The organism is Acidovorax sp. GW821-FHT10E03 (assembly GCF_059415205.1).
The window spans coordinates 57,672-115,342 of sequence record NZ_JBWKMU010000002.1 but is presented as its reverse complement, the minus strand read 5'-3'; the positions used below and the strand labels follow the sequence as shown (position 1 = coordinate 115,342).

The window sequence follows — 57,671 nt, the reverse complement described above, 5'->3', positions numbered from 1 at the left end:
CCGCCACCGGCTACCGCAACGGCGTGGCAACGGGTGCCGGCCATCCCTTTGTTGCCGATGCGGGCGGCTCCAACGTCACCGTCAATCTGCTGGCGGACTTCGGAAATGTCGACGAGGTCCGGATCACCACCACTGGCAGCGCCGGAGCGCCCAACCAGCTGTGGCAGGAAGGTTTCAACAACTTCGTGTTCACCGAGCCCACCGGCAATGCCGACTTGAGTGCCCTGTCGGCGTCGTCCGGCGGCTTTTCATTCTTGGCCGCGACAACCAGCTACGGCTTTACGGTCGCCAACGCAATAACCAGCACGACTGTCACGCCAACGGTCGACACTCCGGGCGCAACCGTCACCGTCAACGGTGTGACCGTTGCCAGCGGCACCGCCTCAGGGGCTATTGCGCTGAACGTCGGCTCCAACACCATCACCACCGTCGTCACGGCTCTCGACGGGAGCACCACCAAGACCTACACCATCACCGTCACGCGCGCGGCACCGCCCTCGAGCAATGCCAACCTGAGCAACCTAGCGCTCTCGGCAGGTACTTTGAACCCCGTGTTCGCCTCGGGCACCACCTCCTACACGGCCAGCGTGCCCTTCACTACAACATCGCTCACTGCCACGCCCACCGTGGCCGATGCCACTGCCAGCGTCACCGTCAACGGTGTCGCTGTCACCAGCGGCAATGCGTCGGGGGCCATTGCGTTGGCAGTGGGCTCCAACACGATTACCACCGTCGTGACCGCCCAGGACGGCACCACGACCAGCACCTACACCACCACCGTCACCCGCGCGGCCGCGTCGGGCAACAACCAACTGGGCGCGCTGTCGCTTTCAAGCGGCGCACTGACCCCCGCGTTTGCCTCGGGCACCACCGGCTACACGGCCAGTGTGGGCAATGCCACCACGTCGTTGACCGCCACCCCCACCGTGGCCGACGCTACCGCCAGCGTCACCGTCAATGGCGTGGCCACCACCAGCGGCAACGCCTCGGGCGCGATTGCGCTGAACGTCGGTAGCAACACCATCACCGTCACCGTCACCGCGCAGAACGGCACGCCGCTGAGCTACACCGTGACCGTGACCCGGGCCGGGTCGTCCAATGCCGACTTGTCTGCGCTGTCGCTGTCCAGCGGCACCTTGGCGCCTGCGTTTGCAGCTGGCACCACCAGCTACACGGCCAGCGTCAGCAACGCCACCACCTCGCTCACGGTGACCCCGACCGTGGCCGCCGGTACCGCTAGCGTCACCGTGAACGGTGTGGCCACTACCAGCGGCAATGCCTCGGGCGCGATTGCGCTGAATGTGGGCAGCAACACCCTGACCACGGTCGTTACGGCCCAGGACGGCACCACGACCAAGACGTATACCGTCACCGTGACCCGTGCCCCGTCGTCCAACGCTGACTTGTCTGCGCTGAGTCTCTCTAGCGGCACTTTGAGCCCGGTGTTCGCATCGGGCACGACGGGCTATGTCGCCTCTATCGCGGCCGGCACCTCCAGCCTTACCGTCACCCCCACCGCGGCCGCTGGCACCTCCAGCATCACCGTCAACGGGGTGGCTGTCACCAGCGGGGCCGCCTCGGGTGCCATCGCGATGAACCCGGGCAGTAACACGGTCACCATCGTCGTCACCGCCCAGAACGGCGCGACCAAAAGCTACACCGTGACCATCGCGCGCGCGCTGCCTTCGGGTGACGCTGATCTGTCTGCGCTGTCCTTGTCCAGTGGCACCTTGGCGCCTGCCTTTGCCGCTGGCACCACCAGCTACACGGCCAGCGTCGGCAACGCCACCACCTCCCTCACCGTGACGCCAACCGTGGCCGATGCCACTGCCAGCGTCACAGTGAACGGGGTGGCCACCACCAGCGGCAGTGCCTCGGGCGCGATTGCGCTGGCGGTGGGTGCCAACACCATTCCCACCGTCGTGACAGCGCAGGACGGCACCACCACCAAGACCTACACGGTGACGGTGACGCGGGCGGGATCGGGCGACGCCAACCTGTCGGCCCTGGCGTTGCCGGGCGGCAGCATCAGCCCGGCGTTTGCGCCGAGCACCACGGGCTACACGATGTCGATCGCGGCCGCGACCACCAGCATCACCGTCACGCCGACGGTCAATGAACCGAACGCAGCGGTGACGGTCAACGGCGTTGCCGTGGCCAGCGGCAATGCCTCCGGCGCCATCGCCATGAACACCGGTGCGAACACCGTCACGGTCGTGGTCACCGCGCAGAATGGCACCACCAAGACCTACACGGTCACCGTGACGCGTGCGGTCTCGTCGAATAACGACCTGGGCGCATTGTTGTTGTCGAGCGGCACCCTGAGCCCGGTATTCAGCGCGGCCCAGCAGAACTACACCGCTACCGTGCCCGACAGCTCCATCACCGTCACCCCCACCGTGGCCGATGGCAGTGCGAGTGTCATGGTCAACGGCGTTGCCACGCCCAGCGGCAACGCGTCGGCCCCCATTGCGCTGAACGTCGGCAACAACATGGTCACTGTGCAAGTGACCGCCCAGAGCGGCTCCACCAAAAACTACACGGTCACCGTGATGCGTTCGCGCCCCACCACGGCGACGGGCATCAGCCCCACCGGAGGCGGTACGGTGAATGCCAGCCTGTCGGGGCCGGCTGGCTGCGGTTTTGACCAGGCGAATTTCATCCCCCGTACGGGAGGCGCGGGCTCGCCGCCTTCCGGGGGCACGGCCGGGTATGTGTTTCCCCAGGGCTTATTCGATGTGATCGTCGGAGGTTGCACCAACGGTGCCGCAGTGACCATCACGCTGACTTATCCGCAGCCGTTCCCATCCGGCGCCGTGTACATGAAATACGGCCCTACGCCGGGCCAGGGTGCACCCCACTGGTACCCGTTCCCCGGAGCGACGATCACCGGCAACACAGTCACGCTGGTACTTACGGATGGCGGCTTGGGGGATGATGATCTAGCGCTGAATGGCTCTATCCCGGATCCGGGCGGTGTGGCACTGGCCGCAGTCTCCACGGGGATTCCAACGCTTTCCCAGTGGGGTGTGCTGTTGTTGTCCTTGATGCTGGCTGCAATAGCCGTTCTGTGGACTGGTGCTCCGTCTCGTGAACAACTGGTACTTATCGTGCGTACCAGTGAGGTATCTTTGAAACGGAGATACCGCGATGAGGACAGGCAGACCGAAGACTGAACTGGTGCTGTCGGATGAGGAGCGTTCGCAGCGGCTGTCGTTTGCTCGACGCCGCTCGCTGCCTGCGGTGGTAAGCAATCAAGGAGATTTTTAGAAACTATCAATCACACCGAAATGTGATAGTTATTCCACGTTCATATGATATTTTCTACCAGTGCCTGAGCCAGGGCTGGCGCCGTTGAGTATTTTCCAGTGTCGATGGAAATATAGTTTCCCAATTTTGTGGTTCCATACTCAGAACGACGGTGCAGCGTTGATTTTCGATCCGAAAGTGCTCCTTGGCCGGCGGCAAAAACCCATCCGCCTTCAAGGGTGGAACGCTCTGCTTGCTCGCGAATTTGCGCTACCCACGGCAATAAGGCTTGAAGATGGTTGAGAATGGAATTCGATATATCCTCAGCATCTTTGGAAGCTAAATGAGGCTCCGGTGGTGAAATGTCAGAGCTGTCTACACGCAAACCATCGGGATACCAGGAGAGGTAAAAATCACGCCCGTTGTAGTTTTTTATGTCTCCGAATGGTCCGGTGGCGATGACAGCGCAAGGGGCATGAACCGGTTCTGCAGTGTGCAAGAAAAGCGATTGACGGTACCTGTTCGACCAAACTCCTGTCGGCTCTAGCCCCGCAGTTCGATCTATCGCTAAACGACCTTGCCAGAGCGAGTTTATTACGTAGTCGTATGGGCCAAATATGCCTGCGGAAGTCTCTATTTTCCACGTGCCGTTGATTCCAACCTCTGCGGGCCGTGCAGCCATGACACGGGTTCCCATAAATTGTTGAATCAATTTTTCAGCGCCCATCGCAGGTATAAACCGCTCGGCGACCCAATTGGTATCAACGGATCTTTCTGGAACCCGAAAGCCTGCAACAATATCTGGCGACGATGTGAAACCAGCCAGTTCGGAAGAGCTCAGCTGGTGAATCCGACTTTCAGACGCATCTGCTAGATATCGCGCTGCATCTGGGTGAGATCGCACGCGCTCAACGACTTTCTCCATGTACGTCTTCATTTCCGATGCAGAAGTCACGGATTTGCGATGGCAAAAAAACAGGTCGTCTTCGGAGGTAATGGCTGGAGCGAGGGACGTGCCGATCAATTCCTCTATCAATGGACGAAATCTGAGACCGCCGGGAATCACATGATCCGCCGTGCTTAGCGATGGATCTGCGCTGTAGAGGCACCCCAAGTGGATTTTTCCTTCGTTCCATCGGCTTGCCGCACTGAACGGTTGTTCAGCCATATCGAAGATGGATACTTCGATTCCTTTGCGGGCAAAAAACAGCGCTGCAGAGCAGCCCATGATTCCAGCACCAAGGATGGCAATTCGGGGGGGATTTCGCATATGTCTTAATTCCAGGTCGAGACATATGATCCGGGATCATAGGGTTCGCTGGCCAATACTAAAAGTGAGGAATCCGAAACCAAATAAGTCTGGCGGCACCACACGCCAGCTCCTAAAAGGAGGCCTGGTCCGGCTGGTGTCAGCACAGTATCCACTTCTTCGTGCCCCTTTCTGAGCAAGAGGCCGATCTTGCCATGCAAGCAAATGAGGAGTTGTTCCCCGCTGCGGTGGCCATGCTCCCCCCGAATGGATCCGGTTGGGGCATCTGTCACTGTGAATGCGCGGCGTGGCGTGAAGGGCAGGCTATCAAAATCGAGGGGCAGCAGATTGCCTCGCTCATCAGTGTGAGTGGGAAGGTCAATGAAGCGGACTCGCCCCCCAAACCAACTGGAACAGAGGTTTGGAGCGATGGTGTTCATCACTTTTCCTCTTTTTTGAGATCTGGATTGTTTTGATAGAGCCATCTCGCCAAAGGGCTGGCGAGCGTCATTTTTTGCTCAGTAGTGAGGTTGGAAATCCAAATTTCTCGCATTATCGCGGCATAGACCTCATAGCGTTGGCGTTTGGAGAATTCCCAACTTCTGGATAAGCTACCGGGTTTGTAGTATTTGTAGCATAGAGTTTGAGGGGTGCGTGCGAATTCTCCCAGGAGGCTCATGTGGAACAGCCACGGCCAATCTGCGGAAAATTCTCCTGCGCGATGGGTTTTGAGGCCGTTGATTTGCCGCGCTTGATTTAGGCGAAATAGTCCCCGATTGGGTACCCACCATTTATTACTCCCACTCATCATGAGTGCACCCCGTTGGACCGGGTCGCGAACACCCTCAAGCTCCGTGAATATCCAGTGCTCTTGAGTTCCGTTGGTGTTTGTCAAGTGTACGTCCGAATAACTCATGACAACCTCTGGCCGCATGTCCAGCACTTCTGTCAGCAGTTTGATGTATTCGGGTTTTAGGATGTCATCGTGAAACGCAAACAGTACATAATCTGCGTCAGTCTGATCAAGTAAAAAGTTGCAGTTGCCCACATAACCTAGTCGATGCGGTTGCAAGATCACCCTGAAGCGCGAGTCTTTCTGAGCATGCGCCATGCAGATCTCATAAGTTGAATCACTGCATTCATCTACAGAGACGATAACTTCCAGGTGAGGGTAAGTCTGCGCGGAGAGGCAGTCGAGGGTTGCTTGAATGAATGCCGAAGACTGCCACGCCGGGACAAGCGCGGCCACTTTCGAGGGCTTTGGACTAGGTTGCATGGGCTTGGTAAAGTGAACTCCAATTCTCAGTGTAGTAGAGCTGAATGGGATCGCGGAGGGTTTGCCAGCCTACGTCGTGTTGGCCGCTTGCGTGCATGCCGCAGCACAGTCGGGTGGGCTAGTTCGGGATGCACCGCGACCCGCAAAAGCCTGGATACCTCCCGGAAACCGCTTGCGTCTGTTGCTCGCGGTTTCCCCTTTCTGACCATCAGAACCGGTACGTCGAAGTCAATGTGTACGTCCGTGCCTGCCCGTAGAAGCAATCCCCCCGCGCCAGGCACTGCGTGATGTGCACTTTGTCCGCGAGGTTGACCACGTTGAAGGCCACGCGCCAGTCGCCGGCGTCGTACGCCACCATCGCATCGGCCAGGGTGGCGGCCGGGGTGCTGATGGCGCTGGTGCCGCTCCACTGCGAGCCGGTGTAGCGCACGCCGGCGCCCACGGTCCAGCCGCCGCGGCCCTCGCTGGCGAAGCGGTGGCTCAGCCACGCCGATGCGGTGTGTTTGGGCACACTGGCCACGGGAGTACCCTGGTCGCCGGCGTTGCTGCGGCTGATCTTGGCATCGGTAAACGCGTAGCCCAGGGTGAAGTCCCACTGGCGTGCGAGGCTGGCCTGCACTTCGGCTTCAAAGCCCCGGACCTTGACTTCGCCGATCTGCAGGCTGTTGAGCGGGTTGCCGGGGTCGTTGGTCTTGCGGTTCTTCTCGCGCAGCTGGTAGACCGCCGCGAAGGCGCTGATGCCCTGGCCGGCGGGTTGCCATTTCACGCCGGCCTCCCACTGCTCGCCGCGCTGGGGTTTGAAGGCCGTGCCGTAGGCGTCCACGCCGCCCAGCGGCTGGAACGACTCGGAATAGCCCGCGTAAGGGGCCCAGCCGCCGTCCATCTGGTAGGTGAAGCCCGCACGCTTGGTCCAGGCCTTGTCATCCACCGCGGCCGCGGGGCGGCCCACGGTGTCGGTCTGGGCGCTGTCGTGGCGAAGGCCCAGCGTGGCGGTCCAGCGGTCCCACTTGATCTGGTCCTGCAGGTAAAAGCCCAGCTGCTTTTGCACCACGTTCGGTTGCCGCACCAGCTGCGCTGTGGTGGGTGGCGTGAAGTTACCGTACACCGGGTTGTACACGTCGATGGCCGGTGCCACGGCGCGCCAGGCCTGCTGGCCGGTGTGGTTGCGCTGCACGTCCAGGCCCGCGAGCAGGGTGTGGTCCGCGCTGCCGGTCTTGAGCTTGCCTTCGAGCTGGGTGTCGATCAGCAGCATGCGGCCGGTGTTGATGTTCCACACCGCGTCGCGCACGACGGTGCGGGCGTCGCTGTTGAACACGGGGCGCGCGGGGCGCCCCGTGGCGGCGTTGGCGGTGAAGCTGGTGTAGATGGTGCGGTAGTCCACCTCGCTCACGGTGCGGCGCAGGTTCTGGCGCACGGTCCAGTCCGCGTTCAGGCGGTGGCTGAAGAGGTAGCCCCAGGAGTTGTTGGTGGTGTCAAACGCGTCCCAGCCCGGCTCGCCGATGAAGGTGTTGCGCGGGATCTGGCCGTAGCGGCTGGCCAGCTGCGTGCCCTGCCACGGGAAGAAGCCGATGATCGAGCCGCTCTGGTCCTTCTGGTGCAGCGCCTGCAGCGTGAGCGAGGTGTCGGCGTTGGGCTTCCAGGTGAGCGAGGGCGCGAACACCAGGCGGTCGTCGTCCACGTGGTCCACCTGGCTGCCGCTGTCGCGGCCCACGGCCACCAGGCGGTAGAGCCACTGGCCGTCCTGGTCGAGCGCACCGGTCAGGTCGGCGGCGATCTGCTTGCGGGCGTTGTTGCCCAGCTGCAGCTGCAGCTCGCGTTGCGTTTCTGCCTGCGGGCGTTTGCTGGTGAGGTTGAGCACGCCACCCACGCTGCCCTGGCCGTACAGCACCGAGGTCGGCCCGCGCAGAAACTCCACCCGCTCCAGCGTGTAGGGGTCGGGCCGGCTGGTGTTGTAGGTGCCGTAGGTGCGCAGCAGGCCGTCCTGGTACTGCGACACGGTGCCGCCGCGTGCGGCAAAGCTGTCCACGCGGCTGTCGAAGTAGTTCGACACCGCCCCGGCCGTGTATGCCGTGACCTGGCGCAGCGTCTGCACGCCCTGCGCCTCGATCTGGTCGCGGGTGATCACGCTGATGGCCTGCGGGGTTTCGATGAGGGGCGTGTCGGTCTTGGTGGCGCTCAGCGCGCGTTTGGCGACGAAGCCGGTGACCGGGGCTGTGGGGCTTTCCTGTTCGCTGCCCGCGCTCACGGTGACGGGGGCCAGGGCCCTTTCGGCGGTGGGGGCGGCCGTGCCTTCGGCGGTGGCCTGCTGGGCGTGGGCGGCGCCGCACAGCGCGAGCAATGCGGCCTGCGCGATGGCGGTGCGGCAGGCGGTGGTGCCAGGTCTCATGGTGCTGTTTCTCCGATGGTTGAAAACTCTTCAAGCCCGAGGCGCAAGGCTTGCGGGGGCAAGCGCTGGCCTGCGGTCAGGTGATGGGGTGGTGCGGACGGTGTGGCGCGCCCTCAGAACGTGTAGTCCAGCGACACCTGTACCGTGCGCGGCTGGCCGGGCACCACGGTGCCAAAGCCGGCGGCCGTGGCCGTGCCGTCCAGGTAGTAGCGGCGGTTGCCCGCGTTCTTCAGGTTGGCCTGCAGCCGCACGCCGCCCGGGAACTGGTAGCCCACGGCCAGGTCGACCACGGTGAAGCCCGGCAGGCGCCACTTGTTGTCGTTGGCGGTGAACTTGTCGCCCTGGTGCACCAGGCCGCCGCCGACCCACAGGCCGGGCAGTTGCGGCAGGCGGTACTGCGTCCACAGCGATGCGTTGCGGCGCGTGGCCAGCGCGACACGGTTGCCCACGTTGGCACCGGCGGTGGTGTCGGACAGCACCTTGGGGTCGTGGAAGCTCGCATTGGCCGTCACCGTCCAGCCGGGGGTGATGCGGCCTTGCAGCTCCAGCTCGATGCCCTTGATGCGCTGGCGGGCGGTCAGCACCGAGTAGCCCGCGTGCTGCGGGTCGGTGGCGGGCGCGTTGGTCAGCTCCAGCTCGAAGGCCGACACCGTGGTCATCAGGCGCTGGTCCAGCCATTCCTGCTTCCAGCCCACCTCCAGCTGCTTGCCCTCCGACGGCGGCGCGGAGCGGTCGCCCCACAGCAGCGTGCTGGTGTTGGCCTGGAACGAGCGCGCATGGCTCGCGTAGAGCATGCTGCCGGGGCGGGGCTCCCAGCTGATTGCCGCGCTCGGCTGTGTCTTGCTCAGGTCGGTGGCGGGCGTGGAGTACGCGTCCTTGAAGCGGTCGTGGCGCAGGCCCAGCAGCAGGCCGAAGTCGCCCAGCACCATGCGGTCCTGCACGAACACGCCGGTGTTGCGCGCGTCCGAGGACAGCCGGGACACGCCGGTGGACGCTGCGGGTGGCACCAGGCCCGTCACCGGGTTGTAGAGGTCGACGGCACCCAGGTTGCCGGTGGCGCGCGCGCCGTACACGCCCTGGATGGTGCGCCAGTCCATGCCGGCCAGCAGGGTGTGTGGTACCGGGCCGGTCTGCACCTTGGCGCGCAGTTCGGCCAGCGCGGTGTCCGACGTGTATTCCTGCCCGGGTGCCAGCCAGTAGCCGCGCGGGACGCGGCCGTTGGCCGCAGGGCCCATGGGCGAGGGCAGGTTCACGTTGCGGTTCGTCTCGTTGCGCGACAGGTGCACGCGGCCCTGCAGTACATCGGTGAAGCGGTGCTCCAGTTCGGTGGAGTAAAAGCGCATGCGGCCGTCGGTGGTCAGCCACGGCTCGCCGTAGAACGCGCCCACCGGCAGCACGTCGGCACTGCGCGGGTTCTTGGGGTCGGGCACCGCCAGCCCCACGGTGGAGACGCCGTCGATGCCCTGGTATTCGGCCTGCGCGCGCCAGACGGTGTCGGGCGTGATCTGCCACTCCAGGCTGCCGGCGATGCCCTGCTTGCGCGGGGTGTTGCCGTCCACGAAGCTGCCGCCCCGGCTGGCGCCGCCATCGAGCCGGTAGCGCAGCGTGCCGTCGGCGTTGAGCGGGCCGGTGAGGTCGAACTCCGCATGGCGCCAGCCGTCGCTGCCCACGCCGACCTTCACGTTGCGCAGCGCCTCGGCCTGGGGCCGCTTGCTCACGTAGTTGACGAGGCCGCCGGGCGCGACCTGGCCGAACTCCAGCGCGGCAGGGCCCTTGATGACCTCGACCCGCTCGATGTTGAACAGTGGCGGGTCCAGCAGGTGGACGAACTTGGCGCCGTCGCGCAAAAAGTTGAAGGTGTTGTTGGCCCACAGCCCGCGGATGGAGAACTGCGAGTACGAGCCGTAGTACTCGCTGCGCATGGACACGCCCGAAGCGTTGCGCAGCACGTCGCGCTCGGTGGTGGCCATCTGCTGCTCCATCAGCGCGTTGTCGATCACGCTCACCGAGCGGGGTGTCTCCAGCACCGACAGGCCCAGGCGCGAGCTGCTCTGGGCGCGCCGTGCGGGCGTGGCGGCCGCGCCCGCGGTCGAATCGACCACATCCACCTGGCGCATCGATGGCGCCGCCGTGGGCGGGTCGGCGGCGTCTGGCGCCGCGCTGGTTTGTGCCAGGGCTGTACTGCACAGGGCCAGCAGGGCGGCGTGGGCCACGGCGGTGCGCAAAAAGTTCGGTTGGATCATGATGCTATGTTTTTAATAGCTTCTAGCGCTTGTATATCTAGCGTTAGGTGGCAATTTGATGCTGAAAAGTGGGCGTGAAGCGGCCCGCATGAACCCGCTGGCGTCATCGGCTGGCTCTGGCAGGAAGTCGGACCGTCTGGGGTCGCGCGGCGACGGCTCCGCGCGGCGCGGCCCAGGTGCGGTGGTGCCGGATGGGCTGTACCGGGCTGCGCCGCCGCCCGGCGCAGCGGTTATGGGGCGTGGTGCGGTCGATGTGGCTCAGTGGGTTTTGGGGGGCGCGGGCAGGGCGGGCGACGCCATGCCGTCGGCCAGCACGAAGGTCAGCGTGGTCACGTAGCTGGCTTCGCCGTATTTCTCGCCCTGGGCTTCGCCGGGGGTCTTGTCGCTGTGCTTGACCTCGGCCACGTACTGGCCCTTCCAGGGGGTGACGAAGGTCACGGTGCCGTCTTCAGCCGCCTCGGCCTCGCGCGTCCAGCCCGAGGGGGCTGCCAGCTGCACCTTGGCCTTGGGCAGCGGCGCGCCCTTGTAGACCACCTTGAACTCGCCGGGCTTGCCGGTGGGCACCAGGTCCAGCGGCGCGGTGGGCGCCACGGCTTGCGTCAGGCCCGCCACCCAGCGGGCCGAGGGCTGCCAGTACATCGCGGGCAGGTTGCGCTTGCTGCGGTCGATCAGCGGGTAGGTGGCGGCGGCGAACAGCGTGTCGGGCGTGCCGGCCACGGTGTAGGTGAAGCCGTCCTTGCCCAGCTGGCCGTCCACGCGCTGCGCCGTGGTGCCAGTGCGCTGCTCGAGTGCGGGCACGCCCTTGAACTTGTCCAGCGAGCCCGGCGAGGTCTCGCGCAGGTTGTCGTTGAACTCGCCAAAGTGCAGGCGGGCCTGGCCGCCCGCGTTTTCCAGCCACACCTGGTGGGCGTGGGCGGCGGTGACGGCGGTGAGGGATGCACAGGCGAGCAGGGCGGCAAGCACGGGGGCCTTGTGGCGCAGGGACGAGGACATGGCAGTTTCCTTTCGGTGGTTTCAACAAAAATCGGCAAGCACGCAGCGCTCCGCGCCCCTGGACGAGGGGGCGAAACGCGGCGCGAAAGGGATTGGCTGCCTACGCCCGGTGGTCAGGCGCTCGGTGGCTGTGCGGCGGTGTGCAGGGTGCAGCGTCCGGATGGACGCGCCGCTGGGGCAAGGGACTGTGGTGCAGGGTGGGGAGAGCCGGTGGCGTCAGAAGTCCACGCCCACGCTGACCGACAGCGTGCGCGGCGCACCCACCACCAGGTAACCCGCGCCGGGGTAGCCGCCCGATGATGCCCAATAGTTGCGGTTGGTGAGGTTGTCCACGCGGGCGCGCAGCGTCACGAGGCGGCCTTGCACCTCGGTCAGGTAGCGCACGCCCACGTCCAGGCGGTTCCAGCCGGGCACGCTGATGGTGTTGGTGGCGTTGGCATACACCGAGCCGGTGTGCACCAGGCGGCCGTCCAGCGCCAGACCGTTCACGCCCGGCACGTCCCACTCGGCGCCGATGTTGGCCTGCAGCCTGGGCACGCCGATCACGCGGCGGCCGTCGGTGCTGGCGGTGCCCGTGTTCAGCTGCTTGGCGTCGAGCCAGGTCAGGCCGCCCAGCAGGCGCAGGCCCTTGGTGGCCTCGCCCTGCACGGCCAGCTCGATGCCCTGGTGCCGGTCCTTGCCGTTGCTGCGGAAGATGTTGTCGCTGCCCACGTAGGCGCGCGGCTTGGTGGTGGAGAACAGCGCCACGCTGCCGCCAAAGCGGCCGCCGTCGAATTTCACGCCCACTTCCTTTTGCTTGGCGACATAGGGCGACAGCATCTCGCCACGGTTGGCGGCGGTGGAGGGCGCGGTCGCGCCCTGGCTCAGGCCTTCCACGTAGTTGCCGTACAGCGACAGGCTCTTGTCCAGCTTGTAGACGGCCGCCAGCAGCGGGCTGGTGCGGCTCTGGTCGTAGCGGTCGGTCTCGGCCGCCGTGCCGTAGGCGTAGTTGGCGATCTCGATGGTCTGGTGGCGCAGGCCGCCGGTGAGCAGTAGGCGCTTGTCCAGCAGCGACACCGTGTCGCCGATGGCAAAGCTGGTCAGGCGCGTGCTGCCGGTGCGGCGCGGGTCGGCCAGGTCGCCGCCCCGGAAGGCACCCGCGCTGAAGCCCGGCAGCGGGCTGTACACGGGGTTGTAGAGGTTGGTGGCCTGCGTGTTGGCAAAGTCCATCGCGTAGGCGTTCTTCTTGTCCGCGCTGAAGTGCGATGCCACCACCACCCATTCGTGGCCCACGCTGCCGGTCTGCTGCTTGCCGCGCAGGCCCAGCTCGCCGGTGTTCACGCTGTCCTTGCGGGTGTTGTCGAAGCGGTAGGTGGAGCCCGCGCCGGTGCTGCTGTCGCTCACCGTCAGGTTGGCCAGCGAGTTGGCCTCGGAGCTGCGGCGTGCGCCAGCGGCGGCCCAGCCGGTGATGTCCTGCGTGATGTCCCACTCGCCGCGCAGCGTGCCGAAGGTGTCGCGCTCGTTCGAATACGTCCAGGGCTGGGCGAAGTTGGTGCCGCCGTCCGGGGCGGTGGGCATCTGCGTGGCGGTGGCGCCCAGCGTCACGTTGGTGCGGGTGCTCTTGAGCTTGTGGTCCTGCCAGCCGATGTCGCCCGACAGGCGCACGTCGCGGCTGCGCCAGTCCAGCCCCACGGCCGCCAGGCCGAGCTTGACGTCTTCATGGTCCACGGCCGTGCCGCCGTTGTGGGTGGCCGCATTCACGCGGATGCCCGTGTTGCCGTCGGGACCGAAGCGGCGCGCGATGTCGGCCGCCAGCTGCGTCTGCCCGCCACTCGACACGCCGAAGGTCACGCGGTTCAAAGGCTCGTTGGGCGCGCGCTTGGGCAGCAGGTTGATGGAGCCGCCGATGCCGCCGCCATTGGGGCTGGCACCGCTCAAGAAGGCCGATGCGCCGCGCAGCACTTCCACGCGCTCGAACAGCTCGGTGGCGATGTACTGGCGCGGCAGCAGGCTGTACAGGCCGTTGTAGGCCGTGTCGTCCGAATCGAGGATGAAGCCTCGGATGAAGTACGCCTCCTGGAAGTTGCCGAAGCCGCGCGCCACGCGCACCGTGGGGTCGCTTTGCAGCACGTCACCCACGCTGCGGGCGTGGCGGTCCTGAATGAACTCGTTGGTGTAGCTGGTGATGGAGAACGGCGTGTCCATCGCGTCCTTGGTGCCCAGCACGCCGGCACGGCCGCCGCGCGCCACCTGGCCGCCAGCGTAGGCGGGCGACAGGCCTTGCGCCGATGCGTCGGCACTGGCGTTCACCGTCACGGTGGACAGCGCCTTGCCTTCCGCCGGGGTGGTTGGCGCAGCCTGCTGGGCCAGCACGGCAGGCGCCGCCAGCGCGAGCATCACGGCGGCGGCAATGGCCACCGGCGTGGCGGCAAAAACGGGGCGCAGCGGGGCAGGCTGGAAGGATGTGGCTGGGCGCATGGTCGTGGTCTGAAAAAGTGAAGTTGAAGGGGGTGTCAGCGCGGGGCCGAAGCGGTGTCGCTGCTGCGCATGTCGGTATCTGCAGGGTCGCCGGTGCGACCTGGGGTGGCGTGCGGGGCAGGTGTGGAACGGTGGGCACTCTGTGCAAAAGGCCACGAGAACCATCCCATCACCGCCACCGGAACGCCCAGGCCCACCCATGACCACCAGTCGCCCCAGGTGTCGGACACCAGGGCGGTGATCAGGCCCGTGGTGGTGAGCACGCCCATCACGATGGGCCAGCCCCACAGCGACCAGAACGGGGTCGGCTTCATGCGCGGCCCTCCGTGCGCGGCAGCGGGCTGCCGGTGCGTACTGAAGCGGCAGCCGTCGCGGGCAGGCCGGTGGGCACTGGCGCGGTGGTGGCCGCCGTGGCGTTGCCCGCCTGCACGCCCTTGCGCAGCCACAGGTACAGCCCGCTGCCCAGCACGACGATGGTCGCGATGTCGAGCAGCGCCCAGATGATCTTCATCGGCATGCCGCCGTAGTCGCCAAAGTGCAGCGGCTGCGAGACCAGCAGCGCCGTGAGGTACCAGGGCAACTGCGGCGCGGCAGTGACCTGGGCTGTGCGCGCGTCCACCATCACGGGCTGCAGCAGGCGCGAGGTCAGCGGTTCCTTGCCGCGCAGGAAGAAGGTGTTGTGGTGGGGGCTGGAGAACGCGGTGCCCGGGAAGGCGATGAACGACAGCTTCATCTCCGGCGCGTGCGCCTGCGCGGCCTGCAGGGACTGCTGCAGCGGGCCGCGCTCGGCCACGGGCACGGTGGGCTGGCCTTCGTAGGGCTTGAGCAGGACGGACAGCTGGTCGTACTGCCAGTACTTGATCATCAGGTCCGCCCAGGTATTGATCATGCCCGTGGCGCCCACCACGAGGGCCCACACCAGGGTGACGATGCCCAGCAGGTTGTGCAGGTCGAGCCACTTGACGCGGGTGGAGCGCTCCCGGCGCACCTCTCCGAAAGCCAGCTTGCGCATGAACGGCGCGTACAGCACCACGCCGGTGACGATGGCCACCAGCAGCAGCAAGCCCATGAACCCCAGGAACAGCTTGCCCGCCAGGCCCGCGAACAGGTCCACATGCAGGCGGAACATGATGTACATGAAACCCTGGTCCACCGGCCGCTGCGACAGCACGGCGGCCGTGCGCGCGTCGACCGCGATCGACTTGAAATCCTCGGTCGGTGCGGGCGTGGGCGTGAGGGTGACGAACCACAGCGCGTCGTCGTCCTCGGGCTGCGAGGCGAACTGCACCACGCGCTCGGGGTGCAGGGCCTGCGCGGCGGCCAGCACCTTGTCCAGGCTGGCGCGCGGCGCGTGGGCGGGCATGGGGGGCGCCTCGACCTCGGTGCCCAGCAGGTGGCCGATCTCGTGGTGAAAGATGAGCGGCAGGCCCGTGAGGCACAGCAGCAGCATGAAGACGGTGCACACCAGGCTGGACCACTTGTGGGTCCAGCTCCAGCGGCGCAAGGCGGTGGGGCTCATGGCGGTGTCGGAAGATAGGGGCGCGGTGCCCGCGCGCGCGCCCGGTCCCCGCGCGGCGAGCACGGGCGACGCGGCGGTGGAGATGCCACCCAGGTGGCAAAAGCAGGGGCGAATGAAGTCAAGCCAGGCAACCCGGAAACGTCGAAGGGGCGGTGGGTGCTGGCTGCAGCCGGCTGCGGGGCGCGGGCTGTGGCTTGCGGATACCTAATTTTACATTGCAAATGGGAATTATTCCTATTGTGGGGATGCGCGGGGCGCCGCGTTGTCTGGGATGAGCAACACCCGGTGGCGGGTGGGCGCGGGCAGGGGGCGCCCGCCCGTGGCATCGCGTGCAGTGCCCCGGCGCACTGGCGTTGGCCGAGCCACCAAAGTGCTTGCGTGGCTATAGTGCGCGGGCGTGCCCGAACGGGTGCGTGACCGTCGCCACTACAACACTTGGCCTTCCGGCCATCAAAAGACACTTTCATCCATGAAACATTGCCTTGCCCTTTGCGCCATCGCGCTGGCTGGCTGCGCTTCGCAGTACCACCCCCAACCCACCGCCGACAGCGCCACGCTGAAGATCGTCGGCAACAACGCCCACTTCTTCACCGAGGCGTACGAGAACGAAGACTGCGTGCCCCACAAGGACGGCATCCGTCTGGCGACCTTCACCGGGATGACGAAGGACGTGGAGAACCCTTCCGTGGGCAAGACGGTGCAGATTCCGGCCGGCAAGCCGTTCGTGCTCTCGCACTACTACATCGATGCGCGCGTGGCCCAGAACCGGATCTGCCGGGTGACCGTGGCCTTCGTACCCGAGCGTGGCCAGAGCTACCAGACATACTTCCATGTGGAGCCGGACGTGAGCAGCTGCGATACCGTGGTGTCCGCCAGTACCGGCAGCCCGTCCATGAACGTGCCATCGTTCAAGTACGGCCGCAACCTGTGCGTGAGCGGCGAGAACCACGGGCCCGTCGCGCGCAAGGCCACACGGCTCGACTGGAAGGTGAACCTGCAGCGCGCTCCCGCACGCTGAGGCGCGGCAGCCGGCGGGCCCGGGCAGGCCCGCTGGCGGTAGCCCGCTTCCCCGTCAGTACCGCGCCTTGAGCGCCACCGTCACGCGGCGTGGCTCGCCATAGAAGTTCTGGCGCGACACGCCGGATACCTTCTCGTAGTAGGTCTTGTCCAGCAGGTTGTCCACCGACAGGTTCAACGACAGGTGGTCGTTGATCTGGTAGCCCACCTGCGCGTTGAACACCGCGTAGCCGGGCGCGTTGATGCGCAGCGCGCCGCTTTGCGCGAAGAACGCGCTGCGGTACGACATGCCTCCGCCCACGCTGAAGCCGCGCAGTGCCGGGCTGGTGAAGGCATAGCGGGTGAATAGGTTCACGCTGTGGCGCGGCGTGATGGGGCTGAACACCTGGCCCTGCTGGGCGACGGGCGCCTTCAGGTAGCGGGTGTCGTTGTAGGCGTAGCCCGCCACGATGTCCCAGCCGGGCTGTGGCTGGCCGCTGACCTCGGTCTCGAAGCCCTGCGCGCGCACCTTGCCGCCGGCGATCGATGCGTTGGTCACCACCGGGTCGGCGACAGCGCGGTTCTCGTCGATGATGCGGAACAGCGCTGCATGGGCCTGCAGGCGCTTTTGCAGGAACTCGCCCTTGACACCCAGCTCGACCTGCTTGCCCGTGCGCGGGTCGAGCAGTTGCTTGGCCGCGGTGAGCTGGGTTTGCACCACGAAGGTTTCGGCGTAGCTGGCGTAGCCGGTGTACTGCGGGTGGAAGTCCCACATCAGCGCGATGGAAGGCACGAACTGGCGGCCGGGATCGGCCGATGCGGTGACCGCGCCGGTACTGGTGCTGCGCGTCACCACCTCGGCCCACGACAGTCGCCCCCCCGCGAGCAGCTTGACGGTGTCGGCCAGGCTGACCTGGGCCTGCCCGTACAGCGCGTTCTCGCGGCGGGTGACGATGGAGGTGAAGCCCCTGAGCGTGATGTCGGGGTACGCCAGGTCGTAGTTGGGCCGCAGCAGGTTGAAGGGCAGGGTCGGCCCGTAGATGTAGTTGCCGTCCCAGGTCCTGCCTTCGTTGTGGCTGGCGCCCACCAGCAGCTTGTGGGTGCGGCCCGCCACCTGCACCGGCGTGGCCAGGAAGGCGTCGTAGTTGCGGGTGCGCACGTGGAAGTCTCCGTCCACGGTTTCCATGGTGAAGCTGCCGTCGGCGGCCAGGGCACTGTTGGCCCGGGCGGAGCGGTAGAAGGCCGTGCGGTCGATGTCCCGCGCGGACAGGCGCACCACGCCGCCGCCGGCCAGGCGGTGCTCCAGCTCGGCGAAAACGTCGGTGGTTTCCAGGTCCTGGCGGTTGGCGCGCAGGCCGGCAAAGGAACTGCGGGGCAGGTCGGCCAGGCGGCCGTCGGCATAGGTGGGCAGGCCCTGATCGATGGCGGCGCGCACGCGCTGCTGTGCTGCGCCCACCGACACGGTGGTGGACGGGGCGATGTCCCATTCCAGCGTGCCGTAGCCCAGGCGCTTGTTGTTGAACAGCGTGTCGATGTGGCTGTCGCGGTCTTCCACCACGGCCACGGCGCGCGCGCGGATCGTGCCGTCGGCGTTGAGGCCGCCGCCCACGTCCACCGTGCCGCGGCGCAGGCCGAACGAGCCCACCGCCGCATCGGCACCGATGGCCAGTTTGGACGGGGCGCGCTTGCGCACCAGGTTGACGGTGCCGCCGGGTTCGCTCGCGCCCTGCAGCAGGCCGGCCGGGCCGCGCAGCACTTCGATGCGGTCGTACATGGCCGTATCGAGCGTGCTGTAGTTGCCTTGCGGAATGGGCACACCGTCGAGCTGGATCGCACCCAGATCGAACCCCCGCGACTGGAACGAGTTGTAGTTGCCCGCGCCGTCCAGCCGCGTGATGGTCATGCCAGTGCTCAGCTTGATGGCGTCCTCGACCTTGGTCAGGTTGCGGTCGTCGAGCTGCTGGCGCGTGACCACGCTGATGGACTGGGGCGTCTCGCGCGGCGTCTGCTGCAGCTTGCCCACGCTGACTTCGCGGGCGGTGTACTGGCCGCTGCCCTCGGTGGTGGCGCCGTCCGCGCCATCGGTCACCTTGACCTCGGGCAGGGCGGCGGTGGCGGCAGGGGTGGGGGCTGTCTGTGCCTGGGCCTGGGCTGTGGCCAGCGTGGCCAGCAGCGAGGCCGCCAGGGCCAATGGGTGCATGCGCATGGTGCTTCTCCTCCTCGATGTTGCTATGAATTGAGTAGCTGCCAGCGCTTTTCCATCAAGCGCTGGTGGCGTAAAAGGCTTTGAATTTGCTGGCGGCGCCTGCATGTGCCGCGTCAGAACCGCGTGCGCAGCGTCACCTGCAGCGCGCGGGGCGAGCCGGGCAGGATCAGGTTGTCGTTGCTGCCGTGCGCCGACACGTAGTACTTGCGGTTGGCCAGGTTCTTGATGTTCACGTCCAGGTCCCACTGGCCCAGCGTGTACTGCACGGCGGCGTCGAGCGTGGTGTAGGCGGGCAGGGTGACCTGGTTGGTCAGCGAGGTGAAGCGCGCACCCACATAGTTCACGCCGCCGCCCACGCGCAGGCCGTGGCCCAGGTCCTTCATGGCCCACAAAAATGCCGAGTTGCGCGGCGTGAGTGCAGCCACCTTGCCCTGCGCCGCGATGGCCGCCGTGGGCAACTGCAGGGTGCTGGTGGTGGCCAGCGACCGGGTCATGCGGCCATCGAGCCATGCATAGCCGGCGCTCACGTCCCAGCGGTCGGGCAGGCGGCCATTGGCGGTCAGCTCCAGGCCGTTGGTGCGCTGCGTGCCCACGTTGATCTGGCGCGACGGGTTGGTTGGGTCGGTGTTCTTGATGTTGGTGCGCTCGAGGTTGAAGAGCGCGCCGGTGAAGTTCAGCCGGCCGTCCAGCACGTCGAGCTTGACGCCGATCTCCTTGTTCTCGGTGATCTCGGGCTCGGCGCCGGTGTTGTTGGCGGCCAGTGCGAAGGTCTCGGCCGAGGGCTGGAACGACTTGCTGTACGACACGTAGTACGACAGCGCCTCGCTGGGCTGCCACACCAGGCCCGCGCGGGGGCTGAACTTCTTGTCGGTACGCGAGAGGCCCGCGAGCTTGCGGTCGAACGTGGTCTCCTGCCCGAACACGTCGTAGCGCGCGCCCACCAGTGCCTTCCATTGCGGCGCCAGCGTGATCTGGTTTTGCCAGTACAGCGCGGCCGTGTCCTGCGTGGTGTGGCTGGGGATGGCGCCGTCGGCCGCAAAGCTGGCGGCCGGGATGGCGGGGGCAGGGCGGTTGCCGGGGTTGAAGATCGGCACGCGGTCGGCGCCGCCCGAGACGGACTCGGCGCGCTTCTTCTGCTGGCCCAGCTCCACGCCCATCAGCCATTCCTGCTGGAAGCCGCCCAGCTGGTGGCGCCAGGTGACGTCGGTCTGGTTGAAGAAGCCTTTTTCGTCGCGCAGGACGAACGAGCGCGTGCGGCCCACGGTCAGGTTCACCGGGTCGGTGGTGCCGCCGGGCAGGGTGTTGTAGCGGTCCAGCGCGTAGTCGTACAGGCGCGTGACGTTGCGCACCGACCAGTCGTCGTTGAAGCGGTGGTTCAGCGTGGCCGCGAACGACTGCATGGTGCTGGTGGTGGTGTCGTCCTGCGCGGCGTTGCTGGAGCCGTAGTACGTGCGGGGCGACACGTTGACGGGGCGGCCGTTGAGCGCGGGAATGCCAAAGTCCGTCAGGCGCTGGTCGCGGGCGTGGGTGTACTGCAGCAGCAGGTCGGTCTGCGCCGCGAGCTTGAGCGCGAGCGACGGCGCGAAGTTGTGGCGCTTGACGAACTGCTGGTCGCGGTAGCTGCCCGAGTCTTCCACCGCGGCGTTGATGCGAAAGGCCGCGGTGTCGCTGATGCCCACATTCACATCGGCCGTGGCGCGGCGGTAATCGAAGCTGCCCAGGCCCAGCGATGCCTCGCCCGAGGTCTCGCCGAACCTGGGCTTCTTGGTCATGCGGTTGATCAGGCCGCCCGACGAGCCGCGCCCGTACAGCACGGCGGCGGGGCCCTTGAGCACCTCCACCCGCTCGATGTCGGCCAGGTCGCGGAAGTACAGGGCATCGTCGCGCACGCCGTCGACAAACTGGTCGGCGATGGCCGTGAAGCCGCGGATCACCACCTGGTCGCGCTGCCCGTCGCCGTGGCTCATGGCCACGCCGGGCACGTTGCGCAGCACGTCTTCCATCGACCGCGCGCCCTGGTCGCGCATGAGCTGCTCGGGCACCACGTTCACGGCCTGGGGCACGTCGCGCAGCGGCGCGCTGCCCTTGGTGGCCGAGGTGCTGGCGGCGGGTGAATAGCCATCGTCGCCCGTGGTGGACTGCACCGTGACCTCGCCCAGCGTCTGCGGTGCGGTGGCCGGCGGCGGGCTCTGCGCCCACGCGGCGCTGCAAAGCGCGGCGAGCAGGGCAGCCGACAGGGGTCTGAGCGTGTGGGACTGGCGGATGGCGTGCATGGTTTTTCCTCGGGCGTGTGCGCAGCGCAGATGAAGACGGCAACCCCGCACCCCGTGCCTGGCGCGGGCCGGTGGTCGGCCCTTGGCTGGGAGGTGTGCGAAGCGTGAAAAGGGGTGAGGGTGGTGGCGGTAACGTTCAGGGGCGGAGGTCTGGCGGGCGGGCGGCGGTGTTCATCACCAGCCCCAGGCCCACGCGAGCAGGCCGCCCGCCAGGGCCGCGCCCGCCAAGGCCGGGGCGCGCCGGGGTTGCCAGGTCATGGTGGCCGTCACGGCCACCGCCGCCACGGAGAGCGCGACGGTCCAGGCGGTGACGCCCAGCGAGGCTGGGGTCTCGCCCGAGGGGCGGGCCGCCAGCCACAGCGACAGCAGCAACACCAGCCACCCGGCGCGGCGCAGGTGCAGCAGGCGGCGCTCCGTGCCTTCCCGGCCCAGCGCGTCTTCATGGTGGCGGTCCATGCCCAGTGCGATGGCGGACCACGCCGCGAAACACAGCAGAAAGGCGGACATGGATCAGGCCCCCGAGGTCGAGACGTCGGGCGTTGCCGACAGCGCCGGTGCAGCGGGCTGTGGGGCGGATGCGCTGGCAGCGGCGGCGTGGCGCAATGCCTTGGACACAGCGGCCCGGCCCTTGCGCACGCGCCCCGGGCGCAGCCGCCAGGACAGCCAGCCCAGCAGCAGGCCCGTGGCCAAGAACGACAGGTCCATGCTCGCCCAGATCCATTCGCCCGCGGGCAGCGTGACGCCCAGGTGGGTGTGGGTGGTCAGTGCGTTGATCAGCGGCAGGGCCGTCCACACGGCACCCGCAGCGCCCAGCGGCACGGACCAGCCCATGCGGCTGGGCCGCGCCACGGCGCACGCCAGCGCCCACAGCAGCGCGATGCCCCAGGCGCTGAAGAACCAGGCCAGCTCGGTGTCCGCCCGGCCCTCGATGCCCACGGGGATCAGGCGGTTGGAGGCCACGTACACGCCGCAGGCCAGCGGCAGGCCCGCCAGCGTGGCGATGTTGATGGCGGCGACCAGACGCTCGCCAAAGGGCGCCTTGGTGCGCGCTGCAGGGGTGGCAGCGCCTTGGCGGCCGGCTTTGGTTTGCGACAGGGCGCTGCGCTTGACGGTCCACAGCACCATGCCCGTGGCGATCATCAGGCTGCCCAGCACGCCAAAGCCGAAGAGGGCCCAGCGCATGCCCACATCGGCAAAGCGCGCCAGGTGCAGCCCGTACAGCACGCCATACGTCTTGGCGGCGTGGCCCGTGGGGTCGGCCTGGTCCAGCCACTGGCCGGTGGTGGCGTCGAACAACAGGCGCGGCGGGCGGTACTGCAGTCGGTCGCCCTCGTGGCGCGTGACCTCGACCACGGCGCGGCCCTTGGCATCGCGTCGCGCCTGCAGGCTGCCGATGCGCCCGCCGTCCCAGCGGGTGCGTGCTTCATTCAGGATGGGCTGCAGCGCGATGGCGGGCAGGGGCTCCACCTTGTCGTTTGCGCCGCGGCGGGGACGGCTTTCGGCCTTCTCGCCCTGCAGGTCGGCAAAGTACGCGTTGGAGTCCACGCCCTTTTCATTCTTGTACGTGGTGGCGATGCCGGCGGGCATGTACAGCGTGTGGAAGATCATCAGCCCGCTGAAGGTGATCATCAGGTAGAACGGCAGCACCAGCACGCCGGTGACGTTGTGCGCATCCAGCCAGGCGCGCTGCCCGCCCTTGGTGGGGCGGAAGGTGAAGAAGTCCTTGAAGATGCGGCGGTGCGTGATCACGCCGGTGATCAGCGCGACGAACATCAGCATCGTGGCCACGCCTACCACCCAGCGGCCTTCGAGGGTCCAGCGGCCCTTCTGGGCCGTGCGCAGCTCGAAGTGAAAGCGGTAGAAGAAGTCCCCGCCCATGGTCTGGCGCGCCTCGATGGCTTCGCCGGTCTGCGGGTTCATGCGCAGCGTCTCGAACCGGCCGTTGCCGGTGCCGCGCCACAGCAGGTTGACGGCCGGGTCGCGCTCGTCGGGCAGGTGCATGATCCACTGCGTGACCTCGGGCGACTTGCGCTGCAATGCGTCCAGCGACTTCTGGGCCACCTGCGCATCCGCCGCGGGCAGGCCGTGCATCTCGGGGCGCATCCACAGGTTGAACTCGTTCTTGAAGAACGACAGCGTGCCGGTGAGGAAGATCGCAAACAGCAGCCAGCCCAGGATCAGCCCGGCCCAGGTGTGCAGCCACGACATCGCCTGGCGAAAGCCTTCTCGGTCGTTGGGTGTCCTGGCGGCTTTGGCCTTGGCGTTGACCGGGGCAGCCGTGGGCATGCCCGCTGCCATGTCTGCGGACGCGTCGGGTGTCAGTGTGGTGGCGTTCATGCGGCGGCCTTCATCCATTGCGGCGCCATGGCGCAGGCGCCCAGTACCAGCGCGGGCAGCAGCGTGCCGGCCCATGCACCCAGGGCGGTGCGGGCATAGAAAGCCCAGCCCGCGGCCATGGCGTAGGCCAGCCAGGCCAGCATGGTGGCCGTGAGCACGGCCTCGACCCGCGGCATGAACTGCGCCAGCCCCAGCGACAACGCGGCCGCGAACCCCGCCGCCAGCGCATAGCCGCCTCCGATGGCCGCCACGGCGCGGGAGGTGATGGCCAGCCGGTAGCGCCAGTCGACACGCGCGGTCTTCATGGCGTGCCAGCCGGGGTGCGGCTGTCAGCAGGTGATCCGGGCGATCGGAAAGAAGCGGAGGCCCCGGGCAGGCAGGGGCTGGCGGTGCGGCGCAGCATCAGGAAGGCTCCAGGCAGGTTTGGACACAACAAACGTACAAACGCTGGCTGCAGCGGGGCAGGGCCCGGCTGACTGGCTGGCTAGGTATTCAGGGAATCAATCACGGCACCCGGGCGCAACGCGCACTCCATGCCATCAGGTCTGGGGAAGAGGTGGGCAGGGAAGGGCGGGCGCCGGTCGTAAGAACGCATTCTACTTTTGTTGAGAAGCATTCGCATTTATTGTGGCGCAACTTTGGTGGCTTTGATGTGCAGTTGCAACATCCTGTGACTGCAGGGCGATGCGGCCCTGCCTTCGCGCGGACACAAAAAAACGGGCCAGGGCCCGTTTTTCTGATTTCTTCGTTGGTGGTTTTTTTCGTGGAGCGCTCTGGTGAACTCTTGCTTCAGTCCGCGTCGCCCATCTGCGACTGCAGGTAGTTCTGCAGGCCGACCTTGTCAATCAGGTCGATCTGGGTTTCGATGAAGTCGATGTGCTCTTCCGTGTCATCCAGGATCTTTTGCAGGAGGTCGCGCGAGACGTAGTCACGCACGCTTTCGCAATGGGCCATGCCTTCCTTGATGGTGGCCTGGGCGCCTTGTTCGGAGCGCAGGTCGCAGGCCAGGATCTCTGGCACGTCTTCACCGACCTGGAGCTTGGCGAGGTCCTGCAGGTTGGGCAGGCCGTCGAGCATGAAGATGCGGTCCATCAGCCAGTCGGCATGCTTCATCTCGCCGATGGATTCGGAGTACTCCTTCTTGGCCAGTTTGTCGAAGCCCCAGTGCTTGAGCATGCGGTAGTGCAGGAAGTACTGGTTGATGGCCGTGAGCTCGTTCTTGAGCTGGGCCTGCAGATGGCCAATGACCTGTGCGTCACCTTTCATGGGGACTCCTTATTGTGTTGATTCCGCCCGATTGTCGTGACCTGCGTCAGCAGGCGCAAGGCAATCCCCTGCGGGGGCGCACGGGGTGCGTGTGATGCTGAGTTGTGTTCGCATTCCCGCGCGGGTGGGCTGCGCGCCGAGCGCGGCCGGGGCGGGCTTCGTGCGCGGCGCCATGCCGCTTCCCGCCAAAAAAAGAGGCCCTGGGTGTGATGACCCAGGGTCCCGGTGCATCGGCGGGCCGCGTGTGGCGGCCTGGCCTGCCAGCGGTCTACAGCGCCTTGGCGGACGGGCCCGCTGGCGTGGCCGTGGGTTGCCCGGCACGCTGCTGGTCGCGCCAGTGCGCAATGCCCAGCCACAGCGTGGGGACCAGCACCAGGGCCAGCGAGATCGCCTGGGCCACCGTGCCTTCGGCCAGATCCTCGGTGGCGGCGTGCCACCAGGCGTTGTCGATGCCCGGAATCAGCGCGCCTTCGGTGAATTCATGGAAGGCATAGACCACGAGCTGGACCGCGAACACCGCCATGAACCACGAGGTCACGCGGAAAAAGCGGCCCAGGTTCACCGCACGGCCGTAGCGCGTCCAGGCCCATGCAATGGCGATGGCCAGGGCCAGGCCGGCGATGCCGCCCCAGGCCATGTAGCCCAGCTCGGCGCTGCGGGCCAGCGCGGCCAGCATCGTGGCGGTCTCCACGCCTTCGCGGCCCACCATGAACAGCGAGAACAGAAACACGGCCAGGGCGGCGCGCGGGCCCTCCAGCACGCTGGCGCGGTCGATGCGCTGGGCGATCTCCTGGCCCATGCCTTTGCCGGCGCTGCGCATGTGCACCACGCACCAGGCGACGGCGGCCGCGGCCACCAGGGCCATCACCCCCTCGGCCGCGGGTGATAGCGCGCCCACCTGCGACAACACCCAGCCCAGCGCCAGCGACAGCAGCACCGCCACCACGACGCCGGCGCGCAGTGGCAGCAGCAGTGCCAGGCGCCCGGTCTTGCGCAGATACAAGGTGGCGATGGCCACGACAAGCAGGGCTTCAAGCCCCTCGCGGAAACAGATCAAGAGGGTCTGGAACATGGCGGATTCGGTTCTTTGCTATGAGTTTATGAGCTGCTTGCGCTTTTCCATCCAGCGCGCGGGGGCCGGTGGGGCCACGCCCGACGTGAGCCGTGCGGAGATGGATGTGCCTTGCGCCCCTGGAGCAGATCATAAATTCAACTGAGAATGAGTTGTATTTGAATATTTGACAAGGCGCAATGGTTGGGCATGCTCCCCTGTGGGCCAAGGGCGGAGGATTTTCCGGTTTCAGTCTCGATGTATAGTTATTGGCAATTGATTTGATCTAATCAATTAATTGGATTGATGGCCCGGAAAGGCCTAGACTTCAGTCCTGTTCACTCAACCACCAACAAGGAAACAGCAATGTCCCTGATCAATACGCAAGTTCAGCCGTTCAAGACCACCGCTTTCGTCAACCGCAATGGCAAGGGTGAATTCGTCGACCTGACCGAAGCCGACCTGAAGGGCAAGTGGTCCGTGCTGATCTTCATGCCCGCAGCCTTCACCTTCAACTGCCCCACCGAAATCGAAGACGCCGCCGAGCACTACGCAGAGTTCCAGAAGGCTGGCACCGAGGTCTACATCGTCACGACCGACACGCACTTCTCGCACAAGGTGTGGCACGAAACCTCGCCCGCCGTGGGCAAGGCCAAGTTCCCCCTGGTCGGCGACCCTACGCACCAGCTGACCAACGCGTTTGGCGTGCACATCCCTGAAGAAGGCCTGGCACTGCGCGGCACGTTCGTGGTCAACCCCGACGGCATCATCAAGACGTCCGAAATCCACTCCAACGAGATCGCGCGCGACGTGAAGGAAACCGTGCGCAAGCTCAAGGCTGCCCAGTACACCGCCGCCCACCCCGGTGAAGTCTGCCCCGCCAAGTGGAACGACGGCGCCAAGACCCTGGCTCCTTCGCTGGACCTGGTCGGCAAGATCTGAGCGGACACTGATTCGGCAGAGCGCTGCGGGCGCTCCCCAGCCGGACAGCGCCATGGCGCACGCGCGCCATGCCGTCCGGCTTTTTTACGCCTTTTTCACCTACCTTTGCGGTGCCGGGCTTGCCACAAGCAGCCCCAGCCCCCACCCTGCAAGTCACAACTCGAAAGGACACCACCATGCTCGACGAACAACTCAAGACCCAGCTTTCCGCCTACCTGGAGCGCGTGACGCAGCCGTTCGAACTGGTGGCTTCCCTGGACGACAGCGAAACCGCCCGCGAGATGCGCGAGCTGCTGACGACCATCCAATCCCTGCGCAGCGACAAGATCACGCTGCGCACCGACGGCAACGACGCGCGCAAGCCCTCGTTCAGCCTGCAGCGCGTGGGCAGCACGAATTCGCTGCGTTTTGCCGGCCTGCCCCTGGGCCACGAATTCACCTCGCTGGTGCTGGCCCTGCTGTGGACCGGCGGCCACCCGCCCAAGGTCGAGCCCGAGGTGATCGAGCAGATCGCCGCGCTCGACGGTGACTTCAACTTCGAGGTCTACATGAGCCTGACCTGCCACAACTGCCCGGACGTGGTGCAGGCGCTGTCGCTCATGGCCATCGTCAACCCCAAGATCAAGACCACCGTGATCGAAGGCGGCGCCTTCCAGCAGGAAGTGGCCGACCGCGAGATCATGGCCGTGCCCATGGTGTTCATGAACGGCCAGGTGTTCGCCTCGGGCCGCATGTCGGTCGAGGAGATCGTGGCCAAGCTCGACACCGGCGCCGCCGCCCGTGACGCGGCCAAGCTGTCGGCCAAGGCACCGTACGACGTGCTCATCGTCGGCGGCGGCCCCGCCGGCGCCGCGGCCGCCGTGTACGCGGCCCGCAAGGGCATCCGCACCGGCGTGGCGGCCGAGCGCTTCGGCGGCCAGGTCAACGACACGCTGGCCATCGAGAACTACATCTCCGTGCTGGAAACCGACGGACCCAAGTTCGCCGCTGCCCTGGAAGCCCACACCCGCGCCTACGACGTGGACATCATGAACCTGCAGCGCGCCGACCAGCTGATCCCCGCGGCCCAGCCCGGCGGCCTGATCGGTGTGAAGCTGGCCAACGGCGCCACCTTGCAATCGAAGACGGTGATCCTGTCCACCGGCGCGCGCTGGCGCAACGTCAACGTGCCCGGCGAAGCCGAGTACAAGAACAAGGGCGTGGCCTACTGCCCGCACTGCGACGGCCCGCTGTTCAAGGGCAAGCGCGTGTCGGTCATCGGCGGCGGCAACTCGGGAGTCGAGGCTGCCATCGACCTGGCCGGCATCGTGGCCCATGTCACGCTGGTGGAGTTCGCCGACCAGCTCAAGGCGGACGCCGTGCTGGTCAACAAGCTCAAGAGCCTGCACAACGTGACCATCCACACCAACGCGCAGACCACCGAGATCACCGGTGCCGACGGCAAGGTCAACGGCCTCAAGTACAAGGACCGCGCCACGGGCGTGGAGCACCTGGTGCAGCTCGAAGGCGTGTTCGTGCAGATCGGCCTGGTCCCCAACACCGAATGGCTCAAGGGCACGGTGGAGCTGTCCAGGTTCGGCGAGATCATCGTCGACTCGCACGGCCGCACCAACCTGCCCGGCGTGTTCGCGGCGGGGGACTGCACCACGGTGCCGTTCAAGCAGATCGTGATCGCTGCGGGCGATGGGTCGAAGGCCGCGCTGAGCGCGTTCGACCACCTGATCCGCATGCCGGTGGTGGCGGCCGCGCCAGCGGGTGCCCCGGCTGCGGAAACGGTGGCGGAAACCGTTTGATGTTTGATTGAAAATGGCCTGCAGCGCTTGATGGTAAAGCGCTGGCAGCTATCAATAGATGAGCGACCGGCTGTGTTGTGCGGCCGGTCGCTTTTTTTCGTGGGCCCGCCGTGTCTTGGGGAGCGGCTGGTGCCGTGTGGTTGTAAATCTGGTTACGTATTGAGAATTATTCTCATATAATTCACCCCATCAGCCAGCCACAACGGCCCTTTCTGCTGCCCGCAGAAGCCAGGACCGTCTGCATGGAGCCAGCTCTGTATTCGTTGTCGTTTCAGAGAAGGACTCCCCTCCGTGGCGCAGGCATTCCGTACCCCTCCGTTTTCTTCCCGGCGCGCACAGGCGCACCCCTCCGATCAATGGCTGCAAGGCCGTCTGCGGCCGCTCACGTGGCTGGTGGCCTGTGCATGTGCCGCCATCGGCAGCGCGCATGCGCAAGATGTGGCCCAGCTGGTGGCTGCGGGCCCGGTGCTCAAGGAGGTTGTCATCAGCGGCTCGCGCAGCGAGCAGGACCGCGACGAGCTGCCCATGAGCATCGACGTGATCAACGCGCAGGCCATCGAGGAAGGCCAGGTGCGCGACATCCGCGATGTGGCGCGCGAGCTGCCCAACGTGTCGGTCACGCGCTCGCCGGCGCGCTTCACGCTGGCCAGCGGCTCCACGGGGCGCGAGCAGAACGCGGGCTTCAACATCCGCGGCCTGGACGGCAACCGCGTGCTGATGATGGTGGACGGCATCCGCCTGCCGCGCAGCTACGTCTTCAGCGCCAATGCCTTCGGGCGCGACTACCTGGACATCGGCCTGCTGCAGCGCATCGAGGTCGTGCGTGGCGCCACATCGGCGCTGTATGGGTCGGACGGCATGGCGGGCCTGGTCAACTTCATCACCGCCGAGCCGTCGGCCTTCCTCGATGGCGACAAGCGCATCGGCGGCCGCGTGAGCCTGGGCTACGACGGCGACGACCACGGCAAGCGCGTGGGCGCCACGGTGGCGGGACGGGCGGGCGACACGGTGCAGTGGCTGCTGGGCGGCAACGTCACGCGCGCCAGCGAGCTCGACAACATGGGTACCAACAGCGCGGCCAATGCCGACCGCACCCGTCCCAACCCGCAAAAGGACCAGAGCGGCGCGCTGCTGGGCAAGGTCATCCTCACGCCCGGCGGCGGCCAGCGCCATGTGTTCACGCTGGAGCATGTGGACAAGAACTCCGACTACGAGCTGCTCACCGCGCGCTCCAAGCCGCCGCTGGCCGCCACGTCCGTGCTGGGCTCCACGTCGTTCACCGACATGCAGCGCAGCCGTGCGACGTGGGAGGGCTCGTTGCGCGTGAACTCCGCCTTTGCCGACGACCTGAAGGCGACGCTGAGCTTTCAGGATTCCCACTCGCGCGAGTACGTCACCGAGGACCGCAACACCGCCGCCGACCGCGTGCGCGACGTGACCTACGACGAGCGCACCTGGCAGGCCAACCTGCAGGGCAGCAAGGTGCTGCGCGCAGGCCCTGGTGGTCTGGTACAGAAGATCACCTACGGCTTCGACTACACGTCGGCCAAGGTCGAGAACCTGCAGACCGGCGTGACCCCGCCCGTGGGCGAGACCTTCCCGCTCAAGCGCTTTCCGGACACCACAGAGACCAGTGCCGCCCTGTACGTGCAGGACGAGTTCGTGACCGGCCCCTGGAGCATCACCCCGGGCGTGCGCTTCGACACCTTCCGCATCAAGGCCGACCAGGCGGGCTTTGGCGCGCAGGCCGTGTCCCTGTCGGGCAATGCCACCTCGCCCAAGTTCGGCGTGCTGTACCGCGCCAGCGAGCAGTGGAGCGTGTTCGGCAACTACGCGGCGGGCTTTCGTGCGCCCAACGCGGGCCAGGTCAACGCCTTCTTCGAGAACCCGGTCAGCAATTACAAGACCGTGCCCAACGCCAACCTGCGCCCCGAAAAGAGCCAGAACTTCGAGCTGGGCGTGCGGGGCCGTTTGGAGAGCCTTTCCATCGAGGCCGCCGCCTTCACCGGCCGCTACAAGGACTTCATCGAGGACCTGCGCCAGGTCGGCGGCACCGGTGCGCCGGGCAACCCGCTGGTGTTCCAGTCGGTCAACATCGGCCGCGTCAAGCTCAACGGCTTCGAGGTCAAGGGCGACATGCGCTGGGGCCGGTGGGCCGGCGGGCAATGGACATCGCCGTTCAGCTACGGCCAGACGCGCGGGCGCGATACCGCCACCGGCAGGCCGGTGAACACGGTGGACCCATCGCGCCTGTCTGCCGGCCTGCGCTACGACACCGGCCACTGGATGGCGCGCCTGGATGCCACCCACGCCGCCGCCAAGAAGGCCAGCGACGTGGCCGTGGCCACGGGCAGCACGCAGTACCTCACGCCGTCGTACACGGTGCTCGACCTGTCGGGCCAATGGCGCATCCGCAAGGACCTGCGCCTGAACCTCGGCATCTACAACCTGACCGACAGGAAGCACTGGCGCTGGGCCGACGTGCGCGGCCTGGCAGCCAACGCCAACTTCATCGACGCCTACAGCCAGCCCGGCCGCTCCGTGCGGGTGTCGCTGGTGGCGGACTTCTGAGCACCCACGTGAACACGTTCCAAGGCCACCCATCAAGGAGAACACCCATGAGCCACGTTCCCGACCCTTCCAATGCCTCCGATGCCAGCGCCCACTGCGACGAGGAGTACAGCCTGCCGTGCGCCGAGGCGCTGCTGGCCGGCACGCTCGCCCTGATGACGGGCTACGTGCAGGCCTGCTGCGACACCCACCGCGACGCCATGGGCCGCAAGATATCGGCCAACCTGCAGATGCTGGCCGACGCCGACGGCTTCACCGCTCACTTCCGCACGGTGGTCTGGAGCCTGCAAGGCCGTTGGGAACAGCAGTGCAAGGCGCGCCAGGACACCGCCGCCAGCGCCGCACTGGTGGCCGCAGAGCAGCGCCGCGTGCTGTGGCACACCGCGCCGGAGGCCGTGCAATGAGCCGCGCCGTGACGAACACCCCGGGCACTCCAGCCTCCGCGCCCCTGGCCGCACCCGACATTCGCGCGCAGTTCGCCACCGCACGTGCTGCCGGCAAGCGCGCCAAGGATGCGGCCGAGAGCCTGGGGCTCTCGGAAGGCGCTGCGGTGGCGGCCCACGCGGGCGAGCATGGCCACCCGCTCAAGGCCGTGCCGCTGCAGGGTTCGTGGCTGGAGATGCTGCAGGCGCTCGAGGCCTGCGGCCCCTTGATGGCCCTCACGCGCAATGAAGGCGTGGTGCATGAGAAGACCGGCATTTACACCAACGTGTCGGCCACAGGCCCGGTGGGCATCGCGCTGGGCGAAGACATCGATCTGCGCCTGTTCTTCGCGCAGTGGCATGCTGGCTTTGCCGTGACCGAGCTGGCCAACGACCCCGCCAGGCCGCCGTCGCGCAGCCTGCAGTTCTACAACGCCAGCGGCCGCGCCGTGCACAAGATCTTTACCCGCGAAGCGACCGACCTGGCGGCGTTCGATGCGGTGGTGAGCCGCTTCGCGCAGCCCAGCGCGGGCTATGTGTTCGGCAAGGCGCCCGCGCCGGAAGCGGTGCGGCCCGATGCCGACATCGACGCCGACGGTCTGCGCGAGGCCTGGGGTGCCATGCAGGACACACACGAGTTCTTCGGCCTGACCAGGAAATTCGGCGTGGAGCGTCAGCAGAGCTTTCGCCTGGTCGAAGGCCAGTTCGCGTGGCGCGCCGAACCGCAAGCGGTATCGCGCCTGCTGGACGAGGCCGCGGTGGACGGCCTGCCCATCATGGTGTTCGTGGGCAGCGGCGGTTGCATCCAGATCCACACCGGGCCGGTGCGCAACATAAAGCCGCTCGACACACCGCACGCCCAGTGGATCAACGTGCTGGACGCAGGCTTCAACCTGCACCTGCGCACCGACGTGGTGGCCAGCGTGTGGGTGGTGGAAAAGCCGACGGCCGATGGCGTCGTCACCTCCGTCGAGGCGTTCGACCACGCGGGCGAGCTGATGGCCATGTTCTTCGGTGCGCGCAAGCCCGGCAAGCCCGAGCTGCAGGGCTGGCGCGACCTGGTGGCGCGGCTGCCGCAGGCGCAGCAAGATGAGGTGGTCCATGCTGCGTGATGGCCTGACCGACGCGGCGCGCAGGCAGCTGCTGCGCGGCATGGCAGCGCTGCCGCTGCTGTCTGTGGTGGGCGCGGAGCGCGCAGTCGCGGCCAGCCCGGCGCGCATCGTCTCGCTGGGCGGTGCGTTGACCGAGGTGGTCTACCTGCTGGGCGCGCAAGGCCAGCTGGTGGGCACCGACACCACCAGCCTGTTCCCCGAGGCCGCGCTCAAGACCGCCAAGGTCGGCTACATGCGCCAGCTCTCGGCCGAGGGGCTGCTGTCCCTCAAGCCCGACGCCGTGGTGGGCACCACCGAGGCCGGCCCGCCCGTGGTGCTGGACCAGGTGCGCAGCGCCGGGGTGCGCGTGGAACTGGTCAAGGCCGACCACACCTGGGACGAGGTGCAGCGCAAGGTGGTCACCGTGGGCCGCGTGGCCGGCCGCGAGCGCGAGGCCACGGCCCTGCAGGCGGACCTGGATGCGCAGTGGGCGGCGGTGCACAAGCTGGTGGCCGCGTCCGCGCGCCGCCCGCGCGCGATCTTCATCCTGTCGCACGGCGGCAGCCCCATGGTGGCGGGCACCGGCACGGCGGCCGATGCGCTGATCCGTTTTGCGGGCGGCACCAACGCCATCACGCAGTTCGCGGGCTACCGGCCGCTCACGGCCGAGGCCATGGCCAGCGCCGCGCCCGAGGTGCTGCTCAACAGCACGCAGGGCATCGAGGCGCTGGGCGGCGAGGCCGCGTTCTGGCAGCGGCCGGAACTGGCGCTCACGCCCGCTTTCCGCCACAAGGCCCTGGTGACGATGGAGGCCAGCCAGCTGCTGGGCTTTGGTCCGCGCCTGCCCGGGGCCGTGCGCGAGGTGCACACCCGCATGCAGGCGATCACCGCGTGAGCGGCCTGGCCGTGGCGCAGCCGGGTGCGCGCTGGACCGCGGGGCGCCTGTCGCCCCGCACCGCGCTGACCGTGGGCTCGGTACTGGTGGTGCTGGCATTGGCGTGGGCCAGCACCCAGGGCGCGTACGCCATCGCGCCCGCCCAGCTGTGGCAGGTGCTGCTGCAGGCCGTGGGGCTGGCGCCTTCTGCCGAACAGGCACCGGAATACCTGGTGTTCATCAACATCCGGCTGCCACGCCTGTTGATGGGCGTGGCGGCCGGGGCGGGCCTGGGGCTGGCGGGTGCGCTGATGCAGGGGCTGTTTCGCAACCCGCTGGCAGACCCCGGCCTGATCGGCGTGAGCAGCGGCGCCGCGCTGGCTGCTGCGCTCACCATCGTGCTCGGCATGCACTGGCTGCCCGACATGCCGCGCACGCTGGGCAGTTGGTCGCTGGTGACCATGGCCTTTGGCGGTGGCCTGGTGGTCACGGCGCTGATCTATGGGCTGGCGCAAGCCGATGGCGCCACGCGCATGGGGCTGATGCTGCTGGCGGGCGTGGCGGTCAATGCGCTGGCGCTGGCGGGGCTGGGCTACCTCAACTTCATCTCCACCGACGAGCAACTGCGCAACATCCAGATGTGGCTGCTGGGCAGCCTGGGCGGCGCGCGCTGGAGCGCCGTGGCGCTCGTGGGCACCGTCGTGGCGGTGGCCTGCGGCCTGGGCCTGGCGCTGGCGCGCCCGCTCAACGCGATTGCGCTGGGAGAGGCGCAGGCCGCGCTGCTGGGCGTGCCGGTGGAGCGCACCAAGCGCCTGGCGGTGCTGGTGACGGCGCTCGCCGTGGGGGCCGTCACGGCGGCCACCGGCATCATCGGCTTCATCGGCCTGGTGGCGCCGCACTGGGTGCGCCTGGTGGCCGGGCCGGATCACCGCGTGGTGCTGCCGGGATCGGCCCTGCTGGGCGCCGCGCTGGTGCTGGCGGCCGACGTCGTGGCGCGCACCATCGTCAAGCCGGCGGAGCTGCCGCTGGGCGTGCTCACCGCCTTCATCGGTGTGCCCTTGTTCCTGGCCATGCTGCGCCAATTCAGGAGCAAGGTATGAGAGCAGGCCCGCTCCATCCCGGCGATCCGCTGGTGTGCGATCAATTGGCGGTGGGCCTGCCCGGCCTGCCGCTGCTGGCGACCGTGCATGCGCGCCTGGCGCCTGGCCGCTTCACCGCCATCCTGGGGCCGAATGGCGCGGGCAAATCCACGCTGCTGTCCATGCTGTCGGGCCAGCGCGCGCCGCGCTCGGGCTCGGTCAGCCTGAGGGGCCGGGCGCTCACTGCGGTTGGTGCCTTGGAGCTGGCGCGCCTGCGCGCCGTGCTGCCGCAAGAGACGGCGGTGGCCTTCGACTTCACGGTGCAGGAGGTGGTGGAGATGGGCCGCTTTCCGCACCGCCAGTCGCCCAGCCGGAACGAGGCGCGCATCGCCCGCGATGCCATGGAGGCCACCGGCGTGGTCCACCTGGCGGCGCGCGGCGTGAACACCTTGTCGGGCGGCGAGCGGGCCCGCGCCCACCTGGCCCGGGCGCTGGCGCAGATCTGGGAGCCCCGGCCCGATGGCGCCACGCGCTGGCTGCTGCTCGACGAGCCCACCGCCGCGCTCGACCTGGCGCACCAGCACCAGGCCATGGCCCTGGTGCGCCGCTGGGCGGTGGAGCAGGGCATCGGCGTGGTGGCGGTGCTGCACGACCTGAACCTGGCGCTGCGCTATGCGCACGACGTGGTGCTGATGGGGGCCGGGCGCTGCGACGTGGGGCCCGTGGGGCAAACGCTGGACGCGGCGGCGATCGCGCGCGTGTGGGGTGTGGAGTGTTCCGAAGTGCGCGCCAGCGACGGCACGCCGCAGTTTCTCGTGGCGGCCGGATGAAGCCGACATGACGATTTGGTCATCTGCTCCCGTCTTGCCCTTGGTCGCATGGGGATATGCACGGTTGCGCATGCTGCACCGCGCCATCTTGTCACTAGAATGCGCGCACACCATGCGCCGCCTGCTCCTCGTCTTTTTGCTGCTGTTCATGCCGCTCCAGTCCATCTGGGCGGCTGCATCGCCGTATTGCGGGCACGAGGCAGCGCCGCAGGCATCGCACTTTGGCCACCATGTGCACGAGCACCGGGCCGACGTGCCGGCCGAGCCATCCCATGCCAGCGAAACTCAGGACCACAAGGCCCTGGCCACCACCGGCACGGCCGACATGGACTGCCATGCCTGCCACGGCGTGGGCAGCGGCATGGCGCTGAGCGCGGGTGCCCAGGCCATCGTGGTCTCGGTCGCCCGCCCTGTTTCCCAGGTGGCACCTGCCTGGGTGCATCCACCCCTCTCGCGCCCCGAACGTCCCAACTGGTCCGTCCTCGCCTGAGCGGCGAGGCGGGGCACCGGGTAGCCCCTTCCTGACGATTCCACGCAGCTCTCGCGGGCGGCGGCGGCGCGTGCTTGTGCGCCGGACATCGTCGTGCCTTGCCGATTTCAACCCCGTGGCCCCCGGCCATTGCAGAGGAATCGGATGCAACGAACGAGAAGAACGAACCACACACCACGGCTGTGCATGGCGGCCGTGGCCCTGGGGTGGGCGCTGGCCGGCAGTGCTGCGCTGGCCCAGACGCCGGCACCACCGCTCACGCTCAAGGCCTTGTTCGACAGGGCCTGGGAGCGCCAGCCCGAGGCGCAGTCGGCCGCGCTGCGGCGCGAATCGGCACAGGCCGCGCGCAGCGGTGCATCGTCCTGGACGGCCGAGCCCGCCGCGCTGGAGCTGCAGGCCAAGACCGACCGCCCCGGCAGCAACCAGGGCAACCGCGAAGTGGAGATGGGCGTGGCCCTGCCGCTGTGGCTGCCCGGCGAGCGCGCCCGCAAGGCCGCGCTGGGCGATGCCGAGATCAAGGCCGTGGAAAGCCGCCGCCTGGCCGCGCAGCTGCAATTGGCCGCCACCGTGCGCGAGGCCTGGTGGACCCTGCAGCGCGCGCAGGCAGAACTGGGCCTGGCGCAGGACCGGCTGCACAACGCGCAGCGCCTGGCGGCCGACGTGGCGCGGCGCTTCCAGGCCGGAGACATGTCGCGTGCCGACCAGGCCCAGGCCGATGGTGCCGTGGCCCAGGCCGAAGCCGCGGTGGCCGAGGCCACGGGCGCACGCGATGTGGCCCAGGCAGCCCTGGCGGCATGGGGCGGTAACGGGGTGCTGGCTGACGGTGCCGAGCCCGAGGCCGAAGCGCTGCCAGCAGCCGGCCTGCCCACCGACCACCCGGCGGTGGCGGACTGGAACGACCAGGCCGCGGTGGCGCGCCGCGCCGCCGACCTGGCCGCTGTGCAGACCCGTGCCAACCCCGAGCTGACCGTGGCCGCCACGCGCGGGCGCGAGCAGGCCGGCGAGCGCTATCTGCAAAGCTTCACGGTCGGCGTGCGCGTGCCCCTGGGCGGTGGGGACCGGGCGCGCGCCAAGGAGACAGCGGCCCGTGCCGACGCGCTGGACGCCGAGGTGCGCGCCCGCGCCGAGCAGGACCGCCTGGCCGCCGACCTGGCCGCGGCCACGGCCCGCGTGAAAGCCACGCAAGCCCAGCGCGACGCCATGGCCCGCCATGCGGCACTGGCCCGCGATACGCGCGGTTTCGTCGACAAGGCCTTCCGCCTGGGCGAAGCCGACTGGCCCACGCGCCTGCGCGTGGAGCTGGAAGCCGTGCAGGCCGAGCGCCAGCTGGCGCGTGCCCGCATCGATGCCGCGGCCGCCGTATCCACCCTGCGCCAGGCCCTGGGCCTGTTGCCGCAGTGAGCGCCCTATCCATCCCGACACCCTGTTTGTGATCACCATGCAACTCCTTTCTCTTCCTTCCGCGCTGGCCCTGGCCTTGGTGCTGGGCCTGGCGCCTTCGTGGGCACTGGCTGGCGATGGCCATGACCATGGCGAAGCCCCCGCCGCCGCAGCCGGCCCTGCGATACCGCGCTTTGCCGCCACCTCCGACCTGTTCGAGCTGGTGGGCGTGCTCGACGGGCAAAAACTGGCGCTCTACCTGGACCATGCGGGCGACAACAGCCCGGTCAAGGAGGCCCAGCTGGAGATCGACATCGCCGGCACGCGCGTGCCCGTGACCCGCGTGGCCGACGGCGAGTTCCAGGCCGCGCTGGCCGCACCGCTGGCCGAGGGGGTGAGCCCCGTCACCGCCACCGTCGTGGCCGGCAACGACACCGACCTGCTGGCCGGCGAGATCGACGTGCACGCCGCGGCCCAGGCCCACGCCGAGCCCACGGGCCGGCGCAACGCGTTGGTCGCCGGTGCCCTGGCCGCCGTGCTGGCAGCCCTGGCCCTGGCGTGGGGCCTGCGGCGTGGCCGCGCCGCGCGCGCCCAGCGCCTGGGAGGTGCAGCATGAAGCGCCTGACCTCTCTCCATTCCGTCGTGGCCCTGGCGATGGCCGCTGCGCTGTGCGCCCCGCTGGTGGCGCGTGCCGGTGAAGGCCATGACCATGGCGACGCGCCCGCAGCGGCCGACGGCAACGGCCCCAAGCGCCAGCCCGATGGCAGCGTCTTCCTGCCCAAGCCTGCGCAGCGCCAACTCGGCGTGCGCACCCTGGTGGCCGCCGAGGGCCAGCACCCCAAGGCCTTCGAGCTGGCCGGCACGGTGGTCATGGACCCCAACGCTGGCGGCAAGGTGCAGGCCGCGCTGGCCGGCCGGCTGGAGGCAGGCACCAAGGGCCTGCCCGGCGTGGGCCAGGCCGTGCGCAAGGGCGAGGTGCTGGCCTATGTGGTGCCCACGGCGGGCGCCATCGAGCGATCCAACCAACTGGCCCAGCAGGCCGAGCTGCGTGCGGCGCGCGACCTGGCGGCACGCCGCGTGGCGCGTTTGAAGGACCTGTCGGACACCGTGCCGCGCAAGGACATCGAGGCGGCCGAGAGCGAGCTGCAAAGCGTCACCCAGCGCCTGGGCGCGGTGGGGGCGGGCCTTTCGACCCGCGATGCGCTGGTGGCGCCCGTCTCGGGTGTCATCGCCTCGGCCAATGCCGTGGCAGGGCAGGTGGTGGATGCGCGCGAACTGGTGTTCGAGGTGGTGGACCCCACGCGCCTGCGCGTCGAAGCCCTGGCTTACGACACGGCGCAGGCCCACAGCGTGGCCGGCGCCGCGCTGGCCGTGGGCGGGCAGCGCGTGCCGCTGCGTTTTCTGGGCGCGGCGCGCAGCCTGCGCGACCAGGCGCTGCCGCTGCAGTTTGCCGGCGACTCGGCCGTGCTCGGTACCTTGGCCCTGGGCCAGCCCGTGCGCGTATTCGTGCAATCCACCGAGCAGGCCGTTGGCGTGCAGGTGCCCGTGGCTTCGCTGCTGCGCAATCCCGCGAACCAGACCATCGTCTGGGTCAAGGAGTCGCCCGAGCGTTTCGTGCCGCGCGTCGTCACCTACGTGCCCCTCGACGGCACCTCGGTGGCCGTGACCTCGGGCCTCAAGGCCGGTGACCGCGTGGCCACGCAGGGCGCCACGCTGATCAACCAGGTCCGTTGAAGGAAACCACGCAATGTTCAAGTGGCTACTCGAAAGCAGCCTGGCCAACCGGCTGCTGGTGCTCATCGCGGCGGGCGTGCTGATGGCCTATGGCGCCTTCACGCTGTCGCGCACGCCGGTGGACGTGTTCCCCGATCTCAACAAGCCCACCGTCACGCTGATGACCGAGGCCGGCGGCATGGCCGCCGAGGAGGTGGAGCAGCTCATCACCTTCCCGCTGGAGACGACCATGAACGGCCTGCCCGGCGTGGAGAGCGTGCGCTCCACCTCCAGCGCGGGCCTGTCCTTCATCTACGTCACCTTCGACTGGAGCACGGACATCTTCCGCGCGCGGCAGATGGTGTCCGAGCGCCTGTCGTCCATGGAGGAGGGGTTGCCCGCGGGCGTCACGCCGCGCATGGGGCCCATCAGCTCCATCATGGGCGAGATCATGCAGGTGGCGATCCCCATCGACGTGCAGCGCACCACGCCCATGGCCGTGCGCGAGTACGCCGACTGGGTGCTGCGTCCGCGCCTGCTGGCGATTGCCGGCGTGGCGCAGGTGATCCCCATCGGCGGCGAGGTGCGCCAGTTCCAGGTGCAGCCCAACACGGCGCGCATGGCGGAGCTGGGCATCACGCACGACCAGCTCACGGGGGCGCTCAAGGGCTTCTCCAGCAACACTTCGGGTGGCTTTTTGGAGCTTAACGGGCGCGAGTACCTGATCCGCCACCTGGGCCGCACCTCGCGCCTGGAGGATCTGCAGAACCTGGCGCTCACCGCAAGGAACGGCCAGCCCGTGCTGCTGCGCCAGGTGGCCGAGGTCACATTTGCTGCGGCCCTGAAGCGCGGCGATGCGGGCTTCGAGGGCAAGCCGGCCGTGATCCTCGGCATCCAGAAGCAGCCCACGGCCGACACCATCGCGCTCACGCGCAGCATCGAGTCGGCGCTGGGTGATTTGAAGAAGTCGTTGCCCGCAGGCATGGAGGCGCCGCGCGTCACCTTCCGCCAGGCGAGCTTCATCGAGGCCTCGGTCACCACCCTGCAGGGCAAGCTCATGGGCGCCTCGGTGTTCGTGGCGGTGATTTTGTTCGTGTTCCTGGGCACGCTCAGGCCCACGGTGATCGCGCTCACGGCCATCCCGGTGTCGATCTTCATCACGGCGCTGGTGTTCAAGTACTTCGGCCTGTCGATCAATACCATGACGCTGGGCGGCCTAGCCATTGCCATCGGTGGCCTGGTGGACGATGCGGTGGTGGACGTGGAGAACGTGCTGCGGCGCCTGAAGATGGACCGCTCGAAGCACCCGAACCACCGGCTGCACCCGCTGGAGGTGGTCAAGCTCGCGTCGATGGAGGTGCGCTCGGGCATCCTCTACGCCACGGCCATCATCGTGCTGGTGTTCCTGCCGCTGTTTGCGCTGCCGGGCATCGAGGGGCGTTTGTTCGTGCCGCTGGGCATCGCGTTCATCGTCTCCACCGTGGCTTCGCTGCTGGTGTCGGTCACCGTCACGCCGGTGCTGGCCTTCTACCTACTGCCGCGCATGAAGAACCTCGACCATGGCGATACCCGCGTGGTGGCTTGGCTCAAGGCGCGCTACCGCGGTGGGCTCACCCGGGTGCTGGCACGTCCGCGCATGGCCATGGCGGTGAGCGGGGTGGCGGTGGTCCTGTCGGTGGCGGCGGTGCCGTTCTTTCCGACGACCTTCTTGCCGCCGTTCAACGAGGGCACGCTGCTCATCGGCATGCGCCTGAACCCGGGCGTGACGCTCGCCGAGTCCACCGCCCTGGCCAGCCAGGCCGAGGTGCTGGTGCGCCAGGTGCCCGAGGTCACGCACGTGGGTCGGCGCAGTGGCCGGGCCGAGCTGGACGAGCATGCCGAGGGCGTGCACGTGAGCGAGCTCGATGTGGGTCTGCTGCCAGCGTCCGAGCTCACACGCAGCATGGCCGAGGTGCAGGCCGACATCCGCAGCCGGCTGGCGCAGATGCCGGCGGCGATCGCCATCGGCCAGCCGATCTCGCACCGCATCGACCACATGCTCTCGGGCGTGCGCTCGCAGATCGCGATCAAGCTCTTCGGCGAGGACCTGGATACCCTGCGCGGCCAGGCCGATGCGCTGCGCGGGCGCCTGGCCAGCATCGACGGCCTGGCCGACCTGGAGGTGGAAAAGCAGGTGCTGGCGCCGCAGATCACCGTGCGCGTGGACCACGCCGCCGCAGCCCAGTACGGCGTGCCCGCGGCCCAGGTGCTGGCCACGTTGCAGGGCCTGGTGGAGGGCGAAAAGGTGACGCAGATCGTGGAGGGCAGCCGGCGCTTCGCGCTGGTGGTGCGCCTGCCCGAGAGCGCGCGCTCGCTAGATGGCCTGGCGCAGATCATGATCGAGACCCCGCGCGGGCGCGTGCCGCTGTCGCGCCTGGCGAGCATCGAGGACGGCGACGGTCCCAACCAGATCAGCCGCGACGATGGCAAGCGCCGCATCGTGCTCTCGGCCAATGCGCAGGGCAGGGCACTGTCCGACGTGGTGGCCGACATCCGCAAGGTGGTGGGTGATACGCGCCTGCCGGACGGCTATTTCATCACCCTGGGCGGCCAGTTCCAGGCGCAGGAAGAGGCCAGCCGCCTGGTGGGCATGCTGGCCGTGGTCTCGCTGGTGCTGATGTTCGTGGTGCTGTACACACGCTACCGCTCGGCCACGCTGTCGGCGCTGATCATGGCCAACATCCCGCTGGCGCTGGTGGGGGCCGTGCTGGGGCTGTGGATCTCGGGCCAGCCGCTGTCAGTGGCGGCGCTGATCGGGTTCATCACGCTGGCGGGCATCTCGGTGCGCAACGGCATCCTCAAGGTCAGCCACTACCTGAACCTGATGCGCGTGGAAGGCGAGAACTTCGACACCGCGATGATCGTGCGCGGCTCGCTGGAGCGCCTGTCCCCTGTGCTCATGACCGCCCTGGTCACGGCCTTCGCGCTGGCGCCGCTGCTGCTGGAGGCAGAGCGCCCCGGCACCGAGATATTGCACCCGGTGGCGGTGGTGATCTTCTCGGGCCTGATCAGCTCGACCCTGCTCGACACCTTCCTGACCCCGGCCCTGTTCTGGCTGTTCGGCCGCCGCGATGCCGAGCGTCTTCTGGACGACAAGAACGCCGAGGCGTTCTGACCCTGTTCCCTGTTCCCATCCTCCCTTTGAAAGGATCACCATGACAACGAAACATCTTCTCGCCACCCTGGCCCTCGCATTCTGTGGCACTGCCTTTGCGGCAGGCGACCACGCCCACGGGCACGAACACAAGCCGCTGCATGGCGGCATCGTCGTGGAAGCCAATGACATGGACTACGAACTCGTGGCCAAGCCCGACCTCCTCACGCTGCACCTGCGCGACCATGGCAAGCCCGCCCGGACCGAAGGAGTGAACGCCAAGCTCACGCTGCTGAACGGTACGGAAAAATCCGAGGCGATGCTGGTGCCGGCGGGAGAAGGCCGGCTGGAAGTCAAGGGCACGTTCAAGGTGGCCGCGGGCACCAAGGTGGTGGCGCTGGTGGCGCTGCCGGGCAAGAAGCCGGCGAATGTGCGGTTCGCGGTGAAGTAGGCGCGCGCTCATTCAGCGTGCTGCAGGCCGGCGGCATGACCCCGCCAGCTGCTGCGCGTGGATTCGCCCTCAGGGCCGGCCTACTTCCACTGACGTCCATCGCCGGTAGCGCACCCGTAGGGTGGCACGACCCGGGCAAAGCGTTCCTGCAGTTGCGCGCAGCCCTGGCGGTTCAGGGGCGCTGGCGCCCTGGAGTTCAGTTCGAGCCCCACTTCGTCGTAGGGCGAAGTGGCCTTGTGCACGTAGTCGTACCAACGTTTGCCGACGAACAGCACCACCATTGCGGCGGCTGCAAAAGACACCAGGGCACCAGGGCAACGTGAAGGATGCGGGTTTTTTTAACGAGGCTCCGGGGGCGCGATGCCGCACAAAGCGATCCACGCGCAGGGGCGCGGTCGAGGTTGGTGCTCCCAATCGCTCACATATTAATAGCTATCAGATATTGCTGATCAAGCGCTAGAGCCTTTTTTAATCAAGCGACGGGGTGCGACGCGTTCGGCGCACACGCTCGGCGGTTCGCCCCTCAGTACACCAGCCGCTCCGGCCGGATCTCCTGCAGGATGGTCGTGGCGATCTCTTCGATGGACTTGGTGGTGGTGGACAACCACCGGATGCCCGCGCGGCGCATCATGGCCTCGGCTTCGGAGACTTCCATGCGGCAGTTCTCCAGGCTGGCGTAGCGGGAGTTGGGACGGCGCTCCGCGCGGATTTCGGCCAGGCGGTCGGGGCTGATGGTCAGGCCGAAGATCTTGCTGCGAAACGGCACCAGCGCGGGGGGCAACTGGCGGCGCTCGAAGTCTTCGGGGATCAGCGGGTAGTTGGCCGCCTTGAGGCCGCACTGCATGGCCAGGTACAGGCTGGTCGGTGTCTTGCCGCTGCGGCTCACGCCCACCAGGATCACGTCGGCACCGGCCAGGTCGCGGTTGCTCTGGCCGTCGTCGTGCGCCAGGCTGAAGTTGATGGCCTCGATGCGGTCGGTGTATTCCTTGCTGCGGCTCACGTCGCTGAAGCGGCCGACACGGTGGTGCGACTTGATGCCCAGTTCTTCTTCCAGCGGGTGCACGAAGGTGCCGAACATGTCCAGCAGCATGCCCTTGCAGCCTTCCTGGATGACCTTGAGCACTTCCATGTTGACAAGGGTGGTGAAGACCACAGGCTTCTTTCCCTCGACCTCGCCCGTGTGGTTGATCTGCCGCACCGCCTGGTGGGCCTTGTCCACGGTGTCGATGAAGGGCAGGCGCACATGGCGCGGCTTCATCTCGAACTGCGCCAAAATGGCATTGCCGAAGGTTTCGGCGGTGATGCCGGTGCCGTCCGAGACGAAAAAAACGGTGCGCGTGTGCATGGAGCAGGGTGCCTTTCAGTACGTCAGCCTGCCGCCAGTGCCGCAGGCCTACAATTGTGACAATTATCCAAATTCTCACCATGCACTTCGTCGGCCCACAACCACAACGACAAAGCCGCTGCCCGTGCATGGCCGCTCGCCCATCGCTCCAAGGGGGCGGGCGCGCAGACCCGGTTTCAACTTCTGGAGCTTTCCCATGTCTGCACTTTTCAGCCCGACCGCCCTGGTCGTACCGTTTGAAAACCTGAGAATGACCGATGTCGAGGCCGTAGGCGGTAAAAACGCCTCCCTCGGCGAGATGATCTCCCAGCTGCCCCAGGGCGTGCGGGTGCCCACGGGCTTTGCCACCACGGCGCACGCGTTTCGCCAGTTCCTGGCCCACGACGGCCTGGCTGACAAGATCAGCGCCAAGCTCAAGAGCCTGGACACCGAAGATGTGCGCGCCCTGGCCGCCGTCGGTGCCGAGATCCGTGCCATGGTCGAGGCCCAGCCCTTCCCGGCCGACCTGCAACAAGCCATTGCCGAAGCATTCGCCACGCTGAGCGCCGGCAACCCCGCCGCCTCGTTCGCGGTGCGCTCGTCCGCCACGGCCGAAGACCTGCCGGACGCATCGTTTGCGGGCCAGCAGGAGACCTTCCTGAACGTGGTGGGCATCGACGACGTGCTGCACAAGATGAAGGAGGTGTTCGCCTCCCTGTACAACGACCGCGCCATCTCCTATCGCGTGCACAAGGGCTTCGAGCACGACGTCGTGGCCCTGTCGGCCGGGGTGCAGCGCATGGTGCGCTCCGACCTGGGCGCGGCCGGCGTGATGTTCACCATCGACACCGAGTCCGGTTTTGAAGACGTGGTGTTCATCACCAGCAGCTACGGCCTGGGCGAGACCGTGGTGCAAGGCGCCGTGAACCCCGACGAGTTCTACGTGCACAAGCCCATGCTTCGTGCCGGCAAGAAGGCCGTGATCCGCCGCAACCTGGGCAGCAAGCTCATCCAGATGGTGTTTTCCACGCCCCAGGAGAAGGCCGCCTCGGGCAAGCTGGTGAAGACCACCGACGTGCCCACCGAGCAGCGCAACCGCTATTCCCTGACCGATGCCGACGTGCAGCAGCTCGCCCAGTATGCGCTGGTGATCGAGCAGCACTACGGCCGCCCGATGGACATCGAATGGGGCAAGGACGGTACCGACGGCCAGCTCTACATCCTGCAGGCACGGCCCGAAACCGTGAAGAGCCAGTCCAAGGGCCAGGCCGAGATGCGCTACAAGCTCAAGGGCCAGGGCACCGTGCTGGCCGAGGGCCGCGCCATTGGCCAGAAGATCGGCACCGGCCCCGTGCGCCTGGTGCACAACATTGCCGAGATGGACAAGGTGCAGCCCGGCGACGTGCTCGTGACCGACATGACCGACCCCAACTGGGAACCCGTGATGAAGCGCGCCAGCGCCATCGTCACCAACCGGGGCGGCCGCACCTGCCACGCCGCCATCATCGCGCGCGAGCTGGGCATTCCGGCCGTGGTGGGCTGCGGTGACGCGACCGAACTGCTGAAAGACGGCACGCTGGTCACCGTGAGCTGCTCCGAGGGCGACACCGGCCGCATCTACGACGGCCTGCTGGAAACCGAGGTCACCGAGGTGCAGCGCGGCGAGATGCCCAGCATCCAAACCAAGATCATGATGAACGTGGGCAACCCCCAGCTGGCCTTCGATTTCTGCCAGCTGCCCAACGAGGGCGTGGGCCTGGCGCGCCTCGAGTTCATCATCAACAACAACATCGGTGTGCACCCCAAGGCCATCCTGGACTACCCGCAGATCGATGCCGACCTGAAGAAGGCCGTGGAGTCCGTGGCCCGGGGCCATGCCAGCCCGCGCGCCTTTTACGTGGACAAGGTGGCCGAAGGCGTGGCCACCATCGCTGCCGCCTTCTATCCCAAGCCGGTGATCGTGCGCCTGTCGGACTTCAAGTCCAACGAGTACAGGAAGCTCATCGGCGGCAGCCGCTACGAGCCCGAGGAAGAAAACCCGATGCTGGGCTTCCGCGGTGCGGCGCGCTACCTGAGCGCTGATTTCGGCGAAGCCTTCGCGATGGAATGCGAGGCCCTGAAGCGCGTGCGCAACGACATGGGCCTGACCAACGTGCAGGTGATGGTGCCCTTCGTGCGCACGCTGGGCCAGGCCGAGCGCGTGACGCAGCTGCTGGCCCAGCACGGCCTGGAGCGCGGCAAGGACGACCTCAAGGTCATCATGATGTGCGAGGTGCCGAGCAACGCCATCCTGGCCGAGCGTTTCCTGGAGTTCTTCGACGGCTTCTCCATCGGCTCCAACGACCTGACCCAGCTCACCCTGGGCCTGGACCGCGATTCGGGGCTGGAACTGCTGGCGCACGACTTCGACGAGCGCGACCCCGCTGTGCAGCAGCTGATCCACCAGGCCATCAAGGCCTGCCTGGCACAGGGCAAGTACATCGGCATCTGCGGCCAGGGCCCCAGCGACCACCCGGACTTCGCCCAGTGGCTGGCCGCCGAGGGCATCTCGTCGATCTCGCTCAATCCCGACAGCGTGATCGCCACCTGGCAGCAACTGGCAGCCTGACGTGACGCGGCAACCCCCCGGGCGGCCGTGCCGCTTTCCCCTTCTCGCGCGCCACGCGCAGAAGGGGGTGCGCGCCCGGCGCGGCGGGGCGGCACTTGTGCGGGGGGGGCTGTTGTTCGACCTGCCCTCATTGCACGGGTCACGCGTGGCCCGCAGGGCCGTGGATCGCTGAGAGCCTGCGTGAACGACTCCGCCATGCCCCGTCGATCACCATCCGAGGCGGAAATGGCGGGCCCGTTCCCGCCCGATCTGCACGATGTGCGGCACCTGAAACTCAAGGCGGGCCTGCTGCTGCTGTGGGCGCTGGTGTCGTTTGGCGCCACCTATTTCGCCAGGGACCTGCAGGTGCTGGTGTTCGGCGCCTGGCCCCTGGGCTACTGGATCGCGGCACAGGGTGCGGTGCTGGTGTTCATCGGCATCGTGGTGGCCTATGGATGGGCCATGAACCGGTTCGAGCGCCAGGACGCTGAGCGCATTGCGGCCGCATCCCTGGAAGACGCGGCCCTTCCTCCTAGCTGACCATGGCTGAGAACAATTCCTCCGGCGCAGACCGGGCCTACCTGTGGCGGCTGCACCGCATCCTGGCGTTGTATGTGGCGGGCGTGCTGGCCTTCCTGGCGCTGATGACCTGGGCGGAGCATCAGGGGCTCTCGCGCCACTGGATCGGCCCCATCTTCCTGTTCCTCACGGTGATGGTGTACGCGGGCATCGGCGTCTACGGCCGCACCACCGACCCGGAGGAATACTACGTGGCCGGCCGGCGGATTCCGCCCATGTACAACGGCATGGCGGCGGCGGCCGACTGGATGAGCGCCGCGTCGTTCATCAGCCTGTCGGGGGCGCTCTACCTGCAGGGCTTTTCCGGCACGCCGGGGCAGGCGGGGGGCCTCGCCTACCTGCTGGGCTGGACGGGCGGCTTCTGCCTCGTGGCGATGCTGATCGCGCCGCACCTGCGCGCCATGGGCCTGTACACCGTGCCCGATTTTTTCCACGTGCGTTTTGGCGGCCGGTGGCCGCGCGTGATCGCCGCGCTGGCCGCCGTGCTGTGCTCGTTCACCTACGTGGTGGCGCAGATCTACGGCGTGGGGCTGATCGCCTCGCGCCTGACCGGCGTGCAGTTCGAGATCGGCATCATGCTGGGACTGGGCGGCGTGCTGCTGTGCTCGTTCCTGGGCGGCATGCGCGCCATCACGTGGACGCAGGTGGCGCAGTACGTGGTGCTGCTGCTGGCCTTCCTGATCCCGGTGTCCTGGCTGGCCTACAAGCAGCTTGGCAACCCGCTGGCGCCGCTGGTCTATGGCGAGCAGATCAGCAAGATCGCCGATCTGGAGGCGCAACTGCTCGATTCGCCGGCGGAACACCAGGTGGTGCAGACCTACTTGCGGCGCGCCCAGGATTTCGAGGCCCGCCTGAGCGACGTGGAGGGTGCCCTGGAGCGCGAACGCGAGAAGGGGCGCGAGCGCATCCGCGCGCTGCGCACCCAGAACGCCGATGTGGGCCTGATCGTCACGGCCAGCCGCGAGCTGGCGGCCCTGCCGCGCGATGCCGCCGCGGCCCGCGAGCGCTGGACCCGCGAGATGCGCGAGAACTATGAGCGTGCCCGCCCCCTCGGTGGCCTGCCCCTGCACAGCCAGGCCTATGTGGGCGACCCGAAGGGCACCCCCGAGGAGCAGCGCGACTACGAGTTGACGCGCCGCAATTTCCTGGCGCTCATGTTCTGCCTGATGGTGGGCACGGCGGGCCTGCCGCACCTGCTCACGCGCTACTACACCTCGCCCACGGTGTCGGCGGCGCGCGCCTCGGTGGCGTGGTCGCTGTTCTTCATCGCCTTGCTGTACCTGAGCGCCCCGGCGCTGGCGGTGCTGGTGAAGTTCGAGGTCATGCAGAACCTGGTGGGCAGCAGCTTCGAGGCCCTTCCCAACTGGATGGCCCAGTGGGCGCGCGTGGACAGCTCGCTGCTGTCGGTGGAGGACGTGAACAGCGACGGCATCGTGCAGTTTGGCGAGATCCGGCTCGGGGCCGACCTCATCATGCTGGCCACGCCGGAGCTGGGGGGCCTGCCGTATGTGGTCTCCGGCCTGGTGGCGGCGGGTGGGCTGGCCGCGGCGCTGTCCACCGCCGACGGCCTGCTGCTCACCATCAGCAATGCGCTGGTGCGCGACCTGTATTTCCAGGACACCCAGCGCGAGGCGTCGCCCGAGCAGCGTGTGATCCTGAGCAAGTTCGCGCTGCTGGCGGTGGCCTTGTCGGCGGCCTTTGTCGCGGCGCTCAAGCCGTCAGAGATCCTGCCCATGGTGTCGGCGTCGTTCTCCCTGGCCGCATCGGCTTTCGTGCCGGTGATGGTGCTGGGCATCTTCTGGCGCGGCACCACGCGGCAGGGCGCGGTGGCCGGCATGGTGGCGGGGCTGGGCGTGGCGGTTTACTACATGCTTTCGCATGTGTCGGCCATGCGCGCGCTGCCCAGCTGGATGCTGGCGGACGGGCTCTGGTTTGGCATCCAGCCCATCTCGGCCGGCGTGTTCGGCGTGCCGACGGGACTGGTGGTCGCCGTGGTGGTGAGCTGGGTGACGCGGCCCGCGCCCGCCTTGCCGCGCATCCGCTCCGAGATGTAGCGGCGCCGCGGGATTGCGGGTTGCGGCACGGGGCCAGGAGGGGCACGACCGCGTTCCGGCCAGCGCTGCCATGGTTATGCGTAAACCCCGATTTTCAATGGTGCACAAACGTGAGAATCTGGCCTGCAGGGGCTCGTGGGGTGGTGGGTGCCCCGCGTCAACCCGCCACCGTTCAGCTCAAGGAGGCTCATGGTTCTCGTCAAAACGCCGGCAGGGCAAGAAGCGCTCAAGGACCGGCACGGCAGTCTCAGTTCGCGCCAGCGTTCGGCCTTCATCCTGTTTGATGGCAAGCGCTCCACGGGCGAGATTCTGGCGGCCACCGCGGCCATGGGAATCACGCAGGACGACGTGCAGGCCATGATCGCCCAGGGGCTGCTGGCGCCGCTGGCGGGGCAGTCCCTGCCTGCCGCAATGGCCGCCAGCCAGCCAGCCCCCGTGGCCGAACCCGCGCCAGCGACGGACCTGGGCACGGTGGCATCGCCGCTGGAGGGTTCGGGGCGCACGCCGAAAGAGCGCTACCAGGCGGCCTACCCGATTGCCACCGAGCTGACCGCCGCCATGGGGCTGCGCGGGTTCCGGCTGAACCTGGCCGTGGAGGGAGCGGGCAGTTTCGAGGACCTGGCGGCGCTGGCACCGAAGATCCGCGAGGCCGTGGGCGACGCGAAGTTCGAGCGGCTGGACAAGGCGCTTTTTGATTGACGGGACACCCCGAGCCGCTCTGTGCCTTTCCTTTCCTTTCTACGGCGCGGCATCCTTGCGCGCGGGCCTGGCCTGGGCTGCGCCCATGCCACAGATGGCGGGCCAGGCGTAAAAAAAGCGGCCAGAAGGCCGCTTTGGTGTCGTGTCGGATGCTGCCGCGCAGGCTGCGCGATCAGCGGCCGACCTTGAGCAGTTCCACATCGAACTTGAGCGTGGCGTTCGGAGGGATCACACCGCCCGCGCCGCGCGCGCCGTAGCCCAGGGCCGCGGGGATGATCAACGTGCGCTTGCCGCCGATCTTCATGCCCTGCACGCCTTCATCCCAGCCCTTGATGACCATGCCGCCGCCCAGCGAGAACTCGAAGGGGTCGTTGCGGTCGTGGCTGGAGTCGAACTTGGCGCCTTGCTCGCCGTTGTTGTAGAGCCAGCCGGTGTAGTGCACCGAAACGTTCTGGCCCTTGGTGGCTTCGGCGCCGTCGCCCACGGTGGTGTCTTCGTATTGCAGTCCGGATGCGGTGGTGGTCAGTGCCATGGATGAAATTCCTTGCTTGCTATTAAAAATATAGCTTCTAGCGCTTGTATGTCATGCGCTAGAAGCTAATTTGGCCCTGTATTTTAACGAGAAGCCCCTTCGCGGGGAACAGACGGGACCGCTGGCCTGTGGTCAGACCTTCTTGGCGCGGCCGGCCACCCAGCGGGTGGCGAAGGCCTGCACGTCCGACAGGCGCTTGAGCAGGTCGGCGCCGGAAGGAGTGACAGTGTAGCCGTCGCTGCCATGGTCCACGAAGCCGGCTTCGCGCAGTTCCTTGATGCGGGTGTTGAGCGTGTTGGGGGTGATGCCCCCCACGCTGTCCTGCAGCAGGCGGAAGGTCTGGGGGTGGCCGTCCTTCAGGGCCCAGAGCACGCGCAGTGCGTAACGGCATTCGAGCCGCTCGAACAACTGGTTGATGGCGGCATTTTCTTTGGAGCTCATGGACGCTTCTCCTCGCGCAAGTGTTGGATCAAGTTTTCATTCGGGTGGGCGAATGCCGGGCCCGCTGATGCGCTGAGACTATAGCGCGGAACCCATTTTGCTACAAGTTTAGTAGCTCAGAACGCACACCACGCATGCGCTACGCCCCAAAAATGACGTGTTACAACTCAAACTGTTGCGATGGGGCCACGGTTGGAGGCGGTCATTCCTGGCGGCCCAGCCCCGCCAGATGGTGGACCAGCAACTGTGCGGCCGGGGTCAGCATCTGGGCGCTGCGGTAGCAGATGGCGAAGCGCCGCCGGGCCCAGGGATCGCTCAGCGGAATCACGCGCACCGGGGCGGTCTGGGCAAAGGGCAGGGCGACCTCGCGCGGCACGACGCTGATGGCCAGGTTGGCGCGCACCACCCGCAGGGCCGCGTCGAAGTTGGACACCAGCACCCGGTGCGCGAGCATTTTTCCCTCCACGGCCGCGGCGCGTGCCAGCAGCACCTGCACGGCGCTCAGCGCGGGCATGCTCACGAATTCATGGTCCAGCACGTCGGCGAACCGCACGCTGGCGTGCCGGGCCACGGGGTGCGAGGCATGTGCCACCACGGCGAGGTGGTCGTTGCGGTAGCCGCGCGTTTCCAGGCCGGAGAGGTCCGCCGCGTCCCAGCAGATGCCAATGGACGCGCTGCCGTCGCGGATGCCCTGCACCACGTCCGGGCTCACGCGCTCCTCCAGGCTCACCTGGATGTCGCGGTGCGCCGGGTCCTGCAGGAAGGCGGCCACATCGTCGGCCAGCGATTCGGCCATGACCGAGGCCGTGACCAGCATGCGCACGTGGCCCCGGATGCCCGTGGCATAGGCGGCCATGTCACGCTCGATCTGGCCCACGCTGGCGAGCATGGTGCGCGCGTGTTCCAGCAGCGTTTCCCCCGCCGGGGTAGGAATGACGCCGCGCCGCTTGCGCACCAGCAGGGCGGTGCCCACCGTGTCCTCCAGCTGGGCCAGCCGCTTGCTGATGGCCGAACCCACGATGGACTCCTGCTCGGCCACGCGCGCGATGCTGCGCTGCTCGCACACGGCGGCAAACAGGCGCAGGGTCTGCAGGTCGAGATCGCGCATGCAATTGCCTCCGCTTGAAAGACTGTGATGTTCCTTTTGGGAATCATATGGCTTCCGAGATGTATTTTCTGATTCTGTTGGGAATTTCTAGAATCTCCCACGGAACACCAACGAGCTGGAGACAACGCCGTGAACACCCCTTCTTTTTTCCCCGCGACCCGTCCCGCGCCCGGCATGGCGCCCGCGCGGGCCGTGGTGCGCGAAGTGGGCCTGCGCGACGGCCTGCAGAGCATCGCCACCGTGGTGTCCACCGCGCACAAGATCGACTGGCTCGACGCGGCCTATGCCGCGGGCCAGCGTGAGATCGAGGTCGGCTCCTTCGTGCCCGCCCGCCTGCTGCCCCAGCTGGCCGACACCGCCGAGGTGCTGGCCCATGCCAAGACCCTGCCGGGCCTGGTCGCCTCGGTGCTGGTGCCCAACTACAAAGGCGCCGAACGTGCGCTTGAATGCGGCGCCGACCTGATGGTGGTGCCCCTGTCCGCCAGCCATGCCCACAGCCTGGCCAACCTGCGCAAGACACCCGACGACGTGGTGGCCGAGGTGGCGCGCATCCGCGCGCTGCGCGACGCCAGCGGCAGCCGCTGCCTGATCGAAGGCGGCGTGGGTACGGCGTTTGGCTGCACCCTGCAGGGCGAGGTGGCCGAGAGCGAGGTGCTGCGCCTGATGCAGGCCCTGCTGGATGCCGGGGCCGACCATGTGAGCCTGGCCGACACCGTGGGCTATGCCGACCCGGCCTCGGTGGCCCGCCTGTTCGAGAAGGCCCGCGCGCTGGTGGGAGACCGGCTGGCCTGCGCGCACTTTCACGACACGCGCGGCATGGGCCTGGCCAACGTCTACGCGGCCTGGCAGACCGGCATCACCCGCTTTGATGCCTGCCTGGCCGGCATCGGCGGCTGCCCGCACGCGCCGGGCGCCAGCGGCAATGTCACCACCGAAGACCTTGTGTTCATGCTGGAACGCATGGGCGTCGCAACCGGCATCGACGTGGACGCGCTACTGGCGCTGCGCGAGCGTGTGGCGGGCTGGCTGGCCGGGGAGACCCTGCACGGCACGCTGTGGCAGGCCGGGGTACCGCGCACCGGCGCAGGGACCGTCTCCCTGGCCGCCATCCACTGAGCTCGCCACGAGCTCAACATTGAGCCACCGCCGCGCGCCCTTCCATCCCGTATCGTCGCCCCATGACATCCCACACCGATTCTTCTTCCTCCCCGCTCGCGCCACCCGGCACCTCTGCCCCCCGTGCACTGCCCCTGCAGGGCCTGCGCGTGGTGGAGTTCACCCACATGGTCATGGGCCCCACCTGCGGCATGGTGCTGGCGGACCTCGGGGCCGAGGTCATCAAGGTCGAGCCCGTGGACGGCGACCGCACGCGCCACCTGCTGGGCGCCGGCGCGGGCTTCTTCCCCATGTTCAACCGCAACAAGAAGAGCATCGCGCTGGACCTGCGCAGCCCCGAGGGCCTGGAGGTCGCGCGCAAGCTGGCCGCCTCGGCCGACGTGGTGGCGCAGAACTTCAAGCCGGGCGTGATGGCGAAATACGGGCTGGACCACGCGGCCCTGAGCCAGCTCAACCCGCGCCTGATCTACGTGAACCACACCGGTTTCTTGCCGGGCCCGTATGAGCACCGCACGGCGCTCGACGAGGTGGTGCAGATGATGGGCGGCCTGGCCTACATGACGGGGCGGCCCGGCGACCCGCTGCGCGCGGGCACCAGCGTGAACGACATCATGGGCGGCATGTTCGGTGCCATTGGTGCCATGGCGGCCCTGATGCAGCGTGGCATCACCGGGCGGGGGCAAGAGGTGGACTCCGCCCTGTTCGAGAACAACGTCTTCCTGGTCGGCCAGCACATGATGCAGTACGCCGTCACCGGCCAGCCGGCCGCGCCCATGCCGGACCGCATCTCGTCCTGGGCGCTGTACGACGTGTTCAGCGTGAAGGATGGCGAGCAGATTTTCCTGGCCGCCGTGAGCGATGCGCAGTGGACCACCTTCTGCGACGCCATGGGGTTCGCCGACCTCAAGGCCCACCCGCAACTGGCCACGAACAACGACCGGGTGCGCGCCCGTGCCACGCTGATGCCCGACTTGCGCCAGCGCCTGGCCACTTACAGCGCCGCCGAGCTGGCGTCCATCTTTGAAAAACACGGCCTGCCGTTCGCACCCATTTCGCGGCCCGAGCAGCTCTTTGACGACCCGCACCTCAACGCCACGGGCGGCCTGGCCGACATCACCCTGCCCGATGGCGAGCGGGCGGGGCAGACCGCCCGCACCACGCTGTGCCCGCTGCGCATGGACGGCCAGCGCCTGGGCGTGCGGCTGCAGCCGCCCGTGCTGGGCCAGCACACCGGCGCGCTCATGCAGGAACTGGGCTACACCCCCGCGCAGATCCAGGCGCTGCAGGACAGGCACGCCGTGGCTTGAGCAATGCGCCCGCAGGGCGATGGATGAGATCACAACACGGAGACAACCGCCATGCACCACCATCCTTTCATCCACCACCACCCCGCCTGCCCGCCACCGGCGCTGCGCCGGCGCACGGCGCTGGCCGCGTTGGCCGCCGGCCTGGCAGCGCCTTTGCACGCGTGGGCCCAGGCGGCGTCGGAGCGCCCGCTGCGCCTGATCCTGCCCGTGAGCGCCGGTTCGGGCGTGGACGGCCTGGCGCGCGCCTTCGGGCCCGGCCTGGGCAAGTCGCTCGGGCGCGCCGTGGTGATCGAGAACTTCCCCGGAGCGGGGGGCATCACCGGCACCTCGATGATCGTCAAGGCGCCCAGGGACGGCTCGGCACTGGGCATGGTGTCCAACAACCACGTGGTGAACCCCAGCGTCTTCAAGAGCATTCCGTACGATGCCGTCGACGACGTGACGCCCATCACCGTGATCGGTGCGACGCCGTTCGTGCTGGTGGCGCACCCCTCGGTGGCCGCCCGGAACGTGCGCGAACTCATCGCCCTGGCCAAGGCCCAGCCCGGGACCCTGAACTACGGTTCGTCGGGCAACGGGACCATCCTGCACCTCGCGGCCGAGATGTTCGTGCACGAAGCGCAGGTCGACATCAAGCACATCCCCTACCGTGGCATGGGGCCGCTCACGGCCGACGTGCTGGGCGGGCAGATCCAGCTGGCGTTCATCGCGGTGGCCGTGGCGGCGCCGCATGTGAAGGCGGGCACGCTCAAGGCCATCGGCCTGTCGTCCACCACCCGCTCGCCGCTGTTGCCGGATCTGCCCACCATCGCGGAACAGGGCCTGCCGCAGTACGCGCTGGATGGATGGGTCGGCATGGTGGGGCCCGCGGGCCTGCCCAAGGCGGAGGCCGAACGGGTCTACCAGGCCGTGCGCGCCACCCTGGGGATGCCCGAGGTGCGCGACGCGCTGCTCGCCCAGGGCTACCTGCTGCAGGCCACAACGCCGGATGCCACGGCTGCGTTCTTCCGCACCGAAGTGGCGCGCATGGCGAGGCTGGTGAAGCAGTCCGGGCTCAAGATAGATTAGTTGGGGAGCCCTCCCTCCGAGGCGCTGCGCGCCTGCGCGGCCCCGGTTGCAGGGGCAATGCGCAGGCCGCTGGACAACGGAGATCCTCCGCCGTGGTCCAGAAAATCCATGGAAACGGGTGTCCGGCGCTTATTGAATAATGGCTTATTGCTATACAAAATATAGCAATAGGCGCTTGTTCGACGCCAGTACGTCCCTGTGCGGTATTCAATGCGCCGCAGGTGGCAATGCCAAGGCACGGTGGCTGCCGCGCAGGCGGAACACCTCCACGGCCTCCACCAGCTGGCGCGCCTGGCCGCTCAGGCTGCCGGCCGCCGCCGCGCTTTCTTCCACCAGGGCCGCGTTCTGCTGCGTGGTTTCGTCCATGCGCACGATGGCCTGCGTGACGCGCAGCATGTCGCTGGTCTGCGCGGTGCTGGCCTGGCTGATTTCGTTCATCAGCGCGCTCACGCCCTGGATGGAGGAGACCACCTCCGTCATGGTGCTGCCCGCGTTGCGGGCCAGGTCGGAGCCGGCCTGCACGCGCTCCACGCTGGTCTGGATCAGCTCCTTGATCTCGCGCGCGGCGCTCGCGCTGCGGGTGGCCAGGTTGCGCACCTCGCTGGCCACCACGGCAAAGCCGCGCCCCTGCTCGCCGGCGCGTGCGGCTTCCACGGCGGCGTTGAGCGCCAGGATGTTGGTCTGAAACGCGATGCTGTCGATGACGCCGATGATGTCGGCAATGCGGCGCGAGCTGTCCTGGATGCCCTGGACCACCGTCACCATCTGTGTCACCACGTCGCCTCCGCGCTGGGCCACCGATGCGCCATTGCGGGCCAGCTCGCTCGCGCGCTGCGCGTTGGAGGCGTTCTGCTGCACGGTCGCCTGCAGCTGCTGCATGGACGAGGTGGTTTCGTCCAGCGACGACGCCTGCTCCTCGGTGCGCATGCTCAGGTCCACGTTCCCCTGGGCGATCTCTGCGCTGGCGCTCGCCACGCCCTCGGCGTTGCTGCGCACGCCCGACACCACGTTTTCCAGGTTCTCCTGCATGGTGCGCAGGGCCTCGAGCAACCGCGCGGGTTCGTCCTTGCCATCGACCCGGATGGTCGTGGTCAGGTCGCCCGCAGCCACCTTGTTGGCGACGGAGACGGCCACCCGCAGCGGGCGCACCACCGAGCGCGTGAGCAGCCAGCCCGCGCAGCCGCCCAGGGCCGTGACCAGCGCCAGCGCCACCAGGCTGCTGGCGAGCGCCCGCCGCGCGTTCAGCGCCGCCTGTTCGGCAATGGCCGCGCTGCTGGCGGCCACCTGCTCGCTCAGGGCGGTGAGCAGCCTGGCGGGGCCCTGGTCGATGTCGGCCACGTCGGCATCGCCCGCGGAGGGCACAAAACCGAGCGACTGGAACACTTCAAAGCCCTTGCGGTAGCCCTGCGCCATCTGCGCGTGGGCCTGCGTGAACTTCTGCAGCGCCGCCTTTTCCTGCGCATCGGTCAGCTGGGGCTCCAGCGCCTTCGCCGCATCGGCCACGCGCTTTTCGCTGGCCTGGAACGCCGCCCAGTGCAGCTCGCGCTTGCGCGAGTCCTCGCCCCGCAGCAAGGTGTTCTTCCACTCCTGCACCTGGGTCTTGAACTCGTTTTCCATGCGGCTTACCGCGCGCTCCTGGGCCACGCGCTCCTGCACCGTGGTCTCGTAGGTTCCCAGGCTGCGGTACAGGGCCGCGATTCCGAACAGCGCGGCCCCCAGCAGGAGGGCGAGCACCAGGCCCAGCGCGGTGGCCATGCGTGCGCCGATGGAGTGGTTGGACATTTTCATCAGCGGCTCCTGGCAATGCGTTTCAGATGAACTGGCTGCGGTGGCAACTGGCATGGCCATGGCCCGAGGCCGCCATGCAAGGGCCGCCCCCGCCGCGCGGGCGGCGCACCTGCTTGCGGGGCCGGGCGTCGCCACTCCAAGCGGTTTGCCGGCGCCGGCCCGCACGGCCCCGAAGAGCGGCCGCTCCTGGCCGCTGCGCCGGGGCGCTAAGCGACCCGGGGGTGTCTCTAGGCTTTCAGCTTGAGCAGGTACACCATGACCCGCGCCGTGGTGAGGTCCAGCTCCATGAACTCTGCCAAATCCTTGCCCGTCAGCCAAGAGGGTTCCCAGCGATTGTTCTTGAGCGTGCGCAGCCAGGACTCGTGGGCGGTGGCCGCCTCGACCGCGGCCAGCATCTCGGCCACGCGTGCGGGCGGCACGCCTTTGCCGGTGAACACGCCCCGCCAATTGGCCATGGTCGCGTCCAGTCCCTGCTCACGGAAGGCCGGCAGGCCAAAGGCGCTGCGGCGGGACGATACCCCGATGGCGCGCAGCTTGCCCGCCGCGATGGCGTCGCTGAATTCGCTGTAGCCGGAAAGGCCCATCGCCGCACCGCCGGACACGACGGCGTCCACCACTTCGGAGCCGCCAGCGAAGGGTTTGTAGACCAGGCCTTCCGGGCTGGCTTTGGACGCGCGGGCCAGCACCCCGGCAAAGATGTGGTCCACGCCCCCCGCGGAGCCTCCGGCCACCGGCACGGCGCGCAGGTCCGCGCGCATGGCTTCGGCCAGGTCCTTGGCGTTCTTGATGGGGGATTTG

Annotated in this window: 46 protein-coding genes (2 of these 46 cut by a window edge); 23 read left to right on the top strand and 23 right to left on the bottom strand. The window is 67.8% G+C overall.

The genetic code is table 11. The features are described 5' to 3' along the window. A protein-coding gene (locus AC07OD_RS03705; protein WP_494595211.1) for an IPTL-CTERM sorting domain-containing protein crosses the window boundary here: on the top strand, positions 1-3,176 show its 3' portion. It extends 955 nt beyond the left edge of the window; the window shows 3,176 of its 4,131 coding nt (coding positions 956-4,131); its start codon lies off the left edge, out of view; the stop codon is at positions 3,174-3,176. A gap of 134 nt (positions 3,177-3,310) precedes the next feature. On the opposite strand, the gene AC07OD_RS03700 is transcribed toward AC07OD_RS03705, so the two are convergent. The 9 genes from AC07OD_RS03700 to AC07OD_RS03660 all read right to left on the bottom strand — a co-directional run bounded on the left by AC07OD_RS03700 (position 3,311) and on the right by AC07OD_RS03660 (position 15,372). Then, positions 3,311-4,519, bottom strand: a complete 1,209-nt coding sequence (locus AC07OD_RS03700) for an FAD-dependent oxidoreductase (RefSeq protein ID WP_494595209.1) — start codon at positions 4,517-4,519, stop codon at positions 3,311-3,313. A gap of 5 nt (positions 4,520-4,524) precedes the next feature. Then, on the bottom strand, positions 4,525-4,938 hold the full coding sequence (locus tag AC07OD_RS03695; protein ID WP_218295419.1) for a sugar 3,4-ketoisomerase: 414 nt from the start codon (positions 4,936-4,938) through the stop codon (positions 4,525-4,527). Next, positions 4,938-5,747, bottom strand: coding sequence for a glycosyltransferase family 2 protein (locus AC07OD_RS03690; RefSeq protein ID WP_494595208.1), 810 nt, complete (start codon positions 5,745-5,747; stop codon positions 4,938-4,940). Before AC07OD_RS03690 ends, AC07OD_RS03695 begins: the two co-directional genes overlap by 1 nt. 235 nt (positions 5,748-5,982) lie before the next feature. After that, the gene (locus AC07OD_RS03685; protein WP_494595206.1) at positions 5,983-8,160 is read right to left on the bottom strand and encodes a TonB-dependent siderophore receptor; all 2,178 of its coding nucleotides are present in this window, start codon (positions 8,158-8,160) and stop codon (positions 5,983-5,985) included. Positions 8,161-8,273: 113 nt separating this feature from the next. Next, positions 8,274-10,403, bottom strand: coding sequence for a TonB-dependent siderophore receptor (locus AC07OD_RS03680; protein WP_494595204.1), 2,130 nt, complete (start codon positions 10,401-10,403; stop codon positions 8,274-8,276). 258 nt (positions 10,404-10,661) lie between these two features. Then, positions 10,662-11,396, bottom strand: coding sequence for a TonB-dependent receptor (locus tag AC07OD_RS03675; protein ID WP_494595202.1), 735 nt, complete (start codon positions 11,394-11,396; stop codon positions 10,662-10,664). A gap of 216 nt (positions 11,397-11,612) precedes the next feature. Continuing rightward, complete coding sequence (locus AC07OD_RS03670; protein WP_494595201.1) at positions 11,613-13,853, bottom strand: TonB-dependent receptor; 2,241 nt, start codon at positions 13,851-13,853, stop codon at positions 11,613-11,615. Positions 13,854-13,888: 35 nt separating this feature from the next. Continuing rightward, positions 13,889-14,167, bottom strand: a complete 279-nt coding sequence (locus AC07OD_RS03665; RefSeq protein WP_494595199.1) for a hypothetical protein — start codon at positions 14,165-14,167, stop codon at positions 13,889-13,891. After that, positions 14,164-15,372 (bottom strand): PepSY-associated TM helix domain-containing protein, encoded by a 1,209-nt coding sequence (locus AC07OD_RS03660; protein WP_494595198.1) that lies wholly within the window; start codon positions 15,370-15,372, stop codon positions 14,164-14,166. Before AC07OD_RS03660 ends, AC07OD_RS03665 begins: the two co-directional genes overlap by 4 nt. A gap of 469 nt (positions 15,373-15,841) precedes the next feature. Between AC07OD_RS03660 and AC07OD_RS03655 the strand changes: the two genes are divergently transcribed. After that, positions 15,842-16,390 (top strand): hypothetical protein, encoded by a 549-nt coding sequence (locus AC07OD_RS03655; RefSeq protein WP_218340223.1) that lies wholly within the window; start codon positions 15,842-15,844, stop codon positions 16,388-16,390. 54 nt (positions 16,391-16,444) lie between these two features. On the opposite strand, the gene AC07OD_RS03650 is transcribed toward AC07OD_RS03655, so the two are convergent. The 7 genes from AC07OD_RS03650 to AC07OD_RS03620 form a co-directional block, all read right to left on the bottom strand. Next, a complete protein-coding gene (locus tag AC07OD_RS03650; RefSeq protein ID WP_494595197.1) occupies positions 16,445-18,574 on the bottom strand; it encodes a TonB-dependent siderophore receptor in 2,130 nt (709 codons plus the stop codon). 113 nt (positions 18,575-18,687) lie between these two features. Continuing rightward, positions 18,688-20,847, bottom strand: a complete 2,160-nt coding sequence (locus AC07OD_RS03645) for a TonB-dependent receptor (RefSeq protein ID WP_494595195.1) — start codon at positions 20,845-20,847, stop codon at positions 18,688-18,690. Positions 20,848-21,021: 174 nt separating this feature from the next. Continuing rightward, complete coding sequence (locus AC07OD_RS03640) at positions 21,022-21,354, bottom strand: DUF3325 domain-containing protein (RefSeq protein ID WP_492253559.1); 333 nt, start codon at positions 21,352-21,354, stop codon at positions 21,022-21,024. Positions 21,355-21,357: 3 nt separating this feature from the next. Then, positions 21,358-23,133: a PepSY-associated TM helix domain-containing protein gene (locus AC07OD_RS03635; RefSeq protein WP_494595590.1), complete on the bottom strand. Its 1,776-nt coding sequence runs from the start codon at positions 23,131-23,133 to the stop codon at positions 21,358-21,360. Positions 23,134-23,180: 47 nt separating this feature from the next. After that, on the bottom strand, positions 23,181-23,489 hold the full coding sequence (locus AC07OD_RS03630) for a DUF3649 domain-containing protein (RefSeq protein ID WP_492244046.1): 309 nt from the start codon (positions 23,487-23,489) through the stop codon (positions 23,181-23,183). Between the two features lie 484 nt (positions 23,490-23,973). Continuing rightward, positions 23,974-24,450: a bacterioferritin gene (bfr, locus tag AC07OD_RS03625; protein ID WP_218295408.1), complete on the bottom strand. Its 477-nt coding sequence runs from the start codon at positions 24,448-24,450 to the stop codon at positions 23,974-23,976. Positions 24,451-24,718: 268 nt separating this feature from the next. Beyond that, positions 24,719-25,522: an FTR1 family protein gene (locus AC07OD_RS03620; protein ID WP_494595193.1), complete on the bottom strand. Its 804-nt coding sequence runs from the start codon at positions 25,520-25,522 to the stop codon at positions 24,719-24,721. Positions 25,523-25,867: 345 nt separating this feature from the next. Between AC07OD_RS03620 and ahpC the strand changes: the two genes are divergently transcribed. The 14 genes from ahpC (at position 25,868) to AC07OD_RS03550 (ending at position 42,270) form a co-directional block, all read left to right on the top strand. Next, the gene (ahpC, locus tag AC07OD_RS03615) at positions 25,868-26,443 is read left to right on the top strand and encodes an alkyl hydroperoxide reductase subunit C (protein WP_218295406.1); all 576 of its coding nucleotides are present in this window, start codon (positions 25,868-25,870) and stop codon (positions 26,441-26,443) included. A 176-nt stretch (positions 26,444-26,619) separates the two neighbouring features. Then, positions 26,620-28,236 (top strand): alkyl hydroperoxide reductase subunit F, encoded by a 1,617-nt coding sequence (gene ahpF / locus AC07OD_RS03610; RefSeq protein WP_218295405.1) that lies wholly within the window; start codon positions 26,620-26,622, stop codon positions 28,234-28,236. Between the two features lie 360 nt (positions 28,237-28,596). After that, positions 28,597-30,807 carry a TonB-dependent hemoglobin/transferrin/lactoferrin family receptor gene (locus AC07OD_RS03605; protein WP_494595589.1) on the top strand — a complete coding sequence of 737 codons (2,211 nt, stop codon included), beginning with the start codon at positions 28,597-28,599 and terminating at the stop codon, positions 30,805-30,807. A gap of 47 nt (positions 30,808-30,854) precedes the next feature. After that, entirely contained in the window at positions 30,855-31,211 is a 357-nt protein-coding gene (locus tag AC07OD_RS03600; RefSeq protein WP_218295404.1) for a hypothetical protein, read from the top strand. Beyond that, on the top strand, positions 31,208-32,341 hold the full coding sequence (locus AC07OD_RS03595) for a hemin-degrading factor (protein ID WP_218295403.1): 1,134 nt from the start codon (positions 31,208-31,210) through the stop codon (positions 32,339-32,341). Before AC07OD_RS03600 ends, AC07OD_RS03595 begins: the two co-directional genes overlap by 4 nt. After that, positions 32,331-33,215 (top strand): heme/hemin ABC transporter substrate-binding protein, encoded by an 885-nt coding sequence (locus AC07OD_RS03590; RefSeq protein WP_494595191.1) that lies wholly within the window; start codon positions 32,331-32,333, stop codon positions 33,213-33,215. The genes AC07OD_RS03595 and AC07OD_RS03590 overlap by 11 nt, the downstream gene beginning before the upstream one ends. Continuing rightward, a complete protein-coding gene (locus AC07OD_RS03585) occupies positions 33,212-34,294 on the top strand; it encodes a FecCD family ABC transporter permease (RefSeq protein ID WP_494595190.1) in 1,083 nt (360 codons plus the stop codon). The genes AC07OD_RS03590 and AC07OD_RS03585 overlap by 4 nt, the downstream gene beginning before the upstream one ends. Continuing rightward, positions 34,291-35,103, top strand: coding sequence for a heme ABC transporter ATP-binding protein (locus AC07OD_RS03580; RefSeq protein ID WP_492807184.1), 813 nt, complete (start codon positions 34,291-34,293; stop codon positions 35,101-35,103). The genes AC07OD_RS03585 and AC07OD_RS03580 overlap by 4 nt, the downstream gene beginning before the upstream one ends. 112 nt (positions 35,104-35,215) lie before the next feature. Beyond that, positions 35,216-35,593 carry a hypothetical protein gene (locus tag AC07OD_RS03575; protein WP_255594722.1) on the top strand — a complete coding sequence of 126 codons (378 nt, stop codon included), beginning with the start codon at positions 35,216-35,218 and terminating at the stop codon, positions 35,591-35,593. A 144-nt stretch (positions 35,594-35,737) separates the two neighbouring features. Further along, positions 35,738-36,994 (top strand): TolC family protein, encoded by a 1,257-nt coding sequence (locus tag AC07OD_RS03570; RefSeq protein WP_494595187.1) that lies wholly within the window; start codon positions 35,738-35,740, stop codon positions 36,992-36,994. 37 nt (positions 36,995-37,031) lie between these two features. Continuing rightward, the gene (locus tag AC07OD_RS03565) at positions 37,032-37,589 is read left to right on the top strand and encodes a hypothetical protein (RefSeq protein ID WP_218295399.1); all 558 of its coding nucleotides are present in this window, start codon (positions 37,032-37,034) and stop codon (positions 37,587-37,589) included. Next, positions 37,586-38,707 carry an efflux RND transporter periplasmic adaptor subunit gene (locus AC07OD_RS03560; protein ID WP_218295398.1) on the top strand — a complete coding sequence of 374 codons (1,122 nt, stop codon included), beginning with the start codon at positions 37,586-37,588 and terminating at the stop codon, positions 38,705-38,707. The genes AC07OD_RS03565 and AC07OD_RS03560 overlap by 4 nt, the downstream gene beginning before the upstream one ends. Before the next feature lie 13 nt (positions 38,708-38,720). Then, complete coding sequence (locus tag AC07OD_RS03555; protein WP_494595186.1) at positions 38,721-41,840, top strand: efflux RND transporter permease subunit; 3,120 nt, start codon at positions 38,721-38,723, stop codon at positions 41,838-41,840. A gap of 40 nt (positions 41,841-41,880) precedes the next feature. Next, positions 41,881-42,270 carry a hypothetical protein gene (locus AC07OD_RS03550; RefSeq protein ID WP_494595184.1) on the top strand — a complete coding sequence of 130 codons (390 nt, stop codon included), beginning with the start codon at positions 41,881-41,883 and terminating at the stop codon, positions 42,268-42,270. An 80-nt stretch (positions 42,271-42,350) separates the two neighbouring features. On the opposite strand, the gene AC07OD_RS03545 is transcribed toward AC07OD_RS03550, so the two are convergent. Both AC07OD_RS03545 and ppsR read right to left on the bottom strand, forming a co-directional pair. Next, positions 42,351-42,572 carry a hypothetical protein gene (locus AC07OD_RS03545; RefSeq protein WP_369642881.1) on the bottom strand — a complete coding sequence of 74 codons (222 nt, stop codon included), beginning with the start codon at positions 42,570-42,572 and terminating at the stop codon, positions 42,351-42,353. 221 nt (positions 42,573-42,793) lie between these two features. After that, positions 42,794-43,615, bottom strand: coding sequence for a posphoenolpyruvate synthetase regulatory kinase/phosphorylase PpsR (gene ppsR, locus AC07OD_RS03540; protein WP_218295395.1), 822 nt, complete (start codon positions 43,613-43,615; stop codon positions 42,794-42,796). A gap of 196 nt (positions 43,616-43,811) precedes the next feature. On the opposite strand from ppsR, the gene ppsA reads away from it, so the two are divergent. The 4 genes from ppsA (at position 43,812) to AC07OD_RS03520 (ending at position 49,513) form a co-directional block, all read left to right on the top strand. Continuing rightward, positions 43,812-46,202, top strand: a complete 2,391-nt coding sequence (ppsA, locus tag AC07OD_RS03535; RefSeq protein WP_494595181.1) for a phosphoenolpyruvate synthase — start codon at positions 43,812-43,814, stop codon at positions 46,200-46,202. Between the two features lie 195 nt (positions 46,203-46,397). After that, on the top strand, positions 46,398-46,721 hold the full coding sequence (locus tag AC07OD_RS03530; protein WP_494595588.1) for a DUF4212 domain-containing protein: 324 nt from the start codon (positions 46,398-46,400) through the stop codon (positions 46,719-46,721). Between the two features lie 2 nt (positions 46,722-46,723). Then, on the top strand, positions 46,724-48,814 hold the full coding sequence (locus AC07OD_RS03525) for a VC_2705 family sodium/solute symporter (protein WP_218295392.1): 2,091 nt from the start codon (positions 46,724-46,726) through the stop codon (positions 48,812-48,814). Between the two features lie 189 nt (positions 48,815-49,003). Continuing rightward, positions 49,004-49,513, top strand: a complete 510-nt coding sequence (locus AC07OD_RS03520) for a hypothetical protein (RefSeq protein ID WP_218295391.1) — start codon at positions 49,004-49,006, stop codon at positions 49,511-49,513. A gap of 172 nt (positions 49,514-49,685) precedes the next feature. On the opposite strand, the gene AC07OD_RS03515 is transcribed toward AC07OD_RS03520, so the two are convergent. The 3 genes from AC07OD_RS03515 to AC07OD_RS03505 all read right to left on the bottom strand — a co-directional run bounded on the left by AC07OD_RS03515 (position 49,686) and on the right by AC07OD_RS03505 (position 51,594). Further along, on the bottom strand, positions 49,686-50,045 hold the full coding sequence (locus tag AC07OD_RS03515; protein ID WP_218295390.1) for an FKBP-type peptidyl-prolyl cis-trans isomerase: 360 nt from the start codon (positions 50,043-50,045) through the stop codon (positions 49,686-49,688). Between the two features lie 132 nt (positions 50,046-50,177). Then, positions 50,178-50,486: a winged helix-turn-helix transcriptional regulator gene (locus tag AC07OD_RS03510; protein ID WP_218295389.1), complete on the bottom strand. Its 309-nt coding sequence runs from the start codon at positions 50,484-50,486 to the stop codon at positions 50,178-50,180. Positions 50,487-50,688: 202 nt separating this feature from the next. Further along, positions 50,689-51,594: a LysR family transcriptional regulator gene (locus AC07OD_RS03505; protein WP_218295388.1), complete on the bottom strand. Its 906-nt coding sequence runs from the start codon at positions 51,592-51,594 to the stop codon at positions 50,689-50,691. 174 nt (positions 51,595-51,768) lie between these two features. On the opposite strand from AC07OD_RS03505, the gene AC07OD_RS03500 reads away from it, so the two are divergent. From AC07OD_RS03500 to AC07OD_RS03490, 3 genes are all read left to right on the top strand, one after another. After that, positions 51,769-52,710 (top strand): hydroxymethylglutaryl-CoA lyase, encoded by a 942-nt coding sequence (locus AC07OD_RS03500; RefSeq protein WP_492244247.1) that lies wholly within the window; start codon positions 51,769-51,771, stop codon positions 52,708-52,710. A 62-nt stretch (positions 52,711-52,772) separates the two neighbouring features. Then, complete coding sequence (locus tag AC07OD_RS03495; RefSeq protein ID WP_494595179.1) at positions 52,773-54,017, top strand: CaiB/BaiF CoA transferase family protein; 1,245 nt, start codon at positions 52,773-52,775, stop codon at positions 54,015-54,017. A 51-nt stretch (positions 54,018-54,068) separates the two neighbouring features. After that, a complete protein-coding gene (locus tag AC07OD_RS03490; protein WP_218340241.1) occupies positions 54,069-55,085 on the top strand; it encodes a tripartite tricarboxylate transporter substrate binding protein in 1,017 nt (338 codons plus the stop codon). A gap of 207 nt (positions 55,086-55,292) precedes the next feature. On the opposite strand, the gene AC07OD_RS03485 is transcribed toward AC07OD_RS03490, so the two are convergent. Together AC07OD_RS03485 and AC07OD_RS03480 are read right to left on the bottom strand one after the other, a co-directional pair. Continuing rightward, positions 55,293-56,873: a methyl-accepting chemotaxis protein gene (locus tag AC07OD_RS03485; RefSeq protein ID WP_218340242.1), complete on the bottom strand. Its 1,581-nt coding sequence runs from the start codon at positions 56,871-56,873 to the stop codon at positions 55,293-55,295. 227 nt (positions 56,874-57,100) lie between these two features. After that, on the bottom strand, positions 57,101-57,671 hold the 3' portion of the coding sequence (locus AC07OD_RS03480; protein WP_218295385.1) for a Bug family tripartite tricarboxylate transporter substrate binding protein. Its footprint extends 467 nt past the window's final position; only the last 571 of its 1,038 coding nucleotides appear in the window; its start codon lies beyond the right edge, outside the window; its stop codon occupies positions 57,101-57,103.

Coding starts and splice junctions, on each gene's coding strand:
- AC07OD_RS03670 (WP_494595201.1), bottom strand. CDS start 13,853: ATGCGCCCAGCCACATCCTTCCAGCCTGCCCCGCTGCGCCCCGTTTTT.
- AC07OD_RS03635 (WP_494595590.1), bottom strand. CDS start 23,133: ATGCCCACGGCTGCCCCGGTCAACGCCAAGGCCAAAGCCGCCAGGACA.
- AC07OD_RS03645 (WP_494595195.1), bottom strand. CDS start 20,847: ATGCACGCCATCCGCCAGTCCCACACGCTCAGACCCCTGTCGGCTGCC.
- AC07OD_RS03555 (WP_494595186.1), top strand. CDS start 38,721: ATGTTCAAGTGGCTACTCGAAAGCAGCCTGGCCAACCGGCTGCTGGTG.
- AC07OD_RS03650 (WP_494595197.1), bottom strand. CDS start 18,574: ATGCGCATGCACCCATTGGCCCTGGCGGCCTCGCTGCTGGCCACGCTG.
- AC07OD_RS03685 (WP_494595206.1), bottom strand. CDS start 8,160: ATGAGACCTGGCACCACCGCCTGCCGCACCGCCATCGCGCAGGCCGCA.
- AC07OD_RS03630 (WP_492244046.1), bottom strand. CDS start 23,489: ATGAAGACCGCGCGTGTCGACTGGCGCTACCGGCTGGCCATCACCTCC.
- AC07OD_RS03565 (WP_218295399.1), top strand. CDS start 37,032: ATGCAACTCCTTTCTCTTCCTTCCGCGCTGGCCCTGGCCTTGGTGCTG.
- AC07OD_RS03695 (WP_218295419.1), bottom strand. CDS start 4,938: ATGAACACCATCGCTCCAAACCTCTGTTCCAGTTGGTTTGGGGGGCGA.
- AC07OD_RS03560 (WP_218295398.1), top strand. CDS start 37,586: ATGAAGCGCCTGACCTCTCTCCATTCCGTCGTGGCCCTGGCGATGGCC.
- AC07OD_RS03595 (WP_218295403.1), top strand. CDS start 31,208: ATGAGCCGCGCCGTGACGAACACCCCGGGCACTCCAGCCTCCGCGCCC.
- bfr (WP_218295408.1), bottom strand. CDS start 24,450: ATGAAAGGTGACGCACAGGTCATTGGCCATCTGCAGGCCCAGCTCAAG.
- AC07OD_RS03520 (WP_218295391.1), top strand. CDS start 49,004: ATGGTTCTCGTCAAAACGCCGGCAGGGCAAGAAGCGCTCAAGGACCGG.
- AC07OD_RS03525 (WP_218295392.1), top strand. CDS start 46,724: ATGGCTGAGAACAATTCCTCCGGCGCAGACCGGGCCTACCTGTGGCGG.
- AC07OD_RS03505 (WP_218295388.1), bottom strand. CDS start 51,594: ATGCGCGATCTCGACCTGCAGACCCTGCGCCTGTTTGCCGCCGTGTGC.
- AC07OD_RS03655 (WP_218340223.1), top strand. CDS start 15,842: ATGAAACATTGCCTTGCCCTTTGCGCCATCGCGCTGGCTGGCTGCGCT.
- AC07OD_RS03665 (WP_494595199.1), bottom strand. CDS start 14,167: ATGAAGCCGACCCCGTTCTGGTCGCTGTGGGGCTGGCCCATCGTGATG.
- AC07OD_RS03575 (WP_255594722.1), top strand. CDS start 35,216: ATGCGCCGCCTGCTCCTCGTCTTTTTGCTGCTGTTCATGCCGCTCCAG.
- ppsA (WP_494595181.1), top strand. CDS start 43,812: ATGTCTGCACTTTTCAGCCCGACCGCCCTGGTCGTACCGTTTGAAAAC.
- AC07OD_RS03500 (WP_492244247.1), top strand. CDS start 51,769: ATGGCGCCCGCGCGGGCCGTGGTGCGCGAAGTGGGCCTGCGCGACGGC.
- AC07OD_RS03620 (WP_494595193.1), bottom strand. CDS start 25,522: ATGTTCCAGACCCTCTTGATCTGTTTCCGCGAGGGGCTTGAAGCCCTG.
- AC07OD_RS03530 (WP_494595588.1), top strand. CDS start 46,398: ATGCCCCGTCGATCACCATCCGAGGCGGAAATGGCGGGCCCGTTCCCG.
- AC07OD_RS03495 (WP_494595179.1), top strand. CDS start 52,773: ATGACATCCCACACCGATTCTTCTTCCTCCCCGCTCGCGCCACCCGGC.
- AC07OD_RS03590 (WP_494595191.1), top strand. CDS start 32,331: ATGCTGCGTGATGGCCTGACCGACGCGGCGCGCAGGCAGCTGCTGCGC.
- AC07OD_RS03550 (WP_494595184.1), top strand. CDS start 41,881: ATGACAACGAAACATCTTCTCGCCACCCTGGCCCTCGCATTCTGTGGC.
- ppsR (WP_218295395.1), bottom strand. CDS start 43,615: ATGCACACGCGCACCGTTTTTTTCGTCTCGGACGGCACCGGCATCACC.
- AC07OD_RS03580 (WP_492807184.1), top strand. CDS start 34,291: ATGAGAGCAGGCCCGCTCCATCCCGGCGATCCGCTGGTGTGCGATCAA.
- AC07OD_RS03660 (WP_494595198.1), bottom strand. CDS start 15,372: ATGAGCCCCACCGCCTTGCGCCGCTGGAGCTGGACCCACAAGTGGTCC.
- AC07OD_RS03490 (WP_218340241.1), top strand. CDS start 54,069: ATGCACCACCATCCTTTCATCCACCACCACCCCGCCTGCCCGCCACCG.
- AC07OD_RS03600 (WP_218295404.1), top strand. CDS start 30,855: ATGAGCCACGTTCCCGACCCTTCCAATGCCTCCGATGCCAGCGCCCAC.
- AC07OD_RS03640 (WP_492253559.1), bottom strand. CDS start 21,354: ATGTCCGCCTTTCTGCTGTGTTTCGCGGCGTGGTCCGCCATCGCACTG.
- AC07OD_RS03680 (WP_494595204.1), bottom strand. CDS start 10,403: ATGATCCAACCGAACTTTTTGCGCACCGCCGTGGCCCACGCCGCCCTG.
- AC07OD_RS03485 (WP_218340242.1), bottom strand. CDS start 56,873: ATGAAAATGTCCAACCACTCCATCGGCGCACGCATGGCCACCGCGCTG.
- AC07OD_RS03675 (WP_494595202.1), bottom strand. CDS start 11,396: ATGTCCTCGTCCCTGCGCCACAAGGCCCCCGTGCTTGCCGCCCTGCTC.
- AC07OD_RS03510 (WP_218295389.1), bottom strand. CDS start 50,486: ATGAGCTCCAAAGAAAATGCCGCCATCAACCAGTTGTTCGAGCGGCTC.
- AC07OD_RS03700 (WP_494595209.1), bottom strand. CDS start 4,519: ATGCGAAATCCCCCCCGAATTGCCATCCTTGGTGCTGGAATCATGGGC.
- AC07OD_RS03570 (WP_494595187.1), top strand. CDS start 35,738: ATGCAACGAACGAGAAGAACGAACCACACACCACGGCTGTGCATGGCG.
- ahpF (WP_218295405.1), top strand. CDS start 26,620: ATGCTCGACGAACAACTCAAGACCCAGCTTTCCGCCTACCTGGAGCGC.
- AC07OD_RS03515 (WP_218295390.1), bottom strand. CDS start 50,045: ATGGCACTGACCACCACCGCATCCGGACTGCAATACGAAGACACCACC.
- ahpC (WP_218295406.1), top strand. CDS start 25,868: ATGTCCCTGATCAATACGCAAGTTCAGCCGTTCAAGACCACCGCTTTC.